This window comes from Allorhizobium ampelinum S4, assembly GCF_000016285.1.
Classification (GTDB): Bacteria; Pseudomonadota; Alphaproteobacteria; order Rhizobiales; family Rhizobiaceae; genus Allorhizobium; species Allorhizobium ampelinum.
Genome location: NC_011989.1, coordinates 2,636,025 through 2,692,777 on the forward strand (window position 1 = coordinate 2,636,025; position 56,753 = coordinate 2,692,777).

A 56,753-nucleotide genomic window follows, 5' to 3' on the forward strand; every position below is an offset into this window, starting at 1 on the left:
TATTGCGATGGCCGCCGGTCAGCACTTCGGCGCCTTCCTGACGACCGATATCCATATAGGACAGGATCTTTTCGAGCTGTTCACTGGAGGCCTGCGCCCCGATCATCGTGCCCATATCCAACGGATCGCCCTGAACGATGGCCTCGACGCGCTTGATGGCCTTTTCCATGAAGCGGTCATAGATCTTTTCATGGACGAGCGCCCGGCTTGGGCAGGTGCAGACTTCACCCTGGTTAAGGGCAAACATCGCAAAGCCTTCCAGAGCCTTGTCGAGATAATCGTCATCTTCGCGCAGCACATCCTCGAAGAAGATGTTGGGCGATTTTCCGCCCAGTTCCAGCGTCACTGGAATGAGGTTCTGGCTTGCATATTGCATGATCAGCCGACCCGTCGAGGTCTCGCCGGTAAAGGCGATCTTGGCGATGCGCGGACTGGAGGCCAGCGGCTTGCCGGCTTCCAGGCCAAAGCCATTGACGATATTGAGCACGCCGGGTGGCAGGATGTCGCCGATCAATTCGGCCCAGACGAGAATCGAGGCGGGGGTCTGCTCGGCGGGCTTCAGCACGACGCAATTGCCAGCAGCAAGAGCGGGAGCCAGCTTCCAGGCGGCCATCAGGATCGGGAAGTTCCAGGGAATGATCTGGCCGACGACGCCAAGCGGCTCGTGGAAATGATAGGCGACCGTATCGTGGTCGATTTCGCCAATCGAGCCTTCCTGAGCGCGCACGCAGGCAGCAAAATAGCGGAAATGATCGACAGCCAGCGGAATATCGGCAGCCATGGTTTCACGCAGCGGCTTGCCATTGTCCCAGGTTTCGGCCCGGGCCAGAAGCTCTAGATTGCTTTCCATCCGGTCGGCAATCCGGTTCAGCATATTGGCGCGCTCGGCAACCGGGGTCTTGCCCCATTTGTCCTTGGCGGCATGGGCAGCGTCCAGTGCCAGATTGATGTCGCGCTCATCGGAGCGGGCGATATCGCACAGCTTGCCGCCGGTGACCGGGGTGGTGTTTTCAAAATACCGGCCGCCCACCGGCTCACGCCAGTCGCCACCGATGAAATTGCCGTATTTCAGCTTGAACGGGGTGCTTGCCGTGGTTTGAACCTGAATGTTCATCTCTCATCCTCCCTGATGAAGGTTCCCTTGGTGATGTTTGTCTTTGGGGAAAACCGGTCCTCCACTTTTCCCTGACAAACTCCAGAACCGTAGTTGGAAGATGCACCCCGCTGCGGCCGGATACCAGCCAAGCTTCGCAATGCCGCAGCGCACAGTGTCGCATCCCTGCGACACTGCTGCGTGCATTAGTGAATATTAAAACGCTTCATCTTGCGATGCAGGGTTGCGCGACTGATGCCCAGCAATTGTGCCGCCTGGGAGACATTGCCTTTGGTACGCGACAGAACCCGACGCAACGCCGCTCGTTCCGCTTCATGCAGATCATCCCCCTCTTCCCCGCGCTTTTCCTTCAAGGCATCGGCAGCGGGCAGGCCGGCGGCGATGGCCTGATCGTCGATCTGCAACGCCAACCGCGCTGCTCGCGTCGCGCCCAACACCAGATCGTCACCGTCAACGGCCAAAAGTGCCGTGGGATTGGCGACCGTGGGGATCATGACGATGCGCGCACCCGCAAAGGCCATGCGAAACAGGTTGACCTCAACACGGAGTGCTGCATCGCGCACCGCCTGGGCGAGAATGGTCATCGACAGATCCGTCACATCATGGCGGCAGGTGGAAATGTCGAGCGCGGCGGCAATCTGGCCGCGATGGTCGCGGATTGGCGCCGTGGTGCAACTCAGTGCGATATTGGCGGAGAGAAAATGCTGGTCGCGGTGGATGATGACCGGGCGCTCGTCAGCCAGCGCCGTGCCGATGCCATTGGTGCCGACGCTGGCTTCGCTCCATTCCGTCTGCTGCCAAAGGCCAAGCCTGCGAAAATCACCGTCATCGCCCGCAGCACTGCGGCGTTCCAGCACCACACCATGGCTGTCAGCCAGCACTAGGCAGCAGCCGGAGCGCCCGACCGTCGAAAACAGCCGGTCCAATTCCTCCGCGCTGGCGGCAATCAGGTGATCCATACGTTGGCGCGCATCACGGAAAGCCGCCGCGTCCAGGGTGCGCGGCATGGCCGCCTGTTCAGGGTCTAGCCCGTGGACATCAAGGCAGCGCCGCCAGGAGGCGGCAATCGGCGACCTGGCCGCCTTCGATCCCTGCAACGCAGTCGAATAGACCGTATCGGCATGTTTATAACCGACGCTCATATGCTCCTCCCAAAGCAAACTCACATCCCTCTTCGGATATCATGGACCTTTGCGGGCAGGATGGCAATCGGCAGGATTGACGCGCCTTGCAGCAAAAACCGGTGGTCCGGTTCCGTCCTATGCTCGAAAAAAGCCCGAGAAAGCTTGCATCCACGGCACTTTCATACTATAGCGCCCCCGTCCGCGCAGACACCCTTGGAGGCAATGCGGATGAAATTGTGACGGCTGCTATATGTTTCCTTCAATCCTGAACGGTTGGAGTGAAATGATGCGGCAGATTTAAAAACCGGCACCGTTTCCAGTTTCAATCCGGAATTTCAAAGACAAAACCGGCTGAAACTCTCCAGTAACATCGAAAGGAAATGCCATGAGCCACGCATCTTACGAGCTCAAGGCCGAAACGCGCGAACGGGTTGGTAAGGGGTCCTCCCGTGAACTTCGCCGCAACGGTCTCATTCCCGCTGTCATCTATGGTGACAAGCAGGCTCCTATTGCCATCACCCTGAACACCAATGAAGTCACCAAGCGTATTCATGCTGGCGGTTTCATGACCACGGTGGCGACCATTGAAGTCAACGGCGAAAAGATCCGCGTCCTGCCCAAGGACTACCAGCTGGATCCAGTCCGCGACTTCACCATGCATATCGACTTCCTGCGCGTTTCGGCAAACAGCCAGGTCACGGTTGCCGTGCCTGTCCGTTTCGTCAATGAAGACAAGTCCGCCGTCAAGACCGGCGCTGTCCTCAACATCGTGCGCCACGACGTCGAGTTGCAGGTTCCGGCCAACAACATTCCAGAAGCCATCACCTTCGATCTGGAAGGTCTGAAGATCGGCGACAGCGTGCATATCTCTGCCGTGAAGCTGCCTTCTGGTGTGACCCCTGTGATCACCGACCGCGACTTCACGATTGCAACTCTCGTCGCTCCAGACGTTGACGTTGCCGACGAAGAAGAAGCAACCGAAGAATAATTGCTCCATTCCGTTGGAGCGATCGATAAACCCGCCCCTTACCGGGCGGGTTTTTTTGTGCCTTCAGATATCCGGTTCATGATAAAACTTTACGGCAAAAGCTATTACATCGGGACGGCCCATCGAACCGTGTTCTTTTCGTCCATAGCGGGTAGCATTGCACGAAAGTCGCAAATAACTTTGCGTAAAGTTGCAAATCTCCTTTACGACTTCAGTCATCGTTAACGTATCGCATGGAATCCTGCCCCCAAATAAGAGAAGAACCAGGGGCCGTGGGGTTGTATTGTTTCATCCCTATTCATTTTTCAGCACCGCTCACCAAATACGATGGAAAAATGTTTAATATTACATCTATTGGTTGCTATCTGAGTTTGCACACTGTCGGATGCGATCCATGACCCGGTCCGTGGAACAGCGTTTCCTTGCGCTGGTGGCTGGAACAGTGTTCGTCTGTGTGGTCCCGCTGTTTCTGCTGTTTCTCTGGCTGTCGTCACAACGGGCCGAAACCGATCAGCAAAATAGTATAGCTGTCCTGTTGGCTGCCAATGCCCAGGCACTCGCCAAGCCACTTTGGGATTTCGATGCTGAGAGTGTACGCCAGATCAGTGCAGCGCTGGTCTCCGGTGGCGAGGTCATCAGGGTCGAAGTTTCCGACCCGACCGGCAATATCCGCATTGACATGCCGCAAACATTTGTCCCGGCAAAGACATTTTCCTCCCTATCGCAAACCATCATCTACCAGCATCAGGACGGACCGAAAACCGTTGGCACCATTACGCTTTCCTTTCAAAAGCATGGCCTGTTTGCCAGCATTCGCCGGACCGAAGGCGTGTTTATCGCCATCTTCATCCTGTCCATGCTGGTGGTGATTCTGGCCGCCATCGTCGGCAACCGGATGATGGTCATGAGACCGCTGACGCAGCTGACCGCCGCCATCGAAGCCACGCGACGTCTGGGTTCGCGACGTTCGGTCGACTGGCATTCAAACGATGAAATGGGTCGGCTGGCGCAAAGCTTCAACGCCATGCAATCAAAGCTTCAGCAGGAAGAAATCGAGCTAAAACAGGCACACCGGCTGGCAACCGACATCTACCATGCGACGCCCGCCATGCTGTTTTCTGTCGATGCCGATGACCGCATTACCGGCATCAGCGACTACTGGACATCGGTGACAGGCTATCACCGCGAAGATATCATCGGTCTCAGTTTTGAAAGCCTGATCACAATTGAGGCCCGTCAGGCCTACCGCCAAGTCAAACAGAATGGTGAGGCTGGCCTGCAACAGCAATATACCACCAAATTCGTCTGTGCCGATGGACGGATCATGGATGTCCTGGTCGTCGAATCCGGCAATGCCACACCGATGGCGCAGTCCAACCTTTCGCTGAGCGTCATGACTGACATCACCGCCCTCAAACAATCGGAGGCACGCAACCGGCGCCAGGCAATGACCGATCATCTGACCGGGCTTCTCAACCGTCAGGGTTTCGAGAACGAACTGGATGTGCAGATCGAGGCAACCGACCGCCAGGGCGGTTCCCTTGCCTGCCTGTTCGTCGATCTCGACCGGTTCAAATGGATCAATGACAATCTCGGCCATCATGCCGGCGACACGACCCTGAAAATTCTGGTGGACATGATCGTCCACCTCCTGCCGGAAAACTCGGTGGCCGCCCGCATCGGCGGAGACGAATTCGCCATCCTGCTGCGTGCCAACGATTGCGAAACAGCCGCCCGCGCCGTGGCCAACGATATCTGCGGGATTTTCGAAACTCCCTTCATCGTCAAGGGGACCGCCACAAGGCTGAGCGCCAGCATCGGCATCGCGCTGTATCCGCAACACGCCGAGACAGCCACGGAACTGCTGCAAAAAGCCGACATGGCCATGTATAATCGCAAGCGCGACGGAAAGAACGGTTTCCAGATCTTCGACGATAGCATTGGCAATACCACCCGCCGGCGCGCCGAGATCGAGCAAATGATCGAGCAGGCATTGAGCAACGACTGGCTCGATGCGTTTTTGCAACCAATCATCGACCTGCAAAGCGGCAAGACGGTCGGCTACGAGGCCTTGATGCGCCTGCGCCACCCCGTCCACGGCATCATGGCGCCGACCGAAATCATCAGTCTGGCCGAGGAAACCGGTACCATTCACGATATCGGCAAGCAGGTTTTCGATAAGGCTCTCGATCACTTCACCCGGCTTTCCGCCCTCAGTGGCGACACCACCTCCTATCTGGCGCTGAATGTCTCGCCAACGCAGATCGATGCCAGCCTGCTGGTCTGGCTGGCCAGCGCGGTGCATCTTTTCAACATCGACCCATCGCGGATCATCATCGAGATCACCGAAGCGACGTTGCTGCACGACAGCCCACATATCCAGACCGTCCTCCAAAAAATCGGCGATTTTGGCTGCCGCATTGCGCTGGACGATTTCGGCACCGGATATTCCTCGCTCAGCTATCTCAGCCGCTTCCCGGTCAATATCATCAAGATCGACCAGTCCTTCATCCGCTCCATGACCGGCGATACCCTGGATCTGCGCGAGCGCAGCCGCATGTTGATCGAAGGCATTGCCGCTATTTCGCACAAGATGAAATGCACCGTGGTGGCCGAGGGCATCGAGACCAAGGAACAATGGCGGGCGCTACAGGCAATCGGTGTGGATTACGGCCAGGGCTATCTGTTCGACCGGCCATTGTCCTTCGAAGATCTGCAAGCCCGGTTCGGAGACAATAGCGCGACACCGCCGAAATCCACGCCCATTGCCAGGATTGGACATCGGACAACGGCTTAGGACGAGACAACCCAGGCTGCCATTTCAGCAGGACAAGCACAACCAAACGCAACGTGAGGAGGCCGAAAATGGGCTGTCGAAGAAGTGTATTGCGCCTTGCCGTCGTGTCCTCCTTGGTGTTCATGGCCGCCGCAGCCATGGCGCAAAACAGCATTGTCTTTACCACGGAAGATTACCCACCTTACAATTTCAGGGAAAACGGGGTGGACAAGGGCGTCGGCTACGAACAGGTCGAAATGATCATGAAGGGTCTGTCGATCCCTTATACCATCGAGATGATGCCCTGGGCCCGCGCCATCGCGATGGCCGAAACCGAACCGATGACCTGCGTGTTTACCGCAGCCCATATCCCTGAGCGCGAAGGCCGCTTCAAATGGGTCGAGCCGCTGGCCATCGATCGCAATATCATCATGAGCCGCAAGGGCTCCGGCATTCAGGTGCACAATGTCGAAGAAGCCCGCAAATATATTGTCGGCACCCAGCGCGACGACTACACTCAGGCTCTTCTGGAACGGCATGATTTTCCCAGGATCGACCTCGCCGCCAACCTCGATCTGACCATCAAGAAGCTGGAAAGCGGCCGGATCGACCTCATGCCGGTCTCGGAAAAATTCTATCACAAGCTGGTGGACGAAGGGCATCCGCTGGAACAGCAATTCGTGCTGACCGAGCAGAAATTCGCCATTGCCTGCAATAAATCCATGCCCGATGCCCTGATAGCGCGCATGCAGGACGGGCTCGATCGTCTGATTGCCGACGGCACGCAAGCCAGGCTTTCGCGAGAATATGGCCTGTTGCAGCCTCAATAGCACGCGCAATCGGGGTTGACATGGCCGGCATTTCGCTGTCGTGAAGACCAACCGAAATACCGTTCGTGGAAAATGCGATGATCGTTCTTGCAGGGCTTGGCAATCCCGGCTCCCAATATGCCGGCAACCGCCACAATATCGGCTTCATGGCGCTCGACGCCATCCATCGCCGCCACAGCTTTTCGCCCTGGTCGAAGAAATTCAAGGCCGAGATTGCCGATGGCACGCTGGCGGGCGAAAAAGTGCTGCTGATCAAGCCGCAGACCTTCATGAACCTGTCGGGCGAATCGGTCGGCGAAGCGCTGCGCTTCTACAAGCTTGGCCCCGAACAGCTGGTAGCGATCTATGACGAGCTGGATCTTCTGCCCGGCAAGGCCCGCATCAAGCTGGGCGGCGGCCATGGCGGCCATAATGGCATCAAATCGCTGGATGCCCATTGCGGCCTGAACTACCGCCGCCTGCGGCTCGGCATCGGCCATCCCGGCGATAAATCTCGGGTCCAGGCGCATGTGCTGGGCGATTTCGGCAAGCTCGACGCCGAATGGCTGGATCCTCTGCTGGAAACGCTGGCCGAAAACGCCGACATGCTAGTGCGCGGTGAAGACAGCCAGTTGATGAACAAACTAGCGCTTGCGACAGGGACGAAAGCGGACGAGGAAAAGCCCAAGCCGGCCAAATCCCACATTCATCAGGCTCGCAATGGGGTCCAGCCCAAAAAGCTGCCGGAAACCGGGCCGATGGCGGAGATGTTGAAGAAGATGTTTGGGCCGAAGAAGGATTAGGCAATGTCTGTTCAGGAGCAGGTAGACTGGGATATTTTCGATACTCTGACAGTCGACTGTCAGTTGACGGAAAGGGAAGTCACCGCAGGCAACAAGCTGAACTGGAAAAGCAAGTTTAAATTCAAAAAACTCTCAATATTTTACGTCTGCTATGTCGCCTTGATTTACATCCTGATGTTTTTGATTGATGCCAAACCAACATATTTCGATCTTTTGATGGTAGCGGCAGCAATTTTGGGGATCATAATTCTGGTATTATGCATCGTTCGGTTCACGTCCCAAAGGAGAGCAAAAACCTATTTCCGGGCGACGCCGTCTTCCCGCCGCCCTGCCAAAGTGGGCTGGGACGCGAAAGGATTTTACAGCGCCAATGCAACAAGCCGGACATTCCATGCTTGGAGCGATTTTATGTACTGGACCGAAGACACCGTAGTCCTGGTGCTGCTCTTTGCTGGGCCGCTGATGATCCCATTGCCCAAAAGCGCCCTGACAGATCGGCAATTGGAGGAACTAAAGCGCCACATTCAGACCGCCAAATTACCTAAAGCCAAACTGTTCCCCATTTGAGATAGAGATATCCCTTGTCTGAAACCGTAGTCATTCGCCCCGCAACGTTCGATGATCTGGAGGCCTTGCTGGCACTCTACAAGGACTTAAGCAGCAACAACGATTTTACCGACGTTGAACGGGTGCATAACACCTATGCAGCGATTCTCTCCCACCCTGGCCTGACGGTATTCGTTGCTCTCGACCGAGAAAGACCCGTAGCAACGGCTAGTTTGCTGATAACCCCCAACCTGACGCGCGGTTGCCGACCTTATGCTCTGATCGAGAATGTCGTCAGCGCTGCGACGCATAGAGGCCAGGGCTATGGCCGAGCGGTCGTTCTCCATGCCATCGACGCCGCCTGGAATGCTGACTGCTACAAGGTCATGCTGCTGACAGGCAGCACACGTCCCGAAATCCACCACTTCTACGAAGCCTGCGGCTTTGTCCAGAACAAGACCGGCTATCAGATCCGCCGCACGTGAAGCCTATTCCTCCGGCTCAATGGTAAAGAGCAGCGGAAACCCTGCTTCCTTGGCCAGATCATTAGCCTCGGTGGATTTGGTCTCGGCGATATCCCTGGTGCAAACCACCACCACCGCAGAGCCGAAACGGTGAGCGGTCATCATCACCCGGTTGCCGGTTTCTTCGCTCATGCGGAACACGGCTTTCAGCACGATCGTCACGAATTCGCGCGGGGTGTAATCATCATTGGTCAGGATGACCTTGTAGAGCCTGGGCTGCTCCAGCTTTGGCCGGGTTTTGACCTTTGGCTGCCCGACAATGACTTTTTGAGGCATTGGCTACTCCCATCGGCACACGCTCGCGTTACCATAATGCGAACCGCTCCCGGCTTCAAGCAATTGGCGCCAAGAAGCGGCAAAGCCTTGACCGGGCCGCTCCATTCCCCCATAGGCAAGGCAACAAAACCTTTACTGAGCACGGAAAACACCCATGGGCTTCAAATGCGGTATCGTGGGACTGCCGAATGTCGGCAAGTCCACCCTTTTCAACGCGCTGACCAGGACGGCTGCGGCCCAGGCGGCCAACTATCCGTTCTGCACCATCGAGCCGAATACCGGCGAAGTGGCCGTGCCCGATCCGCGCATGCAGACGCTGGCCACCGTTGCGGGCTCGAAGGAAATCATCCCGACCCGGATTTCCTTCGTGGACATTGCCGGTCTGGTGCGTGGCGCTTCCAAGGGTGAAGGCCTGGGCAACAAGTTTCTTGCCAATATCCGTGAAGTCGATGCCGTCGTGCATGTGCTGCGCTGCTTCGAAGATGACGACATCACCCATGTCGAAGGCCGGATCGATCCAGTTGGCGACGCCGAAACCATCGAAACAGAGCTGATGCTGGCCGATCTGGAAAGCCTGGAGCGCCGCACCGAGCAGACCCGCAAGCGCGCGGCCTCCAAGGACAAGGAATCGATGACGCTGCTGCCTGTCATGGATGGTGCGCTGAAGCTGTTGCAAGAGGGCAAGCCCGCCCGCCTGCTGTTGGCAAGCCTTGATGCCGAGGAACGCGAGGTGCTGAAAAGCCTGAACCTGCTGACCTCCCATCCGGTCCTCTACGTCTGCAATGTCGCCGAAGCCGATGCCGTAACCGGCAATGCCCATACCAAAGCCGTCGAGGAAATGGCCAAGGCACAAGGGGCGGAAACCGTAATCATTTCAGCGGCCATCGAAGCCGAAGTGGCGCAATTGCCAGACGAGGAAGCGGTCGAATTTCTGTCGGCACTCGGGCTGGAAGAAGCAGGTCTCGACCGGCTGATCCGCGCTGGCTATCACCTGCTCGACCTGATCACCTATTTCACCGTCGGCCCCAAGGAAACCCGCGCCTGGACCATTCCGCGCGGCACCAAGGCACCCGCCGCAGCTGGTGTTATCCACACGGATTTCGAACGCGGCTTCATCCGCGCCTTCACCATCGCCTATGACGATTACATCACCTACAAGGGTGAAGTCGGCGCCAAGGAAGCAGGCAAGGGCCGTGACGAAGGCAAGGAATATGTCGTGCATGACGGCGACGTCATCCACTTCCGCTTCAACACCTGATCCATATTGCGACGGTCTAACAATCAATCACAAGCGGGACGCTCATTCAAAAGCATCCCGCTTTTATTTTGCCCTTTAAAACGGTAGCCAACTGGGCAATATCAACCTGTTGGAGCGGTGTGGGTTACCGCCTCCTGCCATGAGGGGAGTGACTATGCGTTCGATATCCGTGCCTGTATTGTTTCTATCCGCTGTCCTGATGCATGGGCAGGCAAACGCCGCCGATGTTACCCCTAAGGGCGCCAAGGACCTCAAGCAGCAGCTTTTGTCCGCCCTGCCGGACGGCATGGTCAAGGATGCGAGCGCCATGACGGTGCGGGCGCGCAAGAGCGCCTATGAGGTCCGGGTCAATACCATTGCGCTCTTCGGCATCGAGGCGATCAAGTTCACCAAGGCCGTGGGCATCAGCCCGGTCGTTTCCCTCATTCGGCCGCTGGACGGTGGCCTGTGGCAAATCGACCAGGCAGGCGGGATCGATGTCAAAGGACAGACCAAGGAGAAAGGCCCCAAGTCCAACTTTCTCTTTTCGGTCGATTCCTACAGTATGACGGGCATCTACGATCCAACCATCACCTATCTACAGTCCGGCACCTACAAGACCGAGGACATGCGGCTGCGATTGCAGACGGGTGACAGTTCGACGGACATACGCCTGGGCACGATCAATTCCACAGTCCAGGGGGCGAAGGACGGTGATAAGACGATCACTGTTGCCAGCAGTGGCACATTTACCAACCTCGTTGAAGCCATCAGGGCTTCGAAAGCGGACCCTGCCGGTTTCCGCGCCGGTTCAGGCGAAAGCTCCGTGAAAATCGAAGGCGTTGCCTTCCAGCCGCTTCAGAAAATGATCGCGATCCTGGTCAAGAACTGGGACAAGTCGCCAATGGATGAGGCTGAAAAGCGCATTTTGATCCAGCTTTTCCGCTCGAATTTCCCGCTTTTCAAGACCATGTCCCAGACCGTTGTCTATCGCGACATGCAGGTCGAGACCCCGCAAGGGCCGTTCACCGCCAAGCGTTTCGGCATAGAGACCATGATCGACGGTATCAGCAATGGCGCCAGATTCGGCTTCGGCCTGGATCTCGTCGAGCCGCGGATGGTAGCGGGTCTTGTGCCGGCGGCCTATGTGCCGCTCATTCCACAGACCGCGACAATCAAGGTAGCGGTGCCCAGCGTCAACGCGGCGGATGGCATCAATTACCTGATGGACAATGTCGATTACGATCCCGCCCAGCCGCTGACACCGCCGCAAAAGAGCGAAATCAGCCGTCGCTTCTTTCCCGATGGCATCGCCACCATTGCCTATGACGGGACCCGCCTGGCATCTTCGCTTTACGACGTCACGGTTACCGGTAAAACCACCTTTGCCCTGACAGGCAACGACAAACCGCTGGTCGACGTAACCGTAACAGCACGCGATTTCGACAAGACCATTGCCTATCTCCAGACCAATGCCAAGCAAACGCCAGAGCTGGGCCAGACAGCATTTTTCCTGCTGATGGCGAAAGGCTTTGCCAAGACACAGGATGATGGCCAATTGCTTTGGCACGTGGAAACGGATCGCACCGGCCAGATCAAGGTCAACGGCAATGCTTTCAGTATTCCGGGTGCCGCTCCAGACCCCGCTCCAGGCACGCCTCCGGCACCGTAATTCTTGTATCTGTGCTATTAGGGTTCGGATACGCCCAGAGAGGATATTATGCAGACAGATAAATTATATTTTGAAGATTTTCCGGTTGGTACACGCCTGCCGCTTGGCCCCGTTACGGTGGATTTAAACGACATTATCCAGTTTGCCACAGAATTCGATCCGCAGCCGATGCATCTCGATGCGGAAGCCGGTGAGGCCAGCATTCTCGGCGGCTTGGCGGCCTCCGGCTGGCACACCTGCGGGCTTTTGATGCGGATGATGATCGACAGCTATATCCTGCGCTCCTATTCCGAGGGAGCGCCGGGCATCGACTTCGTGCAGTGGAAAACGCCTGTCCTGGCGGGTGATACCCTGAGTGGCTTTTCCCTGGTTGAAGAGGCCCGGCCATTGCGCTCGCGCCCGGGGATCGGTGTCATCACCAGCCGCCATGAGCTGGTCAACCAAAAGGGCGAAACCGTCATCGTCGCCCGCAATGCGGCCATGATGCGCCAGCGCCAACCGGCAGGAGACGTGGCATGAGAATGGTTGACCTGTTCCCCTTCGAGCAAAAAGTCGTGCTCGGCACCCGCCATTTCAACGCGGAGGACATTATCCGCTTTGCCACAAAATTCGATCCGCAGCCCTTCCATGTCGATGCGGAAGCGGCGAAGTCCTACGTCTTCGGCGGTCTCTGCGCCTCGGGATGGCATACCTGTTCGGTGTGGATGCGGACCTTTCTCGACTTCATGGGCGAAGCCAACGCCAAAGCCATTGCCGAAGGCGTGACACCGCCGCGGCTTGGCCCCTCGCCCGGCTTTACCGACCTGAAATGGCTGAAACCGGTCTATGCCGGGGACGACATTACCTATAGCCTGACGGCACAAAACAGCCGTGCGCTCAGATCGCGTCCCGGCTGGCACCTCCACGCCAGCGTTGCCGAAGGCATGAACCAACAGGGCGAGCCGGTGCTGCGTTTCGTCAGCACCGTTCTTGAACAGGAGAATGACAATGAACGTTCATGACTTTTCAGCCAAGGATATTACCGGTCGGGAGCGCAAGCTTGCCGAATTTGCCGGAAAACTGCTCCTGATCGTCAACACCGCCAGCAAATGCGGCTTCACACCGCAATATGAGGGCCTGGAGACCCTGCAAAAGCGTTTTCAGGACGATCTCGTCATCATCGGCTTTCCCTGCAACCAGTTCGGCGGCCAGGAACCGGGATCGGAAGCGGAAATTGCCAGCTTCTGCGACCTGAATTTCAAGGTCAGCTTCCCGATGTTTGCCAAGATTGATGTGAAGGGCAACGAGGCCCATCCTCTCTACAAATACCTGACCCACGAAGTGCGCGGCATTCTCGGCACCGAGGCGATCAAATGGAATTTCACCAAATTTCTGGTCGGCCGCGACGGCACCCCGATTGCCCGCTATGCGCCGATCACCAAGCCGGAAGAAATTGCCGATGATATTGCCAAGGCGGTGAAGGGCTAAGAACCTGTCGGGTTCGGTGTGAACCCTATACACATCATAACGGCTTTGATGCGCGGCTTACCACCCTCTGTCTTGCCGGACATCTCCCCCTCACGGGGGGAGATCGACGTGGAACTGGCCTCTCACACGTATACATTCAATTCTGTTTGGCAACAGGCTTGATGGGAAACGGACATGCACCACCATCCGATCTCCCCCCCTTGAGGGGGAGATGCCTGGCAAGGCAGAGAGGGGTAAGCCGCATCCGCCATCGCGTAATCATAAAAGAAATAGATCGACAGCAAGTAACAGACAGCTATTCAGGAATAGCCAGTCTTTCACGACAAACCATCTCCGTAGCATGTTGTAACCGTTTGACGGCATCAAACAGCCAGTCCAACTCTTCGAGCGTAACAACATATTCCGTGGAGTAGCGCGCCTCGACATAAGCGCGATGCAATCGGTCGAAACAACGACGTGCCAAGCGGTTTTTCGGCGGCCAAACGTCTCGAAGACGGGCGTCATAGCTTTCAGCCAGAGGCCTGAGCTTCCGAAGACTGTGAAGCGGCGGGCTATAGAGAGTGAACACCAGCAGGACACAGTGATAGAAGCGTTCCGTGGCCTGATGGAGGTTGAAAGCCGCCTGTTTGAGCTGCATGTCCTTGCTGGCATAGCCCGCCAGTGTCACGTTATAGACAGCGCTCGGAAACCAATCATCGAAATAGGCTTGCGCCTTCGCTTGTCTCTCTTGCGCGGTGATCGGCTTCGGCTCGGCAAAGCCATGGCCCGGCACCTCGTAAAGAGGAATGCCATCGCTGATAACATCGACGAAAAACGGCAATCCCTGGGCCAGCTTGTCGTTCACGTCATGAAGCGAATGGACGATGAAATTTACCGGGGTTTTCAGGCGCTTGGTGACCAGCTCTTCGCGGATGATGCGGTCATGGGCCGTGCGCCAGAATTCATCCTCGTCGGCAAAGGTCTCCGTGTTGACCACGACCAGTATATCGTAATCCGAGTAGTAGCCGCTGGCATGGTCCTCGACCCAGTTGCCACGCGCGTAGGAGCCGAACAGGAGGACCTTGAGAATCTGGCCGCCCTTGTTCTTGGCAGAAAGCCTGCCCTTTTGCGCCTCGTCGAATTCCTCGAAGAGAATTTTCAGGACACGATCCAGCTCCCGCCTTTTGCGCAGCGGCAAATGAGCTAGAAGATCGTGATCCATCGCGGCATCCGTCGTTTCGGTTCAATAAAGATCAATGCCCGGAAAATTCCACCAGCGTGCGCACTTCAACACCTAGCGCTTCCAGCTTCTTGCGGCCGCCGAGATCCGGCAGGTCGATGACGAAGCAGGCGGAGACGACGTCGGCGCCGATCTGACGCAGTAGCTGCACTGCGCCGACGGCGGTGCCACCGGTGGCGATCAGGTCATCGACCAGAATGACCTTCTCGCCGGGCTGCACAGCATCGACATGCATTTCCATCTCGTCCACGCCATATTCCAGGCTATAGGCGATCCGCACCGTCGTGTGCGGCAGCTTGCCTTTCTTGCGGATCGGCACGAAACCGGCAGACAGCTGATGCGCCACCGCCCCGCCCAGAATGAAGCCGCGAGCCTCCATGCCGGCGATCTTGTCGATCTTCAACCCGGCATAGGGTTGCACCAGCTCATCGACGGCGCGGCGAAACGCACGCGGATTGCCGAGCAGCGTGGTGATATCGCGAAACACGATGCCGGGCTTGGGATAATCCGGAATGGAGCGAATGGCGGCGGAAAGTTCCTGGGAAATCTGTGTCATGGTCTGCCCGGCTGACGGAATTTCTAGTTGCGCCGGACCCTACTGCATTCTTCCTGAAATCGAAATGGATTTAAGACGCTGTCCAGAGGCAATGTGATCGCAGACAAGCCCTCTATCTTGATCAACACATTCACAAAAAACAGCAAAAGGCGGCCCGAAGGCCGCCTTTTGCGAATTTGCGTCATACCAAGGAGAAATCAATGTTCCTTGTTGGCATAAACCGATTTCTTGGTGAGGTAGACCAGGCCGGAGAAGATCAGCAGGAAGACCATGACCATGAAGCCAGTGCGCTTGCGTTCTTCCAGATGCGGTTCGGCAGCCCACATCAGGAAAGCCGAAACGTCCTTGGCATATTGGTCAACCGTCTGCGGCGCGCCATCGTCATAGGTCACCTGCCCCTCGCTGAGCGGCGGCGCCATGGCAAGTGCCGAGGCGGCAGAGAAATACGGGTTATAATGGGTGCCCTCGGCCACCGTCACGCCAGCCGGTGGGTCCTGATAGCCGGTCAGCAGCGCGTGGATATAATCCGGCCCGCCCTCCTGATATTGCGTGAAGATATCAAAGATGAAGGTCGGGAAACCACGCTCGATGCCGCGTGCCTTGGCCAGCAGCGACATGTCCGGTGGTGCGGCGCCATTATTGGCGGCAGCGGCGGCTTCATGGTTGGGGAAGGGCGACGGGAAATGATCCGAAGGCACGGCCTTGCGGGTATACATTTCGCCGGACGCGTTCGGCCCATCCTGCACTTCGTATTCGGCGGCAAAGGTCTTCACCTGGGCCTCCGAATAGCCCAGGTCTTCCAGCGTGCGGAAGGAAACCAGGTTCATGGAATGGCAGGCGGAACAGACTTCCTTGTAGATCTTCAGGCCGCGCTGCAATTGTCCCTTGTCATATTTGCCGAAAGGCCCGGAAAAACTCCATTCCACCGGGGCTGGCTTATGAATGGGGTAATGGGGCGTTTCGCCTTCCGCATGTTCCTGCGCAAGCGCTGCGGAAAAGCCGAGACCGGTGGCGAATGCCAGCGACAGGAGGCTTGTGGCAAGCTTCTTCATTGAGTTTATCCTCTCCCTGCCTGTCTCAGACATGCGCTTCGGCTGTTTTGCCGTTCTTGGCCAGAACAGCCTCGGTAATCGAGTTCGGAACCCGCCGTGGCGTTTCCAGCAGACCAAGCAGAGGCATGATTACCAGGAAAAAGCCGAAGTAATACAGCGTACCGAACTGCGCCATGGTGGTGAATGTATCCGTCGGCTGACGTGAACCGAGCCAGCCGAGCAGGATACAATCGGCGACAAAGATCCAGAAGAACAGCTTGTACCAGGGACGGTAAACAGCAGAACGCACCTTGGACGTATCCAGCCAGGGCAGGAAGAACAAGACGATGATCGCCCCGAACATGACAAGCACGCCACCCAGCTTGGAATCGATGAACAGCACGTTGAAGGTGATGGCGCGCAGCATGGCGTAGAATGGCAGGAAGTACCATTCAGGAACGATATGCGCCGGGGTCTTCAGCGGGTCGGCCATGATGTAGTTGTCGGGATGGCCAAGGAAGTTCGGCATGTAGAAGATGAACCAGGCATAGGCGATCAGGAAGATCGACACGCCGAAGGCGTCCTTCAGCGTCGCATAGGGCGTGAACGGCACCGTGTCGGTCTTTGACTTCACCTCAACCCCGGTCGGATTGGTCTGCCCGGTGACATGCAGTGCCCAGATATGCAGGATAACCACGCCTGCGATCATGAAGGGCAGCAGGTAATGCAGCGAGAAGAAGCGATTCAGCGTTGGCTGATCGACGGCGAAGCCGCCAAGCAGGAAGGTCTGGATCCACTCGCCCACATAAGGGAAGGCCGAGAAGAAGCCGGTGATAACAGTCGCCCCCCAGAAGGACATCTGGCCCCAGGGCAGAACGTAGCCCATGAAGGCAGTTGCCATCATCAGCAGGAAGATCACCACGCCGAGAATCCAGAGGATTTCGCGGGGAGCCTTGTAGGACCCGTAGTAAAGACCACGGGCGATGTGCAGATAGACGGCGATGAAGAAGAAGGACGCGCCATTGGCATGCATATAGCGCAGCAGCCAGCCATGATTGACGTCGCGCATGATCTTTTCGACGGAATTGAAGGCGACTGTGGTTTCAGCGGTATAATGCATGGCCAGCACGACGCCGGTCAGGATCTGCACGATCAGCATCACCGCCAGCATGGCGCCGAATGTATAGGCGTAGTTCAGATTGCGCGGCACGGGAAAAGCAATGAAACTGTCATAGACCAAGCGCGGCAAGGGTAGCCGCTGATCGATCCACCGTGTCAGCCCGCTCGAAGGCTGGTAACTGGAATGCCCACTCATCAATCTCTCCCCCTCAGCCGATCTTGATCACGGTATTGGATACGAACCCATAATTTGGAATATGCAGGTTTTCCGGCGCCGGACCTTTGCGGATACGGCCGGCCGTATCGTAGACCGAGCCATGGCAGGGACAGAACCACCCGCCATATTCCCCGGCCTGACCGAGCGGCACGCAGCCGAGATGGGTGCAGGAGCCGATCATCACGATCCAGTTTTCCTTGCCCTGCCCCGCCGAGCGGGCAAGATCCGTCGCCTGGGCGTCGTCGCCGGCATTGGCGTTGCGCGCCACCGGGTCCTTCAGCTGGGCAATCGGCACGCCCTTGGCTTCTTCCACTTCCTTGTCGGTGCGGTTGCGGATGAAGACCGGCTTGCCGCGCCACTTGACCGTCAGCGACATGCCCGGCTGAAGCGCCGAGACATCCACCTCGATGGAGGCCAAAGCCAGGGTCGAGGCATCGGGCCGCATCTGGTCGATAAAGGGCCAGGCCACAGCCGCAGCGCCAACTGCGCCCGCCATGCCGGTGGCGAGATAAAGGAAGTCGCGGCGCGTCGGCTCGCCCGCGCCCATGCCTCCGCTCGCAGTTTCAGTCTGTGTATTGTGTTCGCTCACGGTCAAACCATCCTCTTCGCATCGCCTGCGACAAACCGTTGGAGCGCCATGGGTCACTCTCACCCGCAAAGGACGCTCGATCACTTTTCATCCACCGCAATACCCGTTCAACGAGCAGGTCCTACGGCAGCGGTCCCCCTGACGGCATCCATGACGCCACAAAATCGCCATGGATTCTCCGCCTCCAAGTCAATTTCTATGCGCGCTGGTGAAATCTGTCCAGTGTTCAACCGCATCAGAGGCAACATGTCGCGGAAAACTTTAGGAAAACCAGGGATAAAAATTCCCCTGCAATTGCAGGGGTTTGCGCTTTATCAAGAGCCAGGACACGAGAAGAGCCCTGTTTTTCACGCTTTTGGCTGCGAACCTTATTTGAAAAAAGTCAAGACTTGTGCAATGCGCAAGTGACTGTTGCGCTGCAAAATTTTCGTGATCTGCATGTGTAATCGTTGTGAGTTGACCTCGGGATTTTGGCAGTCTCGTTATAAAGCCCAAGGGTGCAAGCTTGATTGCCGGATCTCGTCTTTTTCAGAAATCACGTTCTGTGCCATCTGACAGGCCGTATGCATGGTGCTGGCAACCGGAAGCGGCTTAAAGATAAAATCATGCAACAAATAGAAAGCGTTATAGAAACGCAGTCTGCACCCTATAGTCTGCATGACACTGCAATTCCGCAAAAGGCAAGAAGATGAAATCGATGCTGCTGCACATTATGGCAACCCTGCTCGTACTTGCCCTTGGCCTGTTTGCCCTGCGTTACACGACCAGTTTCTGGGGTGCGGGGGTGATCTATAGTCTCCAGCTGCACGCCGGGCTGGTCATGCTGCTCATGGCGCTGTTCTGCCTGGCGCTACGCCCCGGCCTGTTCACCATGACGCTTCTGGCCGCTACAGTTTTTATTGCCGGTCATGCCGTCTGGATGATCTGGGCCACCCTGCCGCCAACACCCCGGATCGATCTGGCGCACATGCAGCCGTTCAGGGTCGTGTCCTTCAACGTGCTGGGTGACAACCTGGAAAACGGCAGTGCGATCACCGATTACATTCTCGAATCGGGGGCGGATGTCGCCTATGTGATGGAGGCTGCCCCCGTTTCCCTGCATCTCGACCGGCTCGCCAAGACCTATCCCTACCGAATCGGCTGCGGCGAGCACACGCCGACCTGCGACCTGATGATCCTCTCGAAATATCCGCTCGACATGGTCTATGTCGGCAATCTCAGCGACCTCAGGCGCGACCGGTTTGCCATGGCGAAAATCCATGTCGGCGGCACCGCCTTGCATCTGGCCGCCGCGCATTTGAGCAAGCCCTATTTCGACGGCTACCACATGGAGGAACTGGGAGAACTGGGCGACGTCTTGAGCGGCATCGATGGCCCTCTCCTGCTGGCTGGCGATTTCAACGCCTCAACGCTGGCACCCGACATGCAGAAACTGCTGAAAGTCACCGGCATGAACACGACTGGGCTCGAGCCCGCCACCTGGCCCATCATCGGCGGCGCCTTCGGCGTGCCGATCGACCATATCTACATCCGCAGCCCGCTGATGGCGGCGAAGCTGTCACGCATTCCCTCGAATTTCGGCTCCAACCATTATGGATTGATCACCGATCTGTTGCTGCCGAAGCCATGAGGCCTAATAGTTCTATTAGCTTGTTGAGTGGCATTGCGGAATAATGAACTCCGCCCCGGAAGGACGGCTCAGATTTTAGGTTCAGTAAATGGATTAGCAATGAACTTGCCGATCAGCATGCTCGCTGACCGGTTGTCCAGATGATAAGCGAATTCGAGAGCCCGTACGCAGAAGAGATCACTCATTCCAAGCGCCTTGAGAGAATAAATTAGTCTTTCTTCCTTTCGGAAAACAATCTTTAAAAAGGTAATCGCCAGCCTCCAGCGAAGCGTCCTCATTTTTGTGAAAGACCCCTTCGTTTTCGTCATCTCATACATGGACCAGCCTGATTCATTCGGCGTAATTTTTGTATTACGAACCCGCTATCTATAGATAGTGCTGATCTTAAAGCGGACACACCTGGGTGGCAATGACGAGGCCATCTTATTCCGCCGCCCGATCCGCCTCCTCACCGCCAAGAAATCCCCCCGATTGACGCGCCCAAAGCTCGGCGTAGAGCCCGCCCCGCTCCACCAGTTCGTCGTGGCTGCCCTCTTCGATGATCCGGCCCTGGTCGATCACCACCAGGCGGTCGAGGCTGGCGATGGTGGAGAGGCGGTGGGCGATGGCCAGCACGGTTTTGCCGCTCATCAGCTGTTCCAGATTGGACTGGATGGCGGCTTCCACTTCCGAATCGAGCGCCGAGGTTGCCTCGTCCAGCACCAGGATTGGCGCGTCTTTCAGCATCACCCGGGCAATGGCGATCCGCTGGCGCTGGCCGCCGGAGAGTTTTACGCCGCGTTCGCCGACATGCACGTCGAAGCCGGTCCGGCCACGCTGATCGACGAGTTTTTCAATAAAGCCCAGCGCCTCGGCCTGGTCGGCGGCAGCGCGCAGCTGCTCTTCGCTCGCCTCATCGCGGCCAAACAGGATGTTGTCACGGATCGAGCGGTGCAGCAGGGCTGTATCCTGCGTCACCATGCCGATCTTGCCCCGCAGGCTTTCCTGCGTCACTTCGCGCAAATCCTGGCCATCGATGCGGATCGCGCCGCCCTCGACATCGTAGAACCGCAGCAGAAGGTTGACCAGCGTCGTCTTGCCAGCCCCGGAGCGCCCGACAATGCCGACCTTCTCGCCGGGCTTAATGGTCAGCGACAGATGATCAATGGCACCCTTCTGCTTGCCGTAATGGAAGGACACATCGTCGAAGCGGATTTCCGGACCGGTGACAGTGAGTACCTTGGCATCGGGCCGGTCCTTCAGACCGATAGGCTGGGAAATCATCTCGGCGGCGTTCTGGATCGTGCCGATATTGCGCATCATACCGTTCAACTGGGTCATCATCCGGTTTAGCAGCATGCTGAGGCGCAGCACGAGGCCAAGCGTAAACGCCATGCCGCCCGCCGTCATCGCGCCTGAAAACCAGCGGTCGATGCAGACGGCAGCAATCATCAGGATCATGCCGCCCGACAGCAGTGCCAGCGAGGCACGCACGCCTGTGATCAACCGGGTAAAGGGCGCTTGCGCTGCCTGGAACCGCTCGAAACCGGCCCGGATGTAATGATCGTTCTGCCGCTCGCGGGCAAACAGTTTCAGGGTCTGGATATTGGCATAGCTATCCACCAGTCTGCCGGTCAGCGCCGAGCCTGCTTCGGCGGTGTCGCGGGCATGGCGACGGATGCGCGGCACGAAATAGCGGGCCAGCACCGCAAAGATCAGCACCCAGATCCCGATAATCGCTGCCAGCACCCAGTCCAGTTGCGCCAAAAGCGCCATGGTGGAAATCGTGTAGATCACCATGAACCAGGCGACTTGCAGCAACGAGGTCAGGAGATCACCCGTCGCCTGGCCGCCCGCCCAGACCTTGGTGGCAATCCGTCCAGCAAAATCATTATGGAAAAAGCTCAGCGATTGGCGCGCGACATGGACATGGCTTTGCCAGCGCACCAGATTGAGGAAATTCAGCACCACGACCTGTTCTTCGACCAACGCGCTCAGCGTGATCACCGCAAATCGCACGAAGACGACAACGGCGGCAATGCCCAGCAGTTCCAGCCCATGCGCACCAAATAGCCCTTGCCAGCCCGCAGCCTTGGGGACGGTATCGATCAGATCCACCAGCCGCCCGACAAACCAGAACATGCTGGCTTCCATCACTGCCACCGCGCCGCCAAACAGCGCCATGGCAAAAAATGCCCACTTGGCCTGGCGCACATAAAACCACACGAAAGCCGTGGTGTCGCCCGGCGGGCAAAGATCCGCACGCTCGGTAAAGGGATCAACCCAGCGTTCGAACAGACGGATGATGGCGGCAATCAGCATGGGGCGGGACCTCGGATGAGCCGAACGGGACGAGTCGGTTCTCTCTCAAACTAGGGCTATTGCCGACCGGGACAAAGGTGCTGATGTCGATTGGCTGGTTATATTTGCGTGATCAGGATGGTAACACCCTGATTGCCGTGTCACCCGAACGCCGAGCTGAAAGCGCCCTAAAGGGAACCCCAATATGAAATCGATTGTTGAGATTGGGACGATAAATGACGTAGAGCCGTGGGTGCAGCTTCGTGCCGCGCTCTGGCCGCATCACATGATTGAAGATCATCGCGCTGAACTGGTCCGAACGTTTCTCTCGGAAAGTGGAAAGGCCATCGCGTTCATCGCCCGAAACAGCGCGAATGAAGCGGTCGGCTTTGCTGAGGCCAGCTTGCGACATGATTATGTGAATGGATGCAGCAGTTCGCCCGTTCTATTCCTCGAAGGAATTTATGTCCGCCCCGCTGACAGGCGACAAGGTATCGCTGGATTGCTTTGCAATGCCGTTGCCAATTGGGGAAAGTCGCTTGGGTGTGTTGAATTTGGTTCTGACGCGCCACTTGATAATTCAGCCAGCCATGCGCTCCATACCGCTTTGGGCTTTGAGGAGACACAGCGCGTCGTCTTCTTCCGAAAGCCGCTATAGGCCTGTATCGCCTTTCAACCAGGATCTGCCGCCAGATCCATGTCATCACCTTCATTCAAGATAGTCAGCGATGTCAGATGCTCGGCACCTGGCCGAGCATCTGACATCGGGAATGAGAGCGTCTGTCAGCAAAGAACGGCGGATCACTCCGCCGCCGTTTCCTGCACCTCGTTGGCCTCGTCGGCCAAAAAACCACCCGACTGGCGGTTCCATAGATCGGCATAGACGCCGCTCTGGCTGGCGAGCTGGTGATGGGTGCCGGTCTCGATGATCCGGCCCTTGTCCAGCACGACCAGACGGTCCATTTCGGTCAGTGTCGATAACCGATGTGCGATGGCGATCACGGTCTTGCCCTCCATCAGGGCAAACAGGCTCTCCTGAATGGCGGCCTCTACCTCAGAGTCAAGCGCCGAGGTCGCTTCATCCAGCACCAGGATCGGTGCGTTCTTGAGGAAGACCCGGGCAATGGCAATCCGCTGGCGCTGGCCGCCGGACAGCTTTACACCCCGCTCGCCCACCTGCGCATCCAGACCAACCCGGCCCTGCATATCGATGAGGTGCTCGATGAAGTCCCAGGCATTGGCGCGCTTGGCTGCCTCGACCACTTCGGCATCGCTGGCATCCGGGCGGCCATAGGCGATATTATCGCGGATCGACCGGTGCAGCAGCGAGGTATCCTGGGTGACGACGCCGATCTGACCGCGCAGGCTATCCTGGGTCACCGCCCCGATATCCTGCCCGTCGATGGTAACGTGGCCCTTTTCGACATCGTAGAACCGCAGCAGCAGGTTCATCAGCGTCGTCTTGCCAGCGCCGGAGCGGCCAACCAACCCGACCTTTTCGCCAGCCTTGATGGTCAGCGAGAAATCGTCGATCACGCCGCGCGTCTTTCCATAATGGAAGCGCACCTTGTCATAGACAATCTCGCCCTTCGGCACGGTCAGCGGCTTGGCATCGGGCTTGTCGGTAATGTCATGCGGCTTGGTCATCATCTCCATGCCGTCATAGACGGTGCCGATATTTTCAAACAGCGCCGACACTTCCCACATCACCCATTGCGACATGCTGTTGACCCGCATGGCAAGCCCGATAGCAATGGCGATAGCACCGACCTGGATCGAGGCCGTCAACCACAGCCAGACGGACAGCGCACCGATCAGGAAGATGACCGTGCAATTGTTGAGATAGACCAGGACCTGAAACAGCGTCACCTTACGCATCTGCGCATGGACGGATTGCAGGAATTCGTCCATCGCGCCCTTGGCATAGTCCTCCTCCCGCCGTGTATGGGAGAACAGCTTGACCGTGGCGATGTTGGTATAGCTATCGACAATCCGCCCGGTCATGGTCGAGCGGGTATCGGCCTGAAGTGCCGCAATCTTGCGCAACCGTGGCACATAATAGGTGACGATCGAGATATAGATGCCAAGCCAGATCAGCATCGGCACCAGCAGGCGCAGGTCGGCCGAGGCGATCACCACCAGCATCGAGATGAAATAGGTAATGACATAGACGAAAACGTCCAGCACCTTGACCACGGTTTCGCGCACCGCCAGCGAGGTCTGCATGACCTTGGTCGAGACCCGGCCCGAAAACTCGTTGGCGAAAAACGTCATGGAATGGTTGAGCAGGAAGCGATGCATCTGCCAACGGGCGATCATCGGGAAATTGCCCAGCAGTGTCTGATGCACGATCAGCGAATTGATCGTGGCAATGCCCGGCAGAAACACCAGGACCAAGGCCCCCATGCCCACCAGCCGCCAGCCCTCGGTTTGCAGGAACGTATCGCGGTTGGCATGCGAGAGCCAGGTGACGATATCGCCGAGGAACTGGAAGAGCATCACCTCGCCCACCGCAATCAGCATGACCAGCAAGGCCATCAGCGCCAGCCAGCCGGCAGCGGGCCTGGTATAATGCCAGATGAAGCGGAACAGGCCCTTGGGCGGCAGGCTGGGTTGCTCGGCCGGATAGGGATTGAGTTGGCGTTCGAACCAGGTAAACATCTTCAGTCTCCATCAGCTTGCCGGACCGATATAGCGCGTATCGCGGCAAAGCAACCGGGATATGGCAAGCTCAATCGGTAAACGGCGGCCAACCGCGAAAGGGCCAGCCGATTGGCAGCATGACCGCCTGACCGCAAAGGTTCAGGCCAAGTCAGCCATGGGATTGAGAAAGACATCGCCTCTTGCAAAGGTTACAGATCGGGCAAAAGCGCAGTTCAGGCGATGGCGTTTCGGTGCATTCAAGGAAAAGTCGAGAGGGCTCAGCGCTGCCGGAGAATTCGTGCAGCGGGGTGGCGCATCCAGTGGATATCGGTCATGCGTGCCTCCCTGTCTCGAGTGAAGATGCACTTTCAATAAAGACGCAGCGGGAAATTGAAAAGTCGCAATCGGAACGGCACCCTGTTTTGCGGTCGCACTGTTGCCCATCGACAACAGACAGGCCGCAGCGAAGCCGATATTCAAACGCCATGACCAATAGCATCACCGGCACCTCCCCCTCCACGCTCCGCATCGCCCTTTACCAGCCGGATATTCCCGGCAATACCGGCACGATCCTACGGCTCGCCGCCTGCCTGGGCCTGGGTGTCGATATTATCGAGCCTGCCGGTTTCGACCTGTCGGACCGCAATCTGAAGCGGGCGGGAATGGACTATCTCGCCGCCGTCACCCTCACCCGGCATGTCAACTGGGCGCAATTTGAGGATTGGCGCAAGAACAGCGGGCGCCGGCTGGTTCTAGCCTCCACCAAGGCGGCCATGCCCTATACCGAACTTGCCTTCCAGCCCGACGATATCCTGCTGTTTGGCCGCGAAAGCGCCGGGGTCCCCGACCATGTCCATGACGGCGCCGATGCCCGCATCCTGATCCCGATGGTCGAGGGCCAGCGCTCCATCAATGTCGCCATGTCGGCAGCGATGATCGCCGGTGAGGCGCTGCGCCAAACACGGGGCTGATCCCCAAAATTGCCTGATTTTACAAATGCTTCTATCACGATAAGCGCCAGAGTGGCTTATGCATGGACATTTGGCTTTGCGCAAAGCCAGCCGGTTCAGGCCGTGCTATCATTGAAGCTGGATTTGCAATCATGAGCCAATACAGCTTTTTCGTTAGTGCAAAAAAAATAAAGTAACAGTTGCTAATCGAATTGCGCGCCCATAAGTTGCAACGCAACAAAACACATGGGAGAAGACCAATGTTCGAGACAGCCTTCACCTTTGGCTTGACCCAATTTGCCCGATCGCTCTCGCTGCCGGAAAGGCTGCAAAAGCGGCCCTTGCGCAATGCCGCGCTGGAGCCCTGGCGTTTGCGCAACAGCAGCCTCGACGCCCTCTATTACGACATCCGGGCGCTGACCTCGGATGAGGCCTTCTATATCAGCGACGCATTGGCCGCCGAAGGGCTGATCATGATCGTGCCGCCCACTGGCCAGGGCATGTTGACGCTGTGCGAAACGGTGGATGAATATCTGCTGCGCGGTGGCCGCGAGGTGCGGGCCATGGCGGTGGCCGGCATTGGCGGCTCAGCCGCTGGGGCTGCCGCCTTTGCCCGCAATGTCGCCGACGCCATCAAGGCGCCGGTCTGCGCGGTGGTGTCCGGCTATGGACTGGGCGATGTCGTCGCCGAGGCCTTGGGCGGCGCTTTCTTCTTTGGCCCGCTGGGCTTTCTGCGCCGCAATTTCGAGATGATCGACGATCTGGTCGGACGTCCACAATTCGGTGCATACCAGCGCCGCCCGAAACCATCACAACCGCCGCGCCGCACCAGTCTCGATGCCGATACGGTCCAGGCGCTGCTGTGCCACCCGGACCTGCGTTTCAACCTCGTCACTGGCCATTCCAAAGGCAACCAGATCGTTGCCGAAGCGCTGAGCGCCATTGAAAAAGAAGCACCCGAGCGGCTTACCATCCTGGCGGAGCGGTTACAGATCATCACCTTCAGCACGCGCGTCGGGCTGCCCGCGCCGTTTTCGCCACCCTTGGCGATCATCGGGGAACTCGACTGGTACGGCGAATTGAATGCCACCGCTAAGGTGACCAATATCGTCCGTGTCGCACGCGCCGGCCATTCGACCAACACATCCCTGCCGGGAGCGCTGAAAATCACCGATCTTTTGGCGCAGACGTTGTCCGCGTCACCCGCCAATGTCTCGGACACGGCAAGCACAGCCGCACTGGTTGAAAATGCAATTCCGCCGCTTCTGGCTCTGGTCGTTCCGCCTGTCGTGCCTGAAGCCAGTGCCCCCCAAGCCAATGCCATGAACGACAATGACAGAAACGATGATGAAAGAGTTATCGTTGAGGAGCCGGTTTCATTGGAACCGGAGCTGGAGCCATCTGTCGAACCCATCGACGCGGTGGCAGCCGACAACACGCACGACGCCATCCCGCCACAGTCACCCGATGCCCCGCTCTCCGAGCCGGTCACCCCTGAAGACAATACAGACACTGCGCAGATGCTGGCTCCTGACGAATTGGTTCCCGAAGCGCCTGTCCAAACGATTTCCGAGCCTGTCGCTGTCGCCAATACGCCCGCGCCCGTTAAGCAAGCCAGCAATCAACCAGGCAATACCCGCAAGCGCAACAGATCGCGCAAGCGGTAAGGCGTGTTTGCAAGAGCCATCACCTTGGCACAGCTGTCACATGAACAGCTGTGCGAGGCTCTTCTGCTGGCTGTTGGCAATGCTGAGGCTGGCCGTCTGCAACTGGGATTGGACGCTTTGCGCCGAAAGCTTGGTGGCTTCCTCTTCCATATCGGCATCGGTCAAGCGACCAATGCTGACCGTGGCGGTATCCTGTAGATCTTTCATCAAATCGGAGCTGTTGGAAATCCGGTTCTGGGTGGCGCCCACGGCGGCACTGGCATCGGTGATGCTGGAAAGGATCGATTGGGTGGCGCCGATCATCGCATCGATCTGCGCATTCGACGTATCATCAGAAATGGCAATTTCCGCAGCAGTCGGCGCGGCTGGCGTCTGGGAACCGACATTCATCAGATAATATTCACTGGCGCTTCCATCAGAGCCAATGGTCAGCGTCGAGCGCGTCAGAATGCCGTCGCTTGCATCGTTTTTGCTGGTCAGTACGCTTTGCGCAGTGTCGAAATTGGTGACGTTGACGGCCAGATTGCCGCTGCCGTCCGAGCCGACCGAAGACACCATTGAGGTCACTTTCGGTGACTGGTTGGCATCGAGCGCCAGCCAGTTCTGGCCGTTGAAGCTGGAGGATTGCGCCACGGTTGAAAGCTGGTCCTTGAGCTGGCTGATCTCGTCATTGATCGCCCCTTTGTTGGCACCAGCAGCTTTGGATGCAATCAGCTTGGCCTGAATGTCGGAAACCAGCCCCGTCGCCTGCTCCAGCCCAAGCGCTGCGGTATCAGAGACGGCAGCCGACAGAGCGGTGGCATCCTCCGCGCTCGACAGCGACAGGCTGTCGGATTTCATCGTCGTGGCAATCGACCAATAGGCCGCATTATCCGAGGCGTCATCGACCTTCTTGCCTGTTGCAACCTTGGTCTGGGTCGCTTCAAGCGCCTTCGAAGACCCGCTCAGCAGAGACAGGGCCGATGCAGACGTGGAATTAATCGATACGGAATCCATGCTGCCCCCTTCAACGTCGTGGGTTTCAAACCGCATGACTGGCGCTTTGAATAAAAATACCCCACAATGTAAGGGATTTATAATCTACAAGATATTTCCATCACCTTTCGGCAAAGGATGCAATTTTAACGATTAGGAAATATTCAACGCCAGGCTGCTGAAAGATGTGCGGCGGCGTACCCCACTTCAATCCGCAGACGACAAACGCCGCATGGTGAACTCGATGGCGTCGCCTTCCAATTGCCGCCAGCTTTCCACTTCGGTCCAATAGGCGGCTTTGGGAAAGGCATCGAACCATTCCCGGGCCTTGGCGCGGGCCTCTTCCCGGTTGAGGCGAAAGGTTTCCCGAATGAAGGGCGAGGCATCGCGTATCGCCTGCCCCCGTTCTTTTGTCTGTCGATCACGGTGGCGGGCAATCTGCCGTTTCAGGCCGTCGAGCGGCGGAAGAGGACGCTTTCCTGTCATGGTGAGAATCCTTTCTAGACCCGGCCTTTCGAGACCCGATGATAAGCTATGCGCGATGGTTTTTCCAGTATCAGGTGGCTTGGCGGCGATGGCACAACCGCGCTGGATCTGATAGTCAGCGTGCTTCGATCAACACGCCGGGATCTGATGAAAGCGGCGACAGGGAGAGCATATGCAACGGCCCATTCTGCCCAAAGGCTTGCCTGACGATATCGAGGTAAAGAAGGCCACCGCCCGCGCCTGGTTCGAAAGCCTTCGTGACCAGATCTGCCGGTCCTTCGAGGCGCTGGAAGACGAATTGACCGGCCCCTTGAGCGATCGTGCGCCCGGACGCTTCACGCCTAAGGATTGGCAGCGTGAAGAAGGGCTTGGCGGTGGCGGACGCATGTCGATGATGAATGGCCGGGTGTTCGAGAAGGTCGGCGTTCATACCTCCACGGTGCATGGCGAATTTTCGCCGGAATTTCGCAAGCAGATGCCGGGTGCCGAGGAAGACCCACGGTTCTGGGCCTCGGGCATCTCGCTCATCGCCCATTCCTGCAATCCGCATGTTCCGGCGGTGCATATGAACACCCGCATGGTGGTCACCACCAGCCAATGGTTCGGCGGCGGGGCGGATCTGACCCCGGTGCTGGATCGACGCAGAACGCAGGACGATGCCGATACCGTTGCCTTTCATGCCGCTCTCGAAGCCGCCTGTGCGGCCCATCCTGACGTCGCCGATTATCCCCATTACAAAGCATGGTGCGAGGAATATTTCTTTCTGCCGCATCGCCAGGAACCGCGTGGCATCGGCGGAATTTTCTTCGACTGGCTGCATGCCGGGGAAAAATTCGACCTCTGGGCCGCCAATTTCGCCTTCGTGCAGGATGTCGGACGCCAGTTCGCTGCCGTCTATCCCGATCTGGTCCGGCGCAACTTCAACACACCATGGACCGAAGAAGACCGGGAAGAACAGCTGGTGCGCCGTGGCCGTTATGTGGAGTTCAACCTGCTCTATGATCGCGGCACGATTTTTGGCCTGAAGACCGGCGGCAATGTCGAATCGATTTTGTCGTCGCTTCCGCCCCTCGTCCGCTGGCCTTGAGGCGGAAATCTGCTTCAGAATGGGTCTGATCGCAGCAAAAACCCCATAATTATAGGGTCTTTTGCTGCGATAACGTTCAATTCATATTATCTTGATTAACAAAAACTGCATTACAGGCCCGTTAATCGAAAATTAACATTGGCATGTCGCGTTCCCGTGTTATCCTGTCGCCTATGGAATGAGGAGGAGGATTGCAATGGCTACGCACAGCATGACTATTCCCACGGACATGACGAATTCCGCAGATCGGACCGGTCGCGACCGACTGATCGACACGGCGGAACTCATCGATCGCATGGCGCATGACCTGAAAGCGTCCAGCGATGCCAATCTGCCGCATTGCTACTTTGTCGAACAGGCAAAATTGCGGCTTGCCGGCCTTCATGGCCGCGAACACCGCGCCAACGACGCCCATAAAATGGTTAGCAAAAACACGGTCAACGGATCAAGCTCGGTGTTTTACGCCTGGGCGATGCCGGAATAAATAATCTGGCGAAACAATAGCTTATGAAGGGATGGACATGTCCCTTCATAGCAATGGCAAGAGAGCGAAAAGCCGCCAGGCGCGGCGTTTAGCAAGCTTCATGCGATAATTCCTAAATAACAGGAAGCACTGACCTTTGAGGGGTCGTTGCCAACGCCCCCTCACCGCAGCAATGCTTCGGGAGGAAAGAACCATGAAACAATTCGAATGTGGACGTCTCGTACCCGGTTGCGAATGGCATACCCATGCCAAGGAAGAAGCCGAGGTGGTGCATCGTGCGGTTGACCATATCCGCATGGTACATGGAGACAGCGTGATCCGTGAAAATATTGTCCCGACGGTCCGGGCGCGGATTATCGAAACCGGCGGCAGCCCCATGAAGGCAAACCGCCCAGAGCAAGACAATTCCGCCAACCACGCCGCGTAACAACAATCAACCCGACGGCGTCACCGCCTCTTTAAGCCGGGAAAGAAGCTTTTCCCGGCTGAAGGTGAAATTGGCCTGAACCCAGCTGTCTTCCAGTGTCGATAACACCCGACCAATCTCTGGTCCGGGCGCAAGACCGGCGGCAATGGCATCACTGCCGGTGATGGGAAAGACCGGCTTTTCGAAAGCTTGCGCCCGTTGCAGCAGCCTAAACCAGCGGGCCGACGCCGCCATGCTGGCCGTATCCCCTTCTGCCTTGGCACGGGCTGAAGCCAGCGACAGTTTCAACTGCGCGACAATGCCCGGCTTGTCGTGCCGATAGAGCAACCGGTCGAGCGCAAGATCGGCCATATCGTCCTTGATCTTCGGCGCGGTGGCAAAGCGCTGCAAAAACTCCGCCTCGGCCCGCGACAGTTTCAGCCGTTCGGCCAGTCCCTTCATCCGCTCAGGGTCATTGGGCACCATTGCCACCAGCCGCAACAGGGGCTCCCTCTGCCAATTCAGGGCCGTTTCCGTAGCAATCAGGCCCGGAATGGCATCGATCCCCCATTTTTCCGTTTCCGGCAGGATCGCCGTCAACACGCCGGATTGGCGCATCCACAGCAGCGCCCGGCCCGGGTCTTTGGCGGAAAGGAGTTTTTTCGTCTCCGACCAGACCCGCTCGGCAGACAGCCGGTGCAATTCGTCACGCGCTGCCGCACAGGCCCGCAGGCCGTCGGCATCCGGGCGTCCGCGCCCATACCAGGCAAAAAACCGGAAGAAGCGCAGCACCCGCAGATAATCCTCGGCAATCCGCAGGCGAGCATCGCCAATGAATCGCAGCGTGCCAGTTTCTAGATCTGCCAGCCCGCCGACCGGATCGATGACCTCGCCAGACGCCGTGGCATAGAGCGCGTTGATGGTGAAATCGCGCCGCTCGGCATCCACCTGCCAGTCGGTGCCAAACGCGACCTCGGCGTGGCGGCCATTGGTTTCCACGTCACGCCGCAGCGTCGTCACTTCAAACGGCTTGCCGCCGATCACCAGCGTCACTGTGCCATGCTCAATGCCTGTTGGCACCGCCTTAATACCTGCCGCCTCGGCCCGGGCCGTCACTTCGGAGGGGACAAGCGTGGTGGCAAGATCGATATCGCCTACCGGTTCACCCAGCAGACTGTTGCGCACCGCGCCGCCCACCACCCGCACCTCGCCGCCATCAGCGTTTAACAGGGCAAAGACCTTGGCTAGCGCCGCATCCTGAAACCAGGGCTGATCCGCAACCGTCGTCATGCATAAAGCCTTTCATAAAGCGTGCGCAGAATGCCTGCGGTAATGCCCCAGATCTGGCGCTCGCCATAGGGCATCACATAAAAATGCCTGGTCGTCCCATTAAAGACCTTGCTGTCGCGGCGGTGATTATCGGGGTCCATCAGGAAGGATAGCGGCACTTCAAACACATCGGCCACTTCATCCGGGTTGATGGTCAGTTGAAATCCTGGCTGCACCACCGCCAGCACCGGCGTGATGCGAAAGCCGGTGCCTGCGAGATAATGCGGCAACCGTCCGACGGTTTCGACAAAGCGCGGATCAAGGCCGATTTCCTCTTCCGCCTCGCGCAGTGCCGCCGCTTCCGGGCTTGCATCTTCCGCATCGATACCGCCGCCGGGAAAGGCGATCTGACCGGAATGCTTGCGCAGCGTTGTGGTGCGCTGGGTCAGGATGATCCGCGCATCATCGCCATCATCCACGACAGGCACCAGCACGGCGGCATCCTTCAGCCGCAAGCCTTCCAGCTTCAGCAATATCTCGGCATTCAACACATGATCGCCATGGTCGCGCCACGCGGTTTCCAGTGGCGCACCGCTCTGGCTCTGCGCCCGGCGGCGAAATTCATCGGCGGTGAAGCCTGACAGGGTCAGATTATTCCGGTTGGTTTCCGTCATGATGCCAATCCATCCAGATCCGCCGCTGGCATCACGGCAAATGTCTGCCCGCCGGAGCGGATGGCAAACATCGCCTGTCCGTCGATGTCGATGACCTCGCCCAGCGCCATCAACTCATAGGTGACGGCGCGTGACACCAGCGCCTCCAACCGTCCGCGCACGGCAAGATAGGGTTTCAATTGCTGGTGCTCGCCCTCGATCACAAACCGCAGTGGATGCTCCGGCCCGGCCTCAACGAGATCACCGACATTGGTGCGAAAGGTCAAGACAGGTTCGCCATTGCTTGCGCCAACCGTCATTTCCACGGCGACGAAATGGGCGTCTGCGACCTTGATTCCCAGTTTTTCCACAGGCGTGACCAGATAGGTCTTCCCATCCTCGTCCTTGCGCAACACGGTTGAAAACAACCGCACCAAGGGCGCGCGGCCAATCGGCGTGCCGAGATAGAGCCAAGTGCCATCGGCCAGGATTTCCATGTCGATATCGCCGCAAAACGCCGGGTTCCAGCGCTCAACCGGTGGAAGACCGGACTTGCCCCCTGCCGTCTGGTCGGCGGCACGGGCAATCATCGCAACCAATCCAGCCGCATCGCCCGCGTCATTGTTTTCATCGCCTGCCATGTTTGCGTCCCGGTTTTAACCTTATTAGACATCGAAGTGAGACATGGGACACGAGATAGTCATTTGAAACCCGCTTGTCAGCCGCCCCACGGGGAATAAGTTAGATAAACTGCGCCGATACACGTAATGATCGATTCTTCTGGCAATCGGCACAGGCCTGCCTTACCTACCAATGACGATATGAGCCAACGGAGACCGCCATGGGCATGATCAACACCACGGACACCGCGCTCGATGAAAAAGCCATCGTCGCTCTGGCTGAACAGGCCCTGGCCGAGATTGCCAGCGTGCGCGCCGAGGTCTCCAAGGTTATTTTCGGCCAGGAAAAGGTCGTGGAAAACACCCTGCTGGCCATTCTCTCTGGCGGCCATGCGCTGCTGGTCGGCGTGCCGGGCCTGGCCAAAACCAAACTGGTGACGACGCTCGGCACCGTGCTGGGGCTGGACGCCAACCGAATCCAGTTCACCCCCGACCTGATGCCATCAGACATTCTCGGCACCGAGGTGATGGACCAGGACGAGCATGGCCGCCGCTCCTTCCGCTTCGTCAAGGGACCGGTCTTTGCGCAGTTGCTGATGGCCGATGAAATCAACCGGGCCAGCCCGCGCACCCAATCCGCCCTGCTGCAATCCATGCAGGAATATCACATTACCATTGCCGGTCAGCGTTATGATCTGCCCGCCCCTTTCCATGTGCTGGCCACTCAGAACCCGCTGGAACAGGAAGGCACCTATCCGCTGCCGGAAGCCCAGCTCGACCGTTTCCTGTTGCAGGTCGATGTCGGCTACCCGGATTTGGCGGCGGAACGGCAGATCCTGCTCGACACGACCGGTGTCAGTGACAGCCATGCCAGCGCCGTACTCGACGCGCCGCGCCTGCTCGACATACAGAAGCTGGTCCGCCAAATGCCGGTGCCCGACAGCGTGGTCGATGCCATCCTGTCGCTGGTGCGCGCCGCCCGGCCCGGCCAAGGTCATACGGACACCGACAAGCATGTCGCCTGGGGTCCCGGTCCGCGCGCCGGACAGGCCTTGATGCTCTGCGCCCGCGCCCGCGCGCTCTACGAAGGCCGTCTTGCGCCATCTATCGATGATGTGCATGCGCTGGCCGAACCGGTGCTTCAGCACCGCATGGCCTTGACCTTTGCGGCCCGTGCCGAAGGCATGGCGGTGCGTGACGTGATCGCTGGCCTCATTAAGCACAACCCAATCAAGCACAGCAAAGCGTGAGGGAGCGGTAGCGTTTTGGCAGGATTTGCACCGGAAGCGATCAGAGGGCCTGTTGACGGACGGATCGTCGAGAAAACCCCGACCGGGGATGTTCTGGCCCGCGCCCGCCAACGCGCTGCCCTCATTCCCGATTGCATGGTGGAAGCCAAGCGGATCGCCAATACCGTCATTTCCGGCTGGCATGGCCGCAGAAAACGCGGCATTGGCGAAAATTTCTGGCAGTTCCGCCCCTATGCGGAGGGCGAAAGCCTGGCCGGAATCGATTGGCGCCGCTCGGCCCGCGACGATCATCTCTATATCCGCGACCGCGAATGGGAAGCGGCCCACACGATCTGGCTTTGGGCCGATCTGTCGCCTTCAATGATGTATAAATCCCGCTTCGGCAGTGTTTCCAAGGAAAGCCGGGCGCTGGTGCTGATGCTGGCGCTGGCCGAAGTGCTGGCACGGTCCGGCGAGCGTATCGGCTGCCCCGGCATCATGGAACCGATTTCCGCCCGCAACGCCTCCGAGCGGCTGGCGGCAGCGCTGATCCATGCGCCGGACCTGAGCGGCCTGCCCAATCAGGGCTTTCCCGATACCGCCATGATCCGCAATGCCAGCGATATCGTGCTGATCGGTGATTTTCTTGATGATCCCGATGCGATTATGGCGGGCATTGCACCGCTGGCCCAGCGCGGGTTGCGCGGCCATGTCATCGAGGTTGCCGATCCGGCGGAAGAACTGTTTCCCTATGCGGGCCGCACCGAATTTACCGACCCGGAAACCGGCGAAAAGCTGGTATCAGGTCGCGCCGAAAACATCCGGGAAGACTATCGCCGCGCCTATTTCCTGCGCCGTGAAGCCTTGAGCGAGGAATTGCGGCGGCTGGGCTGGAGCTTTACTGCGCATCTCACCGACCGGCTGGCCTCCGAAGCGCTGGTCAAAGTGCATATGCATTTGTCTGGCGCTCCGCAGCTTTCCCACCGTGGAGGCGCGTAATGGGTGGTCTTCCGCTTGCCTTTGTCACTCCTGCGCTGCTCGGCGCGCTCGTCGTGCTGCCAGCGATCTGGTTTCTGCTGAAACTGACACCGCCGCGCCCGCAAATGGAAGTGTTTCCACCGCTGCGCATTCTGGCCCGGGTGCTGAGGCGGGAGGAAACCCCGGCCCGAAGCCCCTGGTGGCTGACGCTGCTGCGCATGGCAATGGCAACCCTGGTCATTCTGGCCTTGGCCGAACCGGTGCTCAACCCGCGCGGCACATCGGTTGCCGGCGGTGGGCCGCTGGTTCTTGTCATCGACAACAGCTGGGCTAGCGTTGGAGATTGGGAGCGCCGCGTCGAGACGGCAAATGGCCTGATCGATGAGGCCGAAAGCAGCAATCTGCCGATTTCCCTGGTGTTGACCGCCGAGCTGACCCAGGATGCAGTCCCCGTCAATGCCGCCGCCGCCCGCGAAAAACTAAGCGCCGCCCGGCCACGGCCTTTGACGCCGGACCGCAACCGCGCCCTCACGGCGCTGACGGCAGCGTTGAAAGGAACCAAGCCCGGCACGCTGGCCTTCCTGAGTGACGGTCTCGCCGCCACGGAAGGTGAGCAGATCGGCAGCCAATTCTCCGCACTGGCCCCTGCCGAATTGCGATTAATCACCGATGACGGCAAGGCGAGTATCGCCCTGACCGGTGCCACCAATGGCGTCGATCAGCTTGTCGCCAAAGTCACCCGTTTGTCGCCTGCCGATCCCCAGCAGGTCATCGTCGATGCGCAGGACCAGCAGGGACGACCGATTGCGTCAGGCACCGCCAGTTTTGCCGCCGGGCAAAGCGTCGCCACAGCCGAGATTGCCGCCCCTTTCGAGCTGCGCAATGATTTTGCCCGGCTGAGCCTTGCCGGTTATGGCACAGCCGGTGCCGTCCAGCTATTGGATGACGGATTTCGCCGCCGCAAGGTGGCGCTGCTGGCCGGTGACGCCAATGACGAATTCCAGCCGCTGCTATCGCCGCTTTATTATATCCAGCGGGCGCTGCAACCCTATGCCGACCTGATCAAATCCAGTGACAAGGATCTGGCCAGAGCCATTCCCGAGCTGTTGCAGCAGAACCCCTCGGCCCTGATCATGGCCGATATCGGCCGCCTGCCACCGGATGTGCAGCAACAGCTACAACGCTGGCTACAACGCGGCGGCACGCTGATCCGCTTTGCCGGACCAAGGCTGGCCGCTGCCCCTGCCGATGATCCGTTGGTGCCGGTGACGCTGCGTCAGGGTGAGCGCCAATTGGGCGGCGCGCTCTCCTGGTCGGAGCCGCAATCGCTGGCTCCCTTCCCGCCCACCAGCCCGTTTGCCGGGCTAGCGCCGCCCGATGGCGTGCTGGTCAAGCGGCAGGTTCTGGCCGAGCCGACCCCTGACCTCGCCAGTCGCACCTGGGCAAGCCTTGGCGATGGCACGCCGCTGGTCACCGCCAGGGATAGCGGTGCCGGGCGCATCGTGCTGTTCCATGTCAGCGCCGAGGCCAGCTGGTCCAATCTGCCAATTTCGGGCGATTTCGTGGAAATGCTGCGCCGGGTCGTGCAGATGGCCCATGCTAGCGGAACCAATACCGGTAGCAATGCGACCGCCGCAGCCGCCAGCCTGCCGCCCTACCGGCTGCTGACCGAGCATGGCGGACTGACGGCGGAAGCCAGCAATGCCAAACCGCTGGAGCTGGGAGCTAAACGCCCGCCTGCCGCAACATTTGACAATCCACCCGGCCTTTACGGCTCCGAAGATGGATTTTCTGCCCTCAACCTTCTGCCAGCAGGTGCCGAGTTGAAACCGTTAAACCTCGATGGCGTGACGGTTCCGGTGGTGCGCGAGCCGCTGGCCGGAGCAAGTGCTACACCGCTGAAGCCGCCGTTGCTGGGTATCGCACTGGCCCTGTTCATCATTGACAGTCTGGTGGTGCTTGCCATGGGCGGCGCCTTTGCTCGGATGCCGAAAGCCCGGATCGCCAAAAGCGCTGGTGCTCTCGTGGTGCTGGCCGCAGCGCTGGCCTTGATGCCTGCCGACCGCAGCTTTGCCACTGACGCTAAACCCGGCGACGACATCCTACTGCAACGGCTGGACACCACCCATCTGGCCTATGTGAAAACCGGAGAGCAGGACGTCGATAGCATTTCGGAACGGGGCTTAAGTGGGCTCACCGAATTTCTCACCTATCGCACCACGCTGGAGCCGGGCGCGCCGGTCGGGCTGGACATTGCCAAAGACGAGCTGTCGCTTTACCCGATCATCTTCTGGCCGATTTCTGCTAGCGCGCCGATGCCAAGCGCCGAGTCCATCAGCCGGATCGATGCCTATATGCGCTCCGGCGGGACCGTGCTGTTCGACACCCGCGACCAATTGGGCAGCATGGGTGGGCAAGGAGACGCCGGGACCAGCGCCAATGGCGAGCGCCTGCGCGAGATCCTTGCCAATATCGATATTCCGCCACTGGAGCCGGTGCCGAAGGACCATGTGATCAACCGGTCCTTCTATCTGCTGCATACCTATCCGGGCCGCTATACGGGCAGTCCGCTCTGGGTCGAGGCACGCCAGGAGGCACGCACCAGCCAGAACGGCCTAACTTCGGGCGGTGACGGTGTGTCGCCAATCATCATCACCGGCAATGATTTTCTCTCCGCCTGGGCCATCGACGCCAATGGTGTGCCCATGCTGCCGACCGTGCCGCCCGATGAAAACCAGCGGGAAATCTCTTACCGCGTCGGGGTCAATATCATGATGTATATGCTGACCGGCAATTACAAAGCCGATCAGGTCCATGTTCCGGCCCTGCTGGAAAGGCTGGGTCAATAAGATGAGCCTGTCCTTCTCCCCCTTCCTGCCTCTCTGGGCACTGGCCGCGCTGGCCTTGCTGGCGCTGGCCGTCGCGGCTATCGGCTTTCGCCGTGGCATACGCGGGGCAACGATCCGGCTGATCGCCTTTGCCGCCTTGATCGCCGCCCTCGCCAATCCGCAGCTTCTGTCTGAGAACCGCGACAAGCTCTCGACAGTGGTGCCTGTGATCGTTGACCGCAGCCAGAGCCAGACCGATATCGCCAGCCGCAAGGCGATGACCGATCAGGCCCTGCAGGGCGTCAAGGATAAGCTGGCCCGCTTCCCCGGCATAGAGCCGCGTATTGTCGAAGCCTCGACGCCGGAAAACGCCGACACGCCATCGACCCGGCTGTTCGAAGCGCTATCCTCTGCAATATCCGACGTGCCGCCAGCGCGGGTTGGTGCTGCGATCTTCATCACCGATGGACAAGTGCATGATGTGCCGTCCAACCTGAAGACGCTCGGCATGGATGCGCCGGTCCACACGCTGTTGACAGGCAAAGCCAATGAATTCGACCGGCGCATCGAAGTGGTGCGCGCCCCCCGTTTTGGCATTGTCGGCCAGAACCAGGACATGTCGCTGCGGGTGATCGATGAAGGGGTGAAGGGCAGCCAGCCCGCCACGGTGACCGTGCGGATCAACGGCCAGGATGGCGGTTCGTTTACCGCCGTGCCGGGTGCGGAAACGCCCTATTCCTTTGCCGTGCCACGCGCCGGTAGAAATGTGCTGGAATTTTCCGTCTCAGGCCTGCCCGGCGAAGTGACGGAAACCAACAACAAGACCGTGCATCTGATCGACGGCATCCGCCAGAACCTGCGGGTGCTGCTGGTGTCAGGCGAACCGCATGCTGGTGAGCGCGCCTGGCGCAACCTGCTGAAATCCGATGCCTCGGTGGATCTGGTGCATTTCACCATTCTTCGGCCACCGGAAAAGCAGGATGGCACGCCGATCAACGAGTTGTCGCTGATCGCCTTTCCAACCCGCGAGCTATTTGTCGAAAAGATCAGTGATTTCGACCTGATCATCTTCGACCGCTACCAGCATCGCGGTGTGCTGCCGATCCTCTACTATGATTATATCGCCGAATATGTCCGCAAGGGCGGCGCGCTGCTGATTGCGGCTGGCCCCGAACATGCCGGTCAGGATTCGATTGCCATGACCCCGCTGGCCTCGGTTCTGCCCGCAGCCCCAACCGGCAATATGCAGGAGGGTGGCTTTTATCCGCGCCTGTCGGAGATCGGCAAGAAACATCCCGTGACCCGCGATCTCGATGGCGCCGCATCCGAGCCACCGCATTGGGGCCGCTGGTTCCGCAGCGTCGATGTCGATCCGCCGCAGGGTGAAACGGTCATGACCGCCAATGACAAGCCGCTGCTGGTGCTGAACCGCGCAGGCCAAGGCCGCGTCGCCATGCTATTGTCCGACCAGGGCTGGCTCTGGGCGCGCGGCTTTGAAGGTGGCGGCCCGCATGTGGCGCTTTACCGCCGCATCGCCCATTGGCTGATGAAGGAACCAGAACTGGAGGAAGAAGCGCTGACGGCGCGGGCCAGTGGCCGGATGCTGACCATTACCCGCCAGACCATCGGCAATGACCCCGGCCCCGCCACCATCACCAGCCCCTCCGGCAAGGTGCAGGACGTGACCTTGACCCAGACCGAACCGGGCCGCTTCACGGCGGAACAACGGATGGCGGAAACCGGCCTGTTCACCATCGCCAATGGCGAATTTTCCACCCTCGTCCATATCGGCGCGGTGGATGCGCCGGAATTCAAGGCGATGATCTCCACCCCTGACATCCTGAAACCGGTATCAGACGCAACCCACGGCCTGATCAAGCGGCTGGACAACGGGGCCAGCGGTGTATCCGTTCCCGACATCCTGCCCGTCAGCGGCCCGGTCCGCAGCAGCGACGGCGAGCGCATGGCCATCCGTATGACCAGCGAAACCCTGCTGAAAGGCGTGGACACCCTGCCCTTGTTTGCCGGTTTCGGCGGATTGGCTCTGCTGCTGTTTGCGGTTTCGGCCATGTGGTGGCGCGAGGGACGGTGATGAGTTCAATACCGCGGTTTTTTGTGTGGGCTGCGGTTTTGATATTTGTTCTGCATAATGTTGAAGAGGCGCGTGGTATTGCGATTTGGGCTGAAAAAAGCCGGTCAACCTGGCTTGTACGGTGGTACAAAACATATCCGTTTTGTGTTGCTGTAACACTATTATCGATTGCATTTTTGATGCTCGCCGCTTGGCTGCTATGGACGGGAAGCCATCTTGCATTCACGCTGTTCACATTGAGCTATGCTGCCATTTTCGCGAATGCCATCAGTCACATCGCAAACGTGATTTTCACGAAAAATCCGCTGCCTGGCGGCTGGACTGCTGCATTTTTGATTTTTCCTTCAGGTGTCTGGTTTGCTCACTATGTCATTGAGAAGGTGATTTTCTCTGGCTATGATCTGTTACTGCTCCTCAGTGCTGGAGCAGTTCTGCAAGTTCCTCTCGCTCTTGTTGCTCTTTTGTTAGCTCATGGGATAATTTGGTTATTGTATAAACATAAATGAGATTTGCGATGACGAACGATATTTCGCTTGCAGTTTTGGATGAGGTGCCGTCCGACACCCAAACCCTGATCTCCGGCTGGCTGACAGCTCATAATGATGTGATGTTTGGTAAAACGGGTGGTCATAAAAGCCTGTTTATCCCCATTGAGCATCATGATGGGGAGATTTTGGGCGGATTGATTGGGCGCACCGCGAGAGGCTGGCTGGATATCGACATTATGTTCATTCCAGAAGCGCTTCGTGGCCAAGGCCTTGCAGGAAAATTGCTGGCTTTGGCAGAGAATGAGGCGTGCAAGCGTGGTTGCAAAGGCGCGCATATTCAAACCGCCAATCCGGTTGCGACAAAGGCCTATCAAAAATATGGCTATGAGGTTTTCGGGACAATTGAGCATTTTATCGACAACTTTGCGCTTACGATGATGGTGAAGCGGTGGTGATTGCAGCTCTGTGGCGGCATGAGGGACGGCGATGGACAAATTGGTGCTTGAGATTTTTGATGACGTGCCCGAAGACGCCCTTGAAACCATTGAAACGGCAATACTCGATTTTAACAGAGAACATCTCAGTCTACGACGAAAACTTTTCATCCCGCTTAAAGATCAGGATGGAATCGTTGATGGTGGTTTAATCGGATACACAGGTAGAGCCTGGCTTTATACGGAATTGTTGTTTGTCCCCGAATATCGTCGCGGTCAGGGGCTTGCCAGTCAGTTGCTTATGCTGGCCGAAGGCGAAGGCAGAAGGCGAGGATGCAAAGCTTCTATAGTGGATACCATGAATCCAACTGCCCGACGGCTCTATGAAAAACTGGGGTATGAAACATTTGGCAGTCTGGCAGACCCGGCAGAGAGCTACAGCGTCACCTGGATGAGAAAACAGCTGTAAGCCTCGATATTCGCTTGTCCCCCCGTCCAAGGAACTCCCCATGTCCCCCTATCACTTCACACTTGGAGCAGCGCAGATCTTCGCCCTTCAGGATGGCATTCTGACCGCCGATGTCGGCAAGCTTTATCGCCGCAATGGCGAGCCCGTTGCGGAGGGGTTTGCAGATGCCGCGACCTCGCTGTCCGTCAACTGCTTCCTCATCAAAACCCCTGAACGGACTGTGCTGATTGACGCTGGTTCCGGCCAACTCTTCGGGCCGGACCATGGCAAGCTTTCTGCCGGGCTGAACGCACTCGGCCTCAGCCCCGCCGATGTCGATGACATCATTCTCACCCATATTCATGCCGATCACACCGGCGGGCTGGTGCGCGATGGTGCGCCGATTTTCCCCAACGCCATGGTCCACGCCGGCCGCACTGAAGCGGGTTTCTGGCTGTCGCCGGGTGCTGCCGATGCGCCTGATGTGACGGAGCGGGTCAAAGGCCAGATCGGCCGGGCGCATCTTTGCCTTGACCCGTATGAGGCCGAGGGACGGCTGACGATTTTTGACGACAACGGGCCGATCTTTCCCGGTTTCAGCGCCACATTGCGTGCCGGTCATACACCCGGCCATCTGGCGATCCGGTTTGAGAGCGAGGGGACGGCCATGCTGTTCGTCGGCGATATCGTCCATGGCGAAACGGTCCAGTTCCGCGAACCCGCCATCACTATCGATTTCGATTATGATCAGCCGAGTGCCGCCAAGGCGCGCGCGCAGGTTTTCGAGCAGGCAAGCGATGCGGGCCATCTAATTGCCGCCGCCCACCTTCCCTTTCCCGGTGTCGGTTCCATCAGGAATGAGGCAAAAGCCTATCGTTTCGAAGCGTTGGGATAACGACATCGGTAAGACGCCCGATCGTCTCGGAAACCGCTAACCAATATGGTTACGCTGCCATGCGTTTTAAAAACGTATGGCAGCGTAACACTTTAAATCTGCTGTAGTCGTTTCAGCCGTTTGCAGCCAGACGCAAGGGCTCGCACTCGTCGATATCTTCGATAGTATCGAGAGCAATGACATCTTGGCTATCACGCCAGCCAATCACGCCCTTTAGCCGGGCATGCACATCCTCAGCCAGCGGCACGACCAGCACCCGACCGGGATCGACCGGACCGGGGAATGCCAAGGCATTGTAAGCGATTTTTTCAAAGCCGAGCGGCATATAGTATGGCGGATCGCCGATCAGGATCACCGCTTCAGAACCGCTCCGCCTCGCGGCTTCAATGGCAATGCGCACCAGTTCCCGGCCAATGCCCAGGCATTTATGGGAGGGGCGCACGGCAAGCGGGCCGAGCATATGGCCTTTGACTGTTCCGGCCAGCACCGGGGTCATGCGCACCGAGGCAATGGTTTCGCCCTGATCGGCGCAGACGAAGGACAGCGTGCGATCATGCGGGCCCTGCTCCCGAATACGGGCAGCGGCTCGTGTAAACCGGCCAGGGCCGAAAGCTTCCGAGTTGATGAGTTCGATAATGGCGTCGTGAGACGCATCCTCGGTGAGGTAGACGAGATCGTGCTTTTGCATGAAGACCGGAACCGTATAGCGAATTGCGCAGGAGTGTTCACACCATCACAGGGATGGTCGAGAGCATCAGCGTCGTCGCAGGTTCCGGCAGAAGGTCATGGGATCACTGTCCAATTTCGATGGCAATTTGCATAACAACAAATTTTCCGACCGTCTATAGCATCGTGCAGAAAAACGGTTTCCACGTTTCGGTACGATGCTTTATCCCAAAACACACTGTTCATCAGCCAAATCATCGCAATTCCTCGCCAGCATCGCATATAAGAACAACGGAAATTTGAAACAGCGATGGAAGGAAGAGCCGATGGGCATGCTGGTTGATGGTGTCTGGAGCGACACCTGGTACGATACGAAGGCCACCAAAGGGCATTTCCAGCGCTCGGCCAGCCGGTTTCGCAATTGGTTGACCGCTGATGGCGCGCCGGGGCCAAGCGGCGATGGCGGTTTCAAGGCCGAGGCCGGGCGTTACCATCTCTATGTGTCGCTGGCCTGCCCCTGGGCGCATCGCACGCTGATTTTCCGCCAATTGAAAAAGCTCGAAGCGTTAATCTCAGTGTCCGTCGTCCATCCGCTGATGCTGGAAAATGGCTGGACGTTTCAGCAGGACGGCGCGGCCACCGGCGATCATCTGTTCGGTGCGGATTATCTCTGGCAAGTCTATCTGAAGGCCGATCCGCAGTATAGCGGCCGGGTCACGGTGCCGGTCCTTTGGGATAAGCATTTGAATACGGTGGTCTCCAACGAGTCCGCCGAGATCATCCGCATGTTCAACTCCGCCTTCAATGCGCTCACAGGCGATAGCAAGGATTTCTATCCCGAGCCGCTGCGGGGCGAGATCGATACGCTGAACGACCGCATCTACGACACCGTCAATAACGGCGTCTACAAGGCGGGTTTCGCCACCACGCAAGAGGCTTATGAAGAAGCGATTGCCCCGCTGTTTGAAACCCTGGACATGCTAGAACAACGGCTTTCCTCCAGCCAGTTCCTGATCGGCGATACGCTGACCGAGGCGGACTGGCGGCTGTTCACCACGCTGGTGCGGTTCGATGCGGTCTATGTCGGCCATTTCAAATGCAACATCCGCCGCATTGCCGATTATCCGGCGCTATCGGCCTATCTGTCGGCGCTCTACCAATGGCCGGGCGTGGCGGAGACCGTCAATATCGACCATATCAAGGGCCATTACTACGGCAGCCACAAGACCATCAACCCGACGGGAATCATACCGGTTGGCCCGGACCTTCCCTTTCTTCACCAGAAATCGGCGTAAGGCCCATCCGTGACAAGCTCCGCCAGGCGACGGCGGGTGGCGGGGCTGATTCCCTCCGGGAGAGCGTCGAGGGCGAAAAAGCCCGATTCGGCGATTTCCCGGTCCGGCAGGCGCGGCGCGGTCTGGCGCACCAGGGTGCGGTAAAACAACACATGATCGCGGCGGCTGGCGGTGCGGTTCAGGTAGGATTGCAACAGAACGGGCGGCGCGGTCATCAGCAGATTGCCCTCTTCCCGCAATTCCTTTTCCAGAGCTTGGCTCGCCGTTTCGCCGCGCTCCACCCCGCCGCCGGGCATGTACCAGCCGGGAAGATAGGTGTGCCGCACCAGAAAAATCCGGCCATCCTCATCAAAACAGGCGGCCCGCACCCCAAGCGTCATACCGCGTGTGATGGCGAAATAAACGTGTAACAGCCGCACCACACATTTTTTCACGGAACTCAACCGGCTGTCATCCGGTTGAGACCCTGATGGATACAGTGTCATCGCGCTTGCCCCGCTGCCCGGAAAGTATAGATAAGGTTCATGTTCAAACTCGCCCATATATCCGATATCCATCTGGGACCTATGCCACATCTCACCTTTCGAGAATTGGCATCGAAGCGCATCACAGGCTATGTCAACTGGCACCGCAACCGGGCAAAACATATGGTCTCCGGCACGCTGGAGGCTTTGGTGGCCGATATTCACGCCAAAGCCCCTGACCATCTGACCGTTACAGGCGATCTCGTCAATCTGGCATCCGGGCTGGAAATCAACAAGGCCGCCGAATGGCTGCGTACGGTCGGCCCACCGGCCACGACATCGGTCGTGCCGGGCAATCACGATGCCTATGTGCCCGGCGCCCACGAAAAGGCAATGCATGCCTGGTATGACTATGTGCGCGGCGACACGGACCCGGACATCTGGCGCAAGGATTTCAAGCTCTGGCCGACCTTTCGCCGCCGGGGACCGGTCGGGCTGATCGGTTGTTCCACCTCCATCGCCACCCCGCCCTTTTCCGCCAGTGGCTATTTCAGCTCGCGCCAGGCCCGTGAAACTGCCCAATTGCTGCGCCAAGCTGGCGAAGAAGGCCTGTTCCGGGTGGTGCTGATCCATCATCCCCCTGTTCGGGGTGCCGCCTCGCAGCACAAGCGGATGATCGGCATCCGCCGCTTTGCCGCAGCGATCTCGCTGGGCGGGGCCGAACTGGTGCTGCATGGCCATACCCATCTCAACACGCTGAACTGGCTACACAATCGCCATGGCCGCGTGCCGGTGGTGGGTATTGCCTCGGCCAGCCAGGGGCCGGGCAACAAAAAGCCGCAGGCTGCCTATAACCTGTTTTCGATTTCCGGCGCATCAGGGGCGTGGGTGCTGGACTGGGAACGCTATGCGCTGACGGGTGATACCAGCGAGGTATCCCTGACCCATAACCAGAGATTGTCGGGCTGAAACGCCGATATCAGCAATCCCATCGCCGAACCGCGGCGCTGAAAAATCGATATACAGGATCAACTTCCTGTTCACCGCGTCCACGCTTGCCTTTTTCCGGCATTGTTTTAAGCCTTGATAAGCACTATTTGCATAGGAAGTGGTAAGCGTGCCGTCCGCAGACTATCGGTCATCATGATGGCTCAGGACGCGGTCGGTTCGGGTGAGCAAAACGCAAATGAGGAATTGCCGAATGAACGAAGAAGACGACGACAAGAGCAAGGAACTGCCGCTCGGCAAGGAAACGGAAGCGAATCTTTTCAAGTCGCGATCGATCTTCATCTATGGCGGGATCACCCAGGAACTGGCGCAGAAGGTCTGCACACAGCTGGTGGCTCTGGCTGCCGCCAGCGACGACGACATCCGCGTCTACGTCAATTCTCCAGGCGGCCATGTCGAATCGGGCGATTCGATCCATGACATGATCAAGTTCATCAAGCCGAAGGTCTGGATCATCGGCACCGGCTGGGTCGCCTCCGCTGGCGCGCTGATCTATGTTTCGGTTCCGAAGGAGCAGCGTCTTTGCCTGCCCAATACCCGCTTCCTGCTGCACCAACCCTCGGGCGGCACACGCGGTATGGCCTCGGATATCGAAATCCAGGCCCGCGAAATCATCAAGATGAACCAGCGCCTGATCAAGATCTTCTCCAAGGCCACCGGCCAGACAGAAGAAAAGATCGCCAAGGACATCGACCGCGATTACTGGCTCTCGGCTGAAGAAGCCAAGACCTACGGCCTGGTGTCGAAGATCGTCGAAAGCCAGTCGGAAATCTGATTTTACAACCATGACGATACAACCCCGTCGGAGCAATCCGGCGGGGTTTTGTTTTATGTGCCTGCCATCGCAAATGTGTTTCGATACGTACCCGTTTGCCCCATCTCAGCCTTGCGTGTTTCATTAGAACCTGATGTTCCAGCCGGATCGATACTGGTGCCGGGACCATCCGCATGCTGAAACAATTTTCTCCGCAAAGCCTGTTTATGGGTCTGCTGGTTGCCTTCGTCGGCTTTGCCAGTTCCTTTGCTGTTATCCTGCAAGGGCTGAAAGGGGTTGGGGCCAGCGATCTGCAGGCGGCCTCCGGCCTGATGGCGCTGTCGGTCTCCATGGGTATTTGCGGCCTTATCGTTTGTCTCAAGACGCGGATGCCGATTTCCATTGCCTGGTCGACGCCCGGTGCCGCTCTGCTGGTCACCGCCGGTGTGCCGCAAGGCGGTTTTTCAGCAGCAGTCGGGGCGTTTCTGGTCTGCGCCGCGCTGATCATCATTGCCGGGCTGTTCAAGCCGCTTGGCCGGGCCATTGGCGCCATTCCCGCCCCGCTGGCCAATGCCATGCTATCAGGGGTGATCGTCGGCCTTTGCTTTACACCGTTCAAAGCTATCGAAGAAAGCCCGCTGCTCGGCCTGCCAATCCTGCTGGCCTGGGCGATTGTCGACACCATCAACAGGCTCTTTGCCGTTCCCGCCGCTCTTGCTGCCTTCGTTCTGGTCCTGGTGTTCGCCGTTCCCCTGCCCGACGGCGCATTCTCGGCACTGAGTGACTCCCTCGTGCCGCCAGTTGCATTCGTGATGCCGACGTTCACATTCGCGTCGATGGTTTCCATCGCATTGCCCCTGTTTATCGTCACCATGGCTTCACAGAACATTCCAGGCATCGCCGTGCTGAAAGTGCATGATTACCACCCAAGGCCGGGTCCACTTTTCACCATCACCGGCCTGTTCACCGCCCTTGCCGCGCCCTTTGGCGGCCATGCCATTAATCTCGCCGCCGTCACAGCCGCCATGGCGGCGGGCCATGATGCCCATGCCGATCCGCAGCGGCGCTATTGGGCGGCGATGATCGGCAGCGTGGGGTATCTGGTCCTCGGCCTTTTGGCCGGCGTCGTCACCTCCTTCGTCGGGCTAGCACCCCCAATCCTGATCGAATCGGTCGCGGGTCTGGCGCTGATCGGCGCCTTTTCCGGGTCGATCGTTTCGGCTTTCCGGGAACCCACGACCCGCGAGGCTGCCGCCGTCACCTTCCTGGTCACCGCGTCGGGTATCTCGCTTCTCGGCATTTCCGCCGCCTTCTGGGGATTGATCGGCGGCCTGGCCATGCTGGGGCTGACGCGGTTCGCCATCCGGCTGCGGCGCTGACCGTCATCCGCAGCCTTGATGAAAATTGCCCTTGCCAGCCCGGAAACCGCTGATTATAGATTGAAGCATGAAGACATCGGGCCATTCCATGACGAAGACTGCACAGCGAGGCAATTTTAGCCACGCCGCAGCTTTGCGCGCCCTATCCTCGCTTCTTCTTCTCGACCTTATCCGCGGTTGCCGGGTCCATTGAGGAGCGCCCGGCGGCCGGGTTAGCCGTCGCAGGCGATTGCTCCTCACCACTCCACAATTTTGACTATTGACCCCTGAAGGGGCCGAATTTTGCATTCGCATGCGGCACTCGAACCGCTATAAGCCGGGCATATTCGGGATGAGAAGAGAGCGAACATGTTGAAGAGCAATTCCGTGCACAAGGGCATGCCCGACGCGGCAAGCAAATACCGGCCCTACCCCCAGATCGACATTTCCGACCGCACCTGGCCGGGCAAAACCATCACCCAAGCGCCGATCTGGTGTTCGGTGGACCTGCGCGACGGCAACCAGTCGCTGGTCAACCCGATGGGCCACGACCGTAAGGCCCGGATGTTCCAGTTGCTGCTGGAAATGGGCTTCAAGGAAATCGAGATCGGCTTTCCCTCGGCCTCACAGACCGATTTCGACTTTGCCCGCTGGTGCGTCGAGCAAGGCAATGTGCCTGATGATGTCTCCCTGCAAGTGCTGGTGCAGTGCCGCCCGGAACTGATCAGCCGCACCTTCGAGGCCCTGGAAGGCGCCCATAAGCCAATCATCCATTTCTACAATTCGACCTCGGAATTGCAGCGTCGCGTGGTGTTTGCCAAGGACGTTCCTGGCATCAAGCAGATCGCCGTCGATGCGGCGAAAATGATTATCGACATGGCCACCAAGGCTGGCGGCGGCTACCGGTTTGAATATTCGCCGGAAAGCTTTACCGGCACCGAACTGGACGTGGCGCTGGAGATCTGCAACGCAGTGATTGCCGAGATCAAGCCAACCGCCGACAACAAGCTGATCCTCAACCTGCCCTCGACTGTGGAAATGGCGACGCCGAACATCTATGCCGACCAGATCGAGTGGATGTGCCGCAATATCGACAACCGCGAAAACGTCATCATCTCGCTGCATCCGCACAACGACCGCGGCACCGGCATCGCCGCCACCGAACTGGCGCTGATGGCAGGTGCCGACCGGGTGGAAGGCACGCTGTTTGGCAATGGCGAGCGCACCGGCAATGTCGATGTCGTGACGCTGGCGCTGAACATGTACACCCAGGGCATCGATCCCGAGCTGGACTGCTCGCAGATCGAGCGCATCAAGGATGTCTACGAATATGCCAATGAAATGACCATTCCGGAACGCCATCCCTATGTTGGCGAACTGGTCTATACCGCCTTTTCGGGTTCACACCAGGATGCGATCAACAAGGGCATGAAGGCAGTGAAAAAGGCCAATTCCCCGGTCTGGGAAGTCCCCTATCTGCCCATCGATCCACAGGATGTCGGCCGCTCCTACGAGGCAATCATCCGCATCAATTCCCAATCGGGAAAAGGCGGCATCGCCTATATCCTGCAACAGGATTACGGCATCAACCTGCCGCGCAACCTGCAGGTGGAGTTCCGAGAGGAAATCCAGCGCATTACCGATGAAGAAGGCGTGGAACTGCCCTCCAAGCGGATCTATGACAGCTTCATCAGCCGCTATATCGACCAGCTCGAAGCCCGGCTGAAATTCGTCGATCACCACACCTATCCCGACACGGCCACCAAGGGCGTGCGGATCGTCGCTGCCGAAATCAACGATGGCGGCGAAGTGAAGCGGATCGAAGGCAAGGGTAACGGCCCGATTGACGGTTTCGTCAACGCGCTCTCCACCTATCTGGGCATCGAGATTTCGGTGCGTGACTATTCCGAGCACTCTCTGCAACACGGCTCCAACGCCGCGGCCATCGCCTATGTGGAAATGGATCATCCCGGCGGGCGGCTGTTCGGTGCCGGTATCAACCAGAACATCGTCACCGCCTCGCTGGAAGCCATCGTCTCGGCCGCCAACCGGGTGTTGGACGCAAGGGCGAAGTGATTAAATCAAACACGGCGGGAAATAAAATTCCCGCCGTGTTTAAAAACCACCTTTATGAATAAATAACACCATCTGCATTATCGATTAAGCTCCGGATAACGCACGCAATGTTGCAATAAGTTGAGTCTTGTCTTTTTCCGTCATTGACGTCAAACCTTGCGCAAACACCAAAAAATCAGCGGCAACATCATGCGGCAGCTTGCATTTAGAAACTGGTTTCAAAGGACGAAGGCGACCGTCTGTACGCCTAATGACCGTTGGGCAACTAAACACCGTACGACCGCTACGAGATTTCGGCAAATCCGGTATTCTGGAGCAATCGACGGCAAAATGATCAAAGAACTCACCTTCCGAGTTCAAAAACATCAAGGAATACAAGTCTTTCTCGGCGTCAAAACAAAAGCAAAAATGATACTTTGCCTTCCCGGCCACATCACTTTTGAAATATACTATGTCGCCAACAGAAAAAAGCATTTATAATTTTGAAATATCGCTGAGCTCACGAGCACGCTCAAAGTTAGGGCTTTCGAACAAAAGGCCTAGGCTCATAGGAAACTGCTTCCGTTCGCTCTCATCCTCCCATGCATCAATATAAGCTGGATCATCATGAGTTAGACGACGGATCTGACCAAACGATAAACTTAAAACCGTAGAAACCGCGTCTTCTATCGCCACTTTATCGCTTGGCGATAAAACCTCGTCAACAGAGCTTATATCGGGGTCGCTGTAATATATCTTTCCGCCGTCTCCAGCCTCCGAATTCCAGGGCAGATGGTCAAGTTCATATCTTTTGAGCGTAGGCCCATCATTCTTTAAAACATTATAAGCAGTGCTCGGAACCGGCCCGTGCTTCATAGCCACATAACGGTCAGAAGACACAAGACGTCCATATTTATTGAGATGGGTCCGATCCGCTAAAAACAGGCTTTTTACAACATCATATTGCGTAGGCTTCTTTGATTTCCGTTGAGCCGTAAAAATTACATAACTAACAGCCGCCAATACCCGTTCCAGGTCTGGATTGACAGCGACTACCTCTGCTTTCTTCCGATCAGCACCAGACATGCCATCCACCACTAATAACATCTAAATCATCATTATACATGTCCTATGTATAGGACATTAATGATTCGAAACCAAGGCCCCCTTAAAATGGCACGTGGCCGATTCAGCTTAGGTATTTCGAAAGTCCTCTCACCGGGCAATCCGCGTCGATAGAATGATCGACGACAGCGTCCGCTCAACCCCCGACAGTTCCCCAATCCGGTCAATCAGCCGGTCCAGCTCCTGGATTGAGGGCGCGGCCAACATGGCGATAAGGTCGTAAGGACCGTTGACGGAATGCAGCGCCGTCACCTGTGGGATGGCGGCCAGCTCTGCCGTGACGTTGGTCAATGCCTTGGGTGCCATGGTAATCATCACATGGGCGCGGATCAGCCCGCTCTGATAGGCGTCCGATAGCCGAAGCCCGTAGCCGGCAATCACCCCTTCCCGCTCCAGCCGTTCCAGCCGCGCCTGCACCGTGGTGCGCGACAGGCCGAGGCGACGCGCCAGCGTGGCCACCGGCATACGGGCATTTTCGCCCAACAGCGCCAGCAATTCACGGTCCTTATCGGAGACCTGCATTATGCTCAATCCTTTTGGCAAATCGTCCATTATTGTAAGCGAAAACGCTCATTTTGCCACTGTGAATCGACAGGAATCGGCTCCACACTGAAGGCTCGTCAATAGCATCAGGGGAACGATCAATGAAAAACATTTCCATCATTGGCGCGGGAAAGATCGGCGGGGCAATTGCCCATCTTTTGGCGGAGACCGGCGATTACCGGGTGACGGTTGCCGACCGTAGCGCCGAACAATTGGGCAAACTGGCCCTCCACCCCGGCATCGCAACGGCTTTGGTTGATATTACTGACAGCAAAGCCCTTGATGCCCATCTTCACGGTCAGTTCGCCGTTCTTTCCGCCGCCCCTTTTCACCTGACCGGCGCCATTGCCGAAAGTGCGGGGCGCAGCGGCTGCCATTACCTCGACCTGACGGAAGACGTAGCGACCACGAAAAAGGTGGAGGTACTGGCGGAGGGTGCGCGCACCGCCTTTATCCCCCAATGCGGCCTTGCCCCCGGCTTCATTTCCATCGTCGCCCATGATCTGGCGCAGCGCTTCGAGACGTTGGACAGCGTGCGAATGCGGGTCGGCGCGCTGCCGCAATACCCGTCCAATGCGCTGAACTACAACCTGACCTGGAGCACCGACGGGCTGATCAACGAATATATCGAGCCCTGCGAAGCCATTGTCGAGGGCCGGATGATCAGCGTGCCTGCGATGGAAGAACGCGAGGAGTTTTCACTGGATGGTGTGACCTATGAAGCCTTCAACACGTCAGGCGGCCTCGGCACGCTGGCGAAAACCCTGGAAGGCCGGGTGCGGACCATGAATTACCGTACCATCCGCTATCCTGGCCACCAAGCGATCATCAAGGCGCTGCTCAACGACTTTAACCTGAAGAACCGCCGCGACGTGCTGAAGGACCTGTTTGAAAACGCCCTGCCCGCCACCATGCAGGATGTGGTGGTGATTTTCGTGACCGTCTGCGGCTGGCGCGAAGGCCGCTATATGCAGGAAACCTATGCCAACAAGGTCTATGCCGGGACCGTAGCGGGCAAGAAAATGAGCGCCATCCAGATCACCACCGCCGCCGGTATCTGCGCCGTGCTGGACCTGTTGGCGGAAGTCGCGCTGCCGCAATCCGGCTTCGTGCGCCAGGAAGAAATCAGCCTCGACGCCTTTCTCACCAACCGCTTCGGCCAGCTCTATCAATCGGCAGCCGCCCCGATAGCCCGAAAGCGCCACGAATACGCAGCGGCATAAGCGAAGACACGACCTCGCCTCATCAGGACAATCGTTTCAGGGTGAGGCGCATGGCGTGGGCGGTTGCCTTATGCTACGGCAGGTTTTCCGTTTCCAAGCTGCAAAAACCGCCCCATGCCCGTCGAAATTCCCTCAGCCCCGGCCGCTCTGCCCGTTCGCACGTGCGGCACCTGCACGCTCTGTTGCCGCCTGCCGGATATCGACGCCTTGGCAAAACCCGCCAATACCTGGTGCATCCACTGCACAGCCGGGAAAGGCTGCACGATCTACTCCGAGAGACCGCAGCTCTGCCGAGACTTTCTCTGTCTCTGGATGAAAAGCGACAGTCTTGGCCCGGAATGGGAACCGGCCAAGGCAAAGATGATGGTCTACACTCAAGGTCCACAAATCACGGTCTTGGTCGACCCGGCCTTTCCGCAGGTGTGGCGTCACGAACCCTATGCCAGCGCGATGCGCCGCTGGGCAGCCGACGCGGAAACGACCGGAGGTTATGTCATCGTTTTTGTCGGCGAAGATGTGGTCAAGATCGATGCTAGCAAGACGCTGGCCGGTTAGACTTTGCACAATTCCTCATCGCCTTTTCCGTTCGCTAATGATCATTCGCAACCGAAAAAACAAACATATCCGGCAACACAACCAAAACCTTGACCTTTCGGAAAGCTAGTCTAATTTCGCCATAGGGATGGCGTGTTTGAAACAGTTCGGGCGGGCCATCGATATTGCATTTGATATTTTAAGACGCAATCCCGGGGGCCTTACGATGTTCGACGATATATTGACTGCCGATTTCATTCAGGCCAGCCGTGTCTTGAAAGTCTCCTCCCCACTGGGTGAGGATCAATTGCTGCCGGAGCGGATGAAGGTAGATGAGGGCGTCAATCGTCTGTTTGAAATCACTCTGCATGTCCGCGCCAAGCGTGAAGCGGTCAAACCGGAAGAGCTTATCGGTAAGCTGGTCGATATTTCCCTGGAAATCCGCCAGGGCGAGTTGGGCGAAGATGGCCTGCGCCGCCCGTTCAATGGCTTGGTGACCGATCTTGAGGAAGGCCCGCCGGTCACACGTGGGTTACGCTCCTACACGCTCACCATCCGTCCGCAGATGTGGCTGCTGTCACGCCGCTCCGATTGCCGGATCTGGCTGGATATGACATCGATCCAGGTGCTGGAAACGTTGTTTTCCGAACATGGCCTGCCGCAGCCGGATATCGGCTTTCTACAGAACAAACCACCGGCACAAGGCTATTCTGTCCAATGGCAGGAAAGTGACCTCGACTACTTGCTTCGCCGGTTGGAAGAAGATGGAATTTTCTATTGGTTTCAACATGATAAGGGCATTCATCGCCTGAGAGTGACAGACCACCAGATTGCCTGGTCAAAGGCCTCGGCCAGCGCGGAAGGCGATGACACCGTGCGGATCGCCCAAGGCTCTTCCGACCGCAACCACATCACCGAATGGATGCGGCGCTTCAGTTATGTCCCCGGCCAGCGCGTCGATGCCGACTGGAATTTTGAAACGCCGAACTTCATTCCGCGCTCGCAAACGCCCTCTCTCGTGGAGTTGCCGGGCAATGCCAAGCGCGAGCTTTACAACTACCCCGCCCGCGCCGCCGACTACCTCGAAATGGAGCGTGTCGGCAAATTGCGCGCTCAGGCGACCCAGGCGGATCACGAACGGGTCAAAGGCCAATCGACTGTGCGTGTGCTGGAGCCGGGACGACGCTTCAACCCCTATGAAGAACCCCACCCGGAACACAAATACGAAGAGCATGTGATTACCCGGATCACCCATTGGGTGGTGGATCGCTCCTATGAAACCACGGAAAATCAGCCGGAATATATCAACGAATTCGGGGCTATCCCCTCGCGCATCCCCTTAACCCCGCATCGCACCACCAAACGCCCCCGCATCGAAGGCGCGCAGGTGGCCATTGTCGCAGGCCCCTCGGGGGAAGAAATTCATCCGGATAAATACGGCCGGATCAAAGCCTGGTTCCCCTGGGATAGACGCGCCAAAAAGGACGGCTCCGACACCTGCTGGATCCGCGTTTCCCAAAGCTGGGCCGGCGGCCTCTGGGGCTCCCAGGTCATCCCCCGCATCGGCATGGAAGTGATGATCGCCTATATCGACGGCGACCCTGACAGACCGCTGGTAACAGGCGTCGTGCCGAATACGAACAACCCGGTGCCGTATGATTTGCCGGCGAATAAGACTCGGAGTGTGTTTAAGACAAAAACACATAAGGGCTTTGGCTCAAACGAAATCCGCCTTGAAGATGAAAACGGCCGAGAGGAATTTTACATCCATGCTCAACGCGATAAAAATATTGTAATTGAAAACGATTTTACGAAAATTATAAAAAAAGATTCAGCAACAAAGGTTGAAAGAGATAGTTCAGACATCGTCACAAACAACAAATCCTCCTATACAGGTGGAAATCATGAAATAAACGTTGGCGGAAATATAAATATATCCGCCGGAAACTACTCGAACATACAGCAAATTGTAAAAAAAATAAACTACAGTGGCGACAAAATTGGAAAATTTATAAAGAGATTAAGCCTTCCTCGCCATCAGAGCGTAGGTCAAGGATCTCTCAACATTTCCGTGCAGAACACCAAAATGGAAACAGTCGGAGTCAATTCAACTGAATTGATTGGAGGCATAAAAAGTCAATTCGTTAAATTTGTTAGCCGAATCCAAGTTGGCCGCGACTATATTATAGCCGTAGGCCATGAGCACCACGAGGTAGTAGGAAAGATACGCACAATTAAGTCGGGCGAAAAAATATCCTTAATATGCGGAAATTCTAGAATTGAGATGACAGAAGATGGATCAATCCTAATTGAAGGCAATCAGATAAAAATTAAAGGCGATAAAATAAATCTAAATTGACGGAGTGCTTATGGCCGTAAAAGCAAAAAAAGTCGAAACTGGTCCTATTCCCAGACCACCACACCCACCCGTCGACGACGTTGGTGATAAGTCGACATACATAAATAGCAAATTGACCCCAGAAGAAAAGGAAAAATTAATTTCTTCTGCGGAGCAATTTGCCGACATACTTGAGTGGGGTGGATATGATTCAAGATTTTCTGAAGCCGCAGCAAATGTAAAACACTATCGTGAAGGAAATGGTTCAGATCGAAAACTAAGTAGCGATGAAATTAGAGACATAGAGACAAGTTTACCAACTTTTTCGGAAAACAAAAACAAGTTTCTATATCAATTTCTCAACGATATTTCTGACCAATTTAAAAATGATAAAAATCTTAATGTTGCATGCTTCATACTAGAGGAAAAACCGGGAGATTACTGGCTTGGCGCCACAGCAAAGCCGTCGCAATCACCGAAATGGCATTACGCAATGGGATCATTTTTATTCAGCTTTGGCGCTCGTGCTGAAGTGATGAAAATCGACGGAAAAGAAACGGGATTGAAGATAAAATATAAGGTATACATATATGATAGATATAACTGGGATATGGGAAAAACAGTTAGCGTTCCGAAAACGGCCATAGATCTAGCCGACATGGCAACTCCAGGCACAATCGAACCATTAAAAGAATACAATCTTGGATTGCCTGACTTCCCCAATTCTCACTACATAGACACTGACGGAGATAAATACGTTGTCTCTGACGGAGTCATGGGT

The 56,753-nt window shown here is 57.6% G+C and carries 56 protein-coding genes (2 of these 56 cut by a window edge); 36 read left to right on the forward strand and 20 right to left on the reverse strand.

What is annotated here, in order from left to right; genetic code table 11:
* Positions 1-1,114: the 5' portion of an aldehyde dehydrogenase gene (adh, locus tag AVI_RS12550; RefSeq protein ID WP_015916699.1), read on the reverse strand. 401 nt of this gene lie to the left of the window's left edge; only the first 1,114 of its 1,515 coding nucleotides appear in the window; the start codon lies at positions 1,112-1,114; its stop codon lies off the left edge, out of view.
* 185 nt (positions 1,115-1,299) lie between these two features.
* A complete protein-coding gene (locus tag AVI_RS12555) occupies positions 1,300-2,256 on the reverse strand; it encodes a helix-turn-helix domain-containing protein (protein WP_015916700.1) in 957 nt (318 codons plus the stop codon).
* Positions 2,257-2,623: 367 nt separating this feature from the next.
* Between AVI_RS12555 and AVI_RS12560 the strand changes: the two genes are divergently transcribed.
* The 6 genes from AVI_RS12560 (at position 2,624) to AVI_RS12585 (ending at position 8,645) form a co-directional block, all read left to right on the forward strand.
* A complete protein-coding gene (locus AVI_RS12560; protein ID WP_015916701.1) occupies positions 2,624-3,226 on the forward strand; it encodes a 50S ribosomal protein L25/general stress protein Ctc in 603 nt (200 codons plus the stop codon).
* Positions 3,227-3,620: 394 nt separating this feature from the next.
* Positions 3,621-6,023 (forward strand): putative bifunctional diguanylate cyclase/phosphodiesterase, encoded by a 2,403-nt coding sequence (locus AVI_RS12565; RefSeq protein WP_015916702.1) that lies wholly within the window; start codon positions 3,621-3,623, stop codon positions 6,021-6,023.
* 122 nt (positions 6,024-6,145) lie between these two features.
* Positions 6,146-6,832: a substrate-binding periplasmic protein gene (locus AVI_RS12570; RefSeq protein ID WP_015916703.1), complete on the forward strand. Its 687-nt coding sequence runs from the start codon at positions 6,146-6,148 to the stop codon at positions 6,830-6,832.
* Between the two features lie 77 nt (positions 6,833-6,909).
* Complete coding sequence (pth, locus tag AVI_RS12575; RefSeq protein ID WP_015916704.1) at positions 6,910-7,614, forward strand: aminoacyl-tRNA hydrolase; 705 nt, start codon at positions 6,910-6,912, stop codon at positions 7,612-7,614.
* 3 nt (positions 7,615-7,617) lie between these two features.
* Positions 7,618-8,181, forward strand: a complete 564-nt coding sequence (locus AVI_RS12580) for a YcxB family protein (protein WP_015916705.1) — start codon at positions 7,618-7,620, stop codon at positions 8,179-8,181.
* A 14-nt stretch (positions 8,182-8,195) separates the two neighbouring features.
* The gene (locus tag AVI_RS12585) at positions 8,196-8,645 is read left to right on the forward strand and encodes a GNAT family N-acetyltransferase (protein WP_015916706.1); all 450 of its coding nucleotides are present in this window, start codon (positions 8,196-8,198) and stop codon (positions 8,643-8,645) included.
* 3 nt (positions 8,646-8,648) lie between these two features.
* On the opposite strand, the gene clpS is transcribed toward AVI_RS12585, so the two are convergent.
* Positions 8,649-8,960 carry an ATP-dependent Clp protease adapter ClpS gene (gene clpS, locus AVI_RS12590; protein WP_015916707.1) on the reverse strand — a complete coding sequence of 104 codons (312 nt, stop codon included), beginning with the start codon at positions 8,958-8,960 and terminating at the stop codon, positions 8,649-8,651.
* A gap of 154 nt (positions 8,961-9,114) precedes the next feature.
* Between clpS and ychF the strand changes: the two genes are divergently transcribed.
* From ychF to AVI_RS12615, 5 genes are all read left to right on the forward strand, one after another.
* Positions 9,115-10,218 (forward strand): redox-regulated ATPase YchF, encoded by a 1,104-nt coding sequence (gene ychF / locus AVI_RS12595; RefSeq protein WP_015916708.1) that lies wholly within the window; start codon positions 9,115-9,117, stop codon positions 10,216-10,218.
* Positions 10,219-10,372: 154 nt separating this feature from the next.
* A complete protein-coding gene (locus AVI_RS12600; protein ID WP_015916709.1) occupies positions 10,373-11,869 on the forward strand; it encodes a hypothetical protein in 1,497 nt (498 codons plus the stop codon).
* A 48-nt stretch (positions 11,870-11,917) separates the two neighbouring features.
* Positions 11,918-12,388, forward strand: a complete 471-nt coding sequence (locus AVI_RS12605) for a MaoC family dehydratase (protein WP_015916710.1) — start codon at positions 11,918-11,920, stop codon at positions 12,386-12,388.
* Entirely contained in the window at positions 12,385-12,870 is a 486-nt protein-coding gene (locus AVI_RS12610) for a MaoC family dehydratase (RefSeq protein WP_015916711.1), read from the forward strand. Before AVI_RS12605 ends, AVI_RS12610 begins: the two co-directional genes overlap by 4 nt.
* Positions 12,857-13,336, forward strand: a complete 480-nt coding sequence (locus AVI_RS12615) for a glutathione peroxidase (protein ID WP_015916712.1) — start codon at positions 12,857-12,859, stop codon at positions 13,334-13,336. Before AVI_RS12610 ends, AVI_RS12615 begins: the two co-directional genes overlap by 14 nt.
* Before the next feature lie 295 nt (positions 13,337-13,631).
* On the opposite strand, the gene AVI_RS12620 is transcribed toward AVI_RS12615, so the two are convergent.
* The 5 genes from AVI_RS12620 to petA form a co-directional block, all read right to left on the reverse strand.
* Complete coding sequence (locus AVI_RS12620) at positions 13,632-14,537, reverse strand: HEPN domain-containing protein (protein ID WP_015916713.1); 906 nt, start codon at positions 14,535-14,537, stop codon at positions 13,632-13,634.
* Between the two features lie 31 nt (positions 14,538-14,568).
* The gene (locus tag AVI_RS12625; protein ID WP_041696913.1) at positions 14,569-15,111 is read right to left on the reverse strand and encodes an adenine phosphoribosyltransferase; all 543 of its coding nucleotides are present in this window, start codon (positions 15,109-15,111) and stop codon (positions 14,569-14,571) included.
* A 197-nt stretch (positions 15,112-15,308) separates the two neighbouring features.
* Positions 15,309-16,163 carry a cytochrome c1 gene (locus tag AVI_RS12630; protein WP_015916715.1) on the reverse strand — a complete coding sequence of 285 codons (855 nt, stop codon included), beginning with the start codon at positions 16,161-16,163 and terminating at the stop codon, positions 15,309-15,311.
* Positions 16,164-16,188: 25 nt separating this feature from the next.
* The gene (locus AVI_RS12635; protein ID WP_015916716.1) at positions 16,189-17,457 is read right to left on the reverse strand and encodes a cytochrome b; all 1,269 of its coding nucleotides are present in this window, start codon (positions 17,455-17,457) and stop codon (positions 16,189-16,191) included.
* Between the two features lie 13 nt (positions 17,458-17,470).
* A complete protein-coding gene (petA, locus tag AVI_RS12640) occupies positions 17,471-18,067 on the reverse strand; it encodes a ubiquinol-cytochrome c reductase iron-sulfur subunit (protein WP_041698135.1) in 597 nt (198 codons plus the stop codon).
* A gap of 150 nt (positions 18,068-18,217) precedes the next feature.
* On the opposite strand from petA, the gene AVI_RS30565 reads away from it, so the two are divergent.
* Complete coding sequence (locus AVI_RS30565) at positions 18,218-18,475, forward strand: hypothetical protein (RefSeq protein ID WP_139192296.1); 258 nt, start codon at positions 18,218-18,220, stop codon at positions 18,473-18,475.
* 289 nt (positions 18,476-18,764) lie between these two features.
* Entirely contained in the window at positions 18,765-19,697 is a 933-nt protein-coding gene (locus AVI_RS12645) for an endonuclease/exonuclease/phosphatase family protein (RefSeq protein WP_139192297.1), read from the forward strand.
* Positions 19,698-20,120: 423 nt separating this feature from the next.
* Here the strand turns inward: AVI_RS12645 and AVI_RS12655 are convergent, their stop codons facing one another.
* On the reverse strand, positions 20,121-21,998 hold the full coding sequence (locus tag AVI_RS12655; protein ID WP_015916719.1) for an ABC transporter ATP-binding protein: 1,878 nt from the start codon (positions 21,996-21,998) through the stop codon (positions 20,121-20,123).
* A gap of 184 nt (positions 21,999-22,182) precedes the next feature.
* On the opposite strand from AVI_RS12655, the gene aac(6') reads away from it, so the two are divergent.
* Positions 22,183-22,635, forward strand: a complete 453-nt coding sequence (aac(6'), locus tag AVI_RS12660; RefSeq protein ID WP_015916720.1) for an aminoglycoside 6'-N-acetyltransferase — start codon at positions 22,183-22,185, stop codon at positions 22,633-22,635.
* 143 nt (positions 22,636-22,778) lie between these two features.
* On the opposite strand, the gene AVI_RS12665 is transcribed toward aac(6'), so the two are convergent.
* Positions 22,779-24,638, reverse strand: a complete 1,860-nt coding sequence (locus AVI_RS12665; RefSeq protein WP_015916721.1) for an ABC transporter ATP-binding protein — start codon at positions 24,636-24,638, stop codon at positions 22,779-22,781.
* Between the two features lie 467 nt (positions 24,639-25,105).
* On the opposite strand from AVI_RS12665, the gene AVI_RS12670 reads away from it, so the two are divergent.
* Positions 25,106-25,591 (forward strand): tRNA (cytidine(34)-2'-O)-methyltransferase, encoded by a 486-nt coding sequence (locus AVI_RS12670; protein ID WP_015916722.1) that lies wholly within the window; start codon positions 25,106-25,108, stop codon positions 25,589-25,591.
* Positions 25,592-25,830: 239 nt separating this feature from the next.
* Complete coding sequence (locus AVI_RS12675) at positions 25,831-27,237, forward strand: hypothetical protein (RefSeq protein ID WP_015916723.1); 1,407 nt, start codon at positions 25,831-25,833, stop codon at positions 27,235-27,237.
* A gap of 36 nt (positions 27,238-27,273) precedes the next feature.
* Here the strand turns inward: AVI_RS12675 and AVI_RS12685 are convergent, their stop codons facing one another.
* Positions 27,274-28,233: a flagellin N-terminal helical domain-containing protein gene (locus tag AVI_RS12685; RefSeq protein WP_015916724.1), complete on the reverse strand. Its 960-nt coding sequence runs from the start codon at positions 28,231-28,233 to the stop codon at positions 27,274-27,276.
* Between the two features lie 186 nt (positions 28,234-28,419).
* Positions 28,420-28,698 carry a hypothetical protein gene (locus AVI_RS12690; RefSeq protein ID WP_015916725.1) on the reverse strand — a complete coding sequence of 93 codons (279 nt, stop codon included), beginning with the start codon at positions 28,696-28,698 and terminating at the stop codon, positions 28,420-28,422.
* A 172-nt stretch (positions 28,699-28,870) separates the two neighbouring features.
* Between AVI_RS12690 and hemF the strand changes: the two genes are divergently transcribed.
* The 3 genes from hemF (at position 28,871) to AVI_RS12705 (ending at position 30,696) form a co-directional block, all read left to right on the forward strand.
* Complete coding sequence (hemF, locus tag AVI_RS12695; RefSeq protein WP_015916726.1) at positions 28,871-29,785, forward strand: oxygen-dependent coproporphyrinogen oxidase; 915 nt, start codon at positions 28,871-28,873, stop codon at positions 29,783-29,785.
* A gap of 196 nt (positions 29,786-29,981) precedes the next feature.
* Complete coding sequence (locus AVI_RS12700; protein ID WP_049777216.1) at positions 29,982-30,269, forward strand: hypothetical protein; 288 nt, start codon at positions 29,982-29,984, stop codon at positions 30,267-30,269.
* Between the two features lie 193 nt (positions 30,270-30,462).
* Positions 30,463-30,696 carry a DUF1059 domain-containing protein gene (locus AVI_RS12705; RefSeq protein WP_049777218.1) on the forward strand — a complete coding sequence of 78 codons (234 nt, stop codon included), beginning with the start codon at positions 30,463-30,465 and terminating at the stop codon, positions 30,694-30,696.
* A 6-nt stretch (positions 30,697-30,702) separates the two neighbouring features.
* Here the strand turns inward: AVI_RS12705 and AVI_RS12710 are convergent, their stop codons facing one another.
* Genes AVI_RS12710 through AVI_RS12720 form a run of 3 tightly spaced genes read right to left on the reverse strand, consistent with a single transcriptional unit; the run spans position 30,703 to position 33,238 of the window.
* Positions 30,703-31,965, reverse strand: a complete 1,263-nt coding sequence (locus AVI_RS12710) for a CCA tRNA nucleotidyltransferase (RefSeq protein WP_015916728.1) — start codon at positions 31,963-31,965, stop codon at positions 30,703-30,705.
* A complete protein-coding gene (locus AVI_RS12715; RefSeq protein ID WP_015916729.1) occupies positions 31,962-32,618 on the reverse strand; it encodes a CoA pyrophosphatase in 657 nt (218 codons plus the stop codon). Before AVI_RS12715 ends, AVI_RS12710 begins: the two co-directional genes overlap by 4 nt.
* Positions 32,615-33,238: a DUF1285 domain-containing protein gene (locus AVI_RS12720; RefSeq protein ID WP_041696921.1), complete on the reverse strand. Its 624-nt coding sequence runs from the start codon at positions 33,236-33,238 to the stop codon at positions 32,615-32,617. The genes AVI_RS12715 and AVI_RS12720 overlap by 4 nt, the downstream gene beginning before the upstream one ends.
* 200 nt (positions 33,239-33,438) lie before the next feature.
* Between AVI_RS12720 and AVI_RS12725 the strand changes: the two genes are divergently transcribed.
* Genes AVI_RS12725 through AVI_RS12760 form a run of 8 tightly spaced genes read left to right on the forward strand, consistent with a single transcriptional unit; the run spans position 33,439 to position 42,609 of the window.
* Positions 33,439-34,467: an AAA family ATPase gene (locus AVI_RS12725; protein WP_015916731.1), complete on the forward strand. Its 1,029-nt coding sequence runs from the start codon at positions 33,439-33,441 to the stop codon at positions 34,465-34,467.
* A gap of 15 nt (positions 34,468-34,482) precedes the next feature.
* Entirely contained in the window at positions 34,483-35,445 is a 963-nt protein-coding gene (locus AVI_RS12730; RefSeq protein WP_015916732.1) for a DUF58 domain-containing protein, read from the forward strand.
* The gene (locus tag AVI_RS12735) at positions 35,445-38,273 is read left to right on the forward strand and encodes a DUF4159 domain-containing protein (RefSeq protein ID WP_015916733.1); all 2,829 of its coding nucleotides are present in this window, start codon (positions 35,445-35,447) and stop codon (positions 38,271-38,273) included. The genes AVI_RS12730 and AVI_RS12735 overlap by 1 nt, the downstream gene beginning before the upstream one ends.
* Before the next feature lies 1 nt (position 38,274).
* Complete coding sequence (locus tag AVI_RS12740) at positions 38,275-40,344, forward strand: membrane protein (protein ID WP_015916734.1); 2,070 nt, start codon at positions 38,275-38,277, stop codon at positions 40,342-40,344.
* Complete coding sequence (locus tag AVI_RS12745; protein ID WP_015916735.1) at positions 40,344-40,850, forward strand: HXXEE domain-containing protein; 507 nt, start codon at positions 40,344-40,346, stop codon at positions 40,848-40,850. Before AVI_RS12740 ends, AVI_RS12745 begins: the two co-directional genes overlap by 1 nt.
* 8 nt (positions 40,851-40,858) lie before the next feature.
* Positions 40,859-41,287 carry a GNAT family N-acetyltransferase gene (locus tag AVI_RS12750; protein WP_015916736.1) on the forward strand — a complete coding sequence of 143 codons (429 nt, stop codon included), beginning with the start codon at positions 40,859-40,861 and terminating at the stop codon, positions 41,285-41,287.
* A gap of 31 nt (positions 41,288-41,318) precedes the next feature.
* Complete coding sequence (locus AVI_RS12755; RefSeq protein ID WP_015916737.1) at positions 41,319-41,735, forward strand: GNAT family N-acetyltransferase; 417 nt, start codon at positions 41,319-41,321, stop codon at positions 41,733-41,735.
* A 40-nt stretch (positions 41,736-41,775) separates the two neighbouring features.
* Positions 41,776-42,609, forward strand: a complete 834-nt coding sequence (locus AVI_RS12760) for an MBL fold metallo-hydrolase (RefSeq protein WP_015916738.1) — start codon at positions 41,776-41,778, stop codon at positions 42,607-42,609.
* A 112-nt stretch (positions 42,610-42,721) separates the two neighbouring features.
* Here the strand turns inward: AVI_RS12760 and AVI_RS12765 are convergent, their stop codons facing one another.
* Positions 42,722-43,297, reverse strand: coding sequence for a GNAT family N-acetyltransferase (locus AVI_RS12765; protein WP_015916739.1), 576 nt, complete (start codon positions 43,295-43,297; stop codon positions 42,722-42,724).
* Positions 43,298-43,601: 304 nt separating this feature from the next.
* On the opposite strand from AVI_RS12765, the gene AVI_RS12770 reads away from it, so the two are divergent.
* The gene (locus AVI_RS12770; protein WP_015916740.1) at positions 43,602-44,570 is read left to right on the forward strand and encodes a glutathione S-transferase family protein; all 969 of its coding nucleotides are present in this window, start codon (positions 43,602-43,604) and stop codon (positions 44,568-44,570) included.
* Here AVI_RS12770 and AVI_RS12775 read toward each other — a convergent pair.
* A complete protein-coding gene (locus AVI_RS12775) occupies positions 44,552-45,055 on the reverse strand; it encodes an NUDIX domain-containing protein (protein WP_139192298.1) in 504 nt (167 codons plus the stop codon). The genes AVI_RS12770 and AVI_RS12775 overlap by 19 nt on opposite strands.
* A gap of 39 nt (positions 45,056-45,094) precedes the next feature.
* Here AVI_RS12775 and AVI_RS12780 point away from each other — a divergent pair, with 39 nt between their 5' ends.
* The 4 genes from AVI_RS12780 to leuA all read left to right on the forward strand — a co-directional run bounded on the left by AVI_RS12780 (position 45,095) and on the right by leuA (position 50,230).
* The gene (locus AVI_RS12780; protein WP_015916742.1) at positions 45,095-46,003 is read left to right on the forward strand and encodes a metallophosphoesterase family protein; all 909 of its coding nucleotides are present in this window, start codon (positions 45,095-45,097) and stop codon (positions 46,001-46,003) included.
* A gap of 232 nt (positions 46,004-46,235) precedes the next feature.
* Positions 46,236-46,817: an ATP-dependent Clp protease proteolytic subunit gene (locus tag AVI_RS12785; RefSeq protein ID WP_015916743.1), complete on the forward strand. Its 582-nt coding sequence runs from the start codon at positions 46,236-46,238 to the stop codon at positions 46,815-46,817.
* A 173-nt stretch (positions 46,818-46,990) separates the two neighbouring features.
* Positions 46,991-48,175, forward strand: a complete 1,185-nt coding sequence (locus AVI_RS12790) for a benzoate/H(+) symporter BenE family transporter (protein ID WP_015916744.1) — start codon at positions 46,991-46,993, stop codon at positions 48,173-48,175.
* Positions 48,176-48,523: 348 nt separating this feature from the next.
* On the forward strand, positions 48,524-50,230 hold the full coding sequence (gene leuA, locus AVI_RS12795) for a 2-isopropylmalate synthase (protein ID WP_015916745.1): 1,707 nt from the start codon (positions 48,524-48,526) through the stop codon (positions 50,228-50,230).
* Between the two features lie 84 nt (positions 50,231-50,314).
* On the opposite strand, the gene AVI_RS12800 is transcribed toward leuA, so the two are convergent.
* The 3 genes from AVI_RS12800 to AVI_RS12810 all read right to left on the reverse strand — a co-directional run bounded on the left by AVI_RS12800 (position 50,315) and on the right by AVI_RS12810 (position 51,856).
* Positions 50,315-50,704 carry a hypothetical protein gene (locus AVI_RS12800; protein WP_041696925.1) on the reverse strand — a complete coding sequence of 130 codons (390 nt, stop codon included), beginning with the start codon at positions 50,702-50,704 and terminating at the stop codon, positions 50,315-50,317.
* Positions 50,705-51,316, reverse strand: coding sequence for a Panacea domain-containing protein (locus tag AVI_RS29140; RefSeq protein ID WP_015917611.1), 612 nt, complete (start codon positions 51,314-51,316; stop codon positions 50,705-50,707). It abuts the gene before it with no gap.
* 108 nt (positions 51,317-51,424) lie between these two features.
* On the reverse strand, positions 51,425-51,856 hold the full coding sequence (locus AVI_RS12810) for an Lrp/AsnC family transcriptional regulator (RefSeq protein WP_041698142.1): 432 nt from the start codon (positions 51,854-51,856) through the stop codon (positions 51,425-51,427).
* Positions 51,857-51,978: 122 nt separating this feature from the next.
* On the opposite strand from AVI_RS12810, the gene AVI_RS12815 reads away from it, so the two are divergent.
* The 4 genes from AVI_RS12815 to AVI_RS12830 form a co-directional block, all read left to right on the forward strand.
* Positions 51,979-53,100, forward strand: a complete 1,122-nt coding sequence (locus AVI_RS12815) for a saccharopine dehydrogenase family protein (protein WP_015916747.1) — start codon at positions 51,979-51,981, stop codon at positions 53,098-53,100.
* A gap of 114 nt (positions 53,101-53,214) precedes the next feature.
* Positions 53,215-53,655: a YkgJ family cysteine cluster protein gene (locus AVI_RS12820; RefSeq protein WP_015916748.1), complete on the forward strand. Its 441-nt coding sequence runs from the start codon at positions 53,215-53,217 to the stop codon at positions 53,653-53,655.
* 205 nt (positions 53,656-53,860) lie between these two features.
* Complete coding sequence (locus AVI_RS12825) at positions 53,861-55,993, forward strand: type VI secretion system Vgr family protein (protein ID WP_015916749.1); 2,133 nt, start codon at positions 53,861-53,863, stop codon at positions 55,991-55,993.
* 10 nt (positions 55,994-56,003) lie between these two features.
* A protein-coding gene (locus AVI_RS12830; RefSeq protein WP_015916750.1) for a hypothetical protein crosses the window boundary here: on the forward strand, positions 56,004-56,753 show its 5' portion. 87 nt of this gene lie beyond the right edge of the window; only the first 750 of its 837 coding nucleotides appear in the window; the start codon lies at positions 56,004-56,006; its stop codon lies beyond the right edge, outside the window.

What these genes read in the sequence shown, in the direction of transcription:
- AVI_RS12555 (WP_015916700.1), bottom strand. Translation starts at nt 2,256, where the DNA reads ATGAGCGTCGGTTATAAACATGCCGATACGGTCTATTCGACTGCGTTG.
- AVI_RS12560 (WP_015916701.1), top strand. Translation starts at nt 2,624, where the DNA reads ATGAGCCACGCATCTTACGAGCTCAAGGCCGAAACGCGCGAACGGGTT.
- AVI_RS12565 (WP_015916702.1), top strand. Translation starts at nt 3,621, where the DNA reads ATGACCCGGTCCGTGGAACAGCGTTTCCTTGCGCTGGTGGCTGGAACA.
- AVI_RS12570 (WP_015916703.1), top strand. Translation starts at nt 6,146, where the DNA reads ATGGCCGCCGCAGCCATGGCGCAAAACAGCATTGTCTTTACCACGGAA.
- pth (WP_015916704.1), top strand. Translation starts at nt 6,910, where the DNA reads ATGATCGTTCTTGCAGGGCTTGGCAATCCCGGCTCCCAATATGCCGGC.
- AVI_RS12580 (WP_015916705.1), top strand. Translation starts at nt 7,618, where the DNA reads ATGTCTGTTCAGGAGCAGGTAGACTGGGATATTTTCGATACTCTGACA.
- clpS (WP_015916707.1), bottom strand. Translation starts at nt 8,960, where the DNA reads ATGCCTCAAAAAGTCATTGTCGGGCAGCCAAAGGTCAAAACCCGGCCA.
- ychF (WP_015916708.1), top strand. Translation starts at nt 9,115, where the DNA reads ATGGGCTTCAAATGCGGTATCGTGGGACTGCCGAATGTCGGCAAGTCC.
- AVI_RS12600 (WP_015916709.1), top strand. Translation starts at nt 10,373, where the DNA reads ATGCGTTCGATATCCGTGCCTGTATTGTTTCTATCCGCTGTCCTGATG.
- AVI_RS12605 (WP_015916710.1), top strand. Translation starts at nt 11,918, where the DNA reads ATGCAGACAGATAAATTATATTTTGAAGATTTTCCGGTTGGTACACGC.
- AVI_RS12610 (WP_015916711.1), top strand. Translation starts at nt 12,385, where the DNA reads ATGAGAATGGTTGACCTGTTCCCCTTCGAGCAAAAAGTCGTGCTCGGC.
- AVI_RS12615 (WP_015916712.1), top strand. Translation starts at nt 12,857, where the DNA reads ATGAACGTTCATGACTTTTCAGCCAAGGATATTACCGGTCGGGAGCGC.
- AVI_RS12620 (WP_015916713.1), bottom strand. Translation starts at nt 14,537, where the DNA reads ATGGATCACGATCTTCTAGCTCATTTGCCGCTGCGCAAAAGGCGGGAG.
- AVI_RS12625 (WP_041696913.1), bottom strand. Translation starts at nt 15,111, where the DNA reads ATGACACAGATTTCCCAGGAACTTTCCGCCGCCATTCGCTCCATTCCG.
- AVI_RS12630 (WP_015916715.1), bottom strand. Translation starts at nt 16,163, where the DNA reads ATGAAGAAGCTTGCCACAAGCCTCCTGTCGCTGGCATTCGCCACCGGT.
- AVI_RS12635 (WP_015916716.1), bottom strand. Translation starts at nt 17,457, where the DNA reads ATGAGTGGGCATTCCAGTTACCAGCCTTCGAGCGGGCTGACACGGTGG.
- AVI_RS30565 (WP_139192296.1), top strand. Translation starts at nt 18,218, where the DNA reads ATGACGCCACAAAATCGCCATGGATTCTCCGCCTCCAAGTCAATTTCT.
- AVI_RS12645 (WP_139192297.1), top strand. Translation starts at nt 18,765, where the DNA reads ATGCTGCTGCACATTATGGCAACCCTGCTCGTACTTGCCCTTGGCCTG.
- AVI_RS12655 (WP_015916719.1), bottom strand. Translation starts at nt 21,998, where the DNA reads ATGCTGATTGCCGCCATCATCCGTCTGTTCGAACGCTGGGTTGATCCC.
- AVI_RS12665 (WP_015916721.1), bottom strand. Translation starts at nt 24,638, where the DNA reads ATGTTTACCTGGTTCGAACGCCAACTCAATCCCTATCCGGCCGAGCAA.
- AVI_RS12670 (WP_015916722.1), top strand. Translation starts at nt 25,106, where the DNA reads ATGACCAATAGCATCACCGGCACCTCCCCCTCCACGCTCCGCATCGCC.
- AVI_RS12675 (WP_015916723.1), top strand. Translation starts at nt 25,831, where the DNA reads ATGTTCGAGACAGCCTTCACCTTTGGCTTGACCCAATTTGCCCGATCG.
- AVI_RS12685 (WP_015916724.1), bottom strand. Translation starts at nt 28,233, where the DNA reads ATGGATTCCGTATCGATTAATTCCACGTCTGCATCGGCCCTGTCTCTG.
- AVI_RS12690 (WP_015916725.1), bottom strand. Translation starts at nt 28,698, where the DNA reads ATGACAGGAAAGCGTCCTCTTCCGCCGCTCGACGGCCTGAAACGGCAG.
- hemF (WP_015916726.1), top strand. Translation starts at nt 28,871, where the DNA reads ATGCAACGGCCCATTCTGCCCAAAGGCTTGCCTGACGATATCGAGGTA.
- AVI_RS12700 (WP_049777216.1), top strand. Translation starts at nt 29,982, where the DNA reads ATGGCTACGCACAGCATGACTATTCCCACGGACATGACGAATTCCGCA.
- AVI_RS12705 (WP_049777218.1), top strand. Translation starts at nt 30,463, where the DNA reads ATGAAACAATTCGAATGTGGACGTCTCGTACCCGGTTGCGAATGGCAT.
- AVI_RS12710 (WP_015916728.1), bottom strand. Translation starts at nt 31,965, where the DNA reads ATGACGACGGTTGCGGATCAGCCCTGGTTTCAGGATGCGGCGCTAGCC.
- AVI_RS12715 (WP_015916729.1), bottom strand. Translation starts at nt 32,618, where the DNA reads ATGACGGAAACCAACCGGAATAATCTGACCCTGTCAGGCTTCACCGCC.
- AVI_RS12720 (WP_041696921.1), bottom strand. Translation starts at nt 33,238, where the DNA reads ATGGCAGGCGATGAAAACAATGACGCGGGCGATGCGGCTGGATTGGTT.
- AVI_RS12725 (WP_015916731.1), top strand. Translation starts at nt 33,439, where the DNA reads ATGGGCATGATCAACACCACGGACACCGCGCTCGATGAAAAAGCCATC.
- AVI_RS12735 (WP_015916733.1), top strand. Translation starts at nt 35,445, where the DNA reads ATGGGTGGTCTTCCGCTTGCCTTTGTCACTCCTGCGCTGCTCGGCGCG.
- AVI_RS12740 (WP_015916734.1), top strand. Translation starts at nt 38,275, where the DNA reads ATGAGCCTGTCCTTCTCCCCCTTCCTGCCTCTCTGGGCACTGGCCGCG.
- AVI_RS12745 (WP_015916735.1), top strand. Translation starts at nt 40,344, where the DNA reads ATGAGTTCAATACCGCGGTTTTTTGTGTGGGCTGCGGTTTTGATATTT.
- AVI_RS12750 (WP_015916736.1), top strand. Translation starts at nt 40,859, where the DNA reads ATGACGAACGATATTTCGCTTGCAGTTTTGGATGAGGTGCCGTCCGAC.
- AVI_RS12755 (WP_015916737.1), top strand. Translation starts at nt 41,319, where the DNA reads ATGGACAAATTGGTGCTTGAGATTTTTGATGACGTGCCCGAAGACGCC.
- AVI_RS12760 (WP_015916738.1), top strand. Translation starts at nt 41,776, where the DNA reads ATGTCCCCCTATCACTTCACACTTGGAGCAGCGCAGATCTTCGCCCTT.
- AVI_RS12765 (WP_015916739.1), bottom strand. Translation starts at nt 43,297, where the DNA reads ATGCAAAAGCACGATCTCGTCTACCTCACCGAGGATGCGTCTCACGAC.
- AVI_RS12770 (WP_015916740.1), top strand. Translation starts at nt 43,602, where the DNA reads ATGGGCATGCTGGTTGATGGTGTCTGGAGCGACACCTGGTACGATACG.
- AVI_RS12775 (WP_139192298.1), bottom strand. Translation starts at nt 45,055, where the DNA reads ATGACACTGTATCCATCAGGGTCTCAACCGGATGACAGCCGGTTGAGT.
- AVI_RS12780 (WP_015916742.1), top strand. Translation starts at nt 45,095, where the DNA reads ATGTTCAAACTCGCCCATATATCCGATATCCATCTGGGACCTATGCCA.
- AVI_RS12785 (WP_015916743.1), top strand. Translation starts at nt 46,236, where the DNA reads ATGAACGAAGAAGACGACGACAAGAGCAAGGAACTGCCGCTCGGCAAG.
- AVI_RS12790 (WP_015916744.1), top strand. Translation starts at nt 46,991, where the DNA reads ATGCTGAAACAATTTTCTCCGCAAAGCCTGTTTATGGGTCTGCTGGTT.
- leuA (WP_015916745.1), top strand. Translation starts at nt 48,524, where the DNA reads ATGTTGAAGAGCAATTCCGTGCACAAGGGCATGCCCGACGCGGCAAGC.
- AVI_RS12800 (WP_041696925.1), bottom strand. Translation starts at nt 50,704, where the DNA reads ATGCTTTTTTCTGTTGGCGACATAGTATATTTCAAAAGTGATGTGGCC.
- AVI_RS29140 (WP_015917611.1), bottom strand. Translation starts at nt 51,316, where the DNA reads ATGTTATTAGTGGTGGATGGCATGTCTGGTGCTGATCGGAAGAAAGCA.
- AVI_RS12810 (WP_041698142.1), bottom strand. Translation starts at nt 51,856, where the DNA reads ATGCAGGTCTCCGATAAGGACCGTGAATTGCTGGCGCTGTTGGGCGAA.
- AVI_RS12815 (WP_015916747.1), top strand. Translation starts at nt 51,979, where the DNA reads ATGAAAAACATTTCCATCATTGGCGCGGGAAAGATCGGCGGGGCAATT.
- AVI_RS12820 (WP_015916748.1), top strand. Translation starts at nt 53,215, where the DNA reads ATGCCCGTCGAAATTCCCTCAGCCCCGGCCGCTCTGCCCGTTCGCACG.
- AVI_RS12825 (WP_015916749.1), top strand. Translation starts at nt 53,861, where the DNA reads ATGTTCGACGATATATTGACTGCCGATTTCATTCAGGCCAGCCGTGTC.